The 56761-nt window shown below is 59.5% G+C and carries 56 protein-coding genes (2 of these 56 only partly in view); 26 read left to right on the plus strand and 30 right to left on the minus strand.

Annotated features, from left to right (window positions below):
* From pyrC to ACR0I8_RS15400, 5 genes are all read left to right on the plus strand, one after another.
* Positions 1 to 545: the 3' portion of a dihydroorotase gene (pyrC, locus tag ACR0I8_RS15380; protein WP_170691591.1), read on the plus strand. Its footprint begins 736 nt before the window's first position; 545 of the gene's 1281 nt are visible here — the last part of the coding sequence; its start codon lies off the left edge, out of view; the stop codon is at positions 543 to 545.
* Positions 545 to 1150 (plus strand): glycerol-3-phosphate 1-O-acyltransferase PlsY, encoded by a 606-nt coding sequence (gene plsY / locus ACR0I8_RS15385; protein ID WP_170691593.1) that lies wholly within the window; start codon positions 545 to 547, stop codon positions 1148 to 1150. The genes pyrC and plsY overlap by 1 nt, the downstream gene beginning before the upstream one ends.
* Positions 1147 to 1416, plus strand: coding sequence for a hypothetical protein (locus tag ACR0I8_RS15390; RefSeq protein WP_170691595.1), 270 nt, complete (start codon positions 1147 to 1149; stop codon positions 1414 to 1416). The genes plsY and ACR0I8_RS15390 overlap by 4 nt, the downstream gene beginning before the upstream one ends.
* A 191-nt stretch (positions 1417 to 1607) precedes the next feature.
* Positions 1608 to 2081, plus strand: a complete 474-nt coding sequence (locus tag ACR0I8_RS15395; protein ID WP_170553758.1) for a YHS domain-containing (seleno)protein — start codon at positions 1608 to 1610, stop codon at positions 2079 to 2081.
* A 267-nt stretch (positions 2082 to 2348) separates the two neighbouring features.
* Entirely contained in the window at positions 2349 to 2879 is a 531-nt protein-coding gene (locus ACR0I8_RS15400) for a porin family protein (RefSeq protein WP_170639852.1), read from the plus strand.
* Positions 2880 to 2933: 54 nt separating this feature from the next.
* Here ACR0I8_RS15400 and ACR0I8_RS15405 read toward each other — a convergent pair whose 3' ends face one another.
* Entirely contained in the window at positions 2934 to 3917 is a 984-nt protein-coding gene (locus ACR0I8_RS15405) for a quinone oxidoreductase family protein (protein ID WP_170379126.1), read from the minus strand.
* Positions 3918 to 4110: 193 nt separating this feature from the next.
* On the opposite strand from ACR0I8_RS15405, the gene ACR0I8_RS15410 reads away from it, so the two are divergent.
* A complete protein-coding gene (locus tag ACR0I8_RS15410; protein ID WP_170691597.1) occupies positions 4111 to 4968 on the plus strand; it encodes a DUF2189 domain-containing protein in 858 nt (285 codons plus the stop codon).
* A gap of 12 nt (positions 4969 to 4980) precedes the next feature.
* On the opposite strand, the gene ACR0I8_RS15415 is transcribed toward ACR0I8_RS15410, so the two are convergent.
* On the minus strand, positions 4981 to 5979 hold the full coding sequence (locus ACR0I8_RS15415; protein WP_170691599.1) for an NAD(P)H-quinone oxidoreductase: 999 nt from the start codon (positions 5977 to 5979) through the stop codon (positions 4981 to 4983).
* A 55-nt stretch (positions 5980 to 6034) separates the two neighbouring features.
* Positions 6035 to 6727: a COQ9 family protein gene (locus tag ACR0I8_RS15420; RefSeq protein ID WP_170691600.1), complete on the minus strand. Its 693-nt coding sequence runs from the start codon at positions 6725 to 6727 to the stop codon at positions 6035 to 6037.
* 111 nt (positions 6728 to 6838) lie between these two features.
* On the opposite strand from ACR0I8_RS15420, the gene rpsU reads away from it, so the two are divergent.
* Entirely contained in the window at positions 6839 to 7045 is a 207-nt protein-coding gene (gene rpsU, locus ACR0I8_RS15425; RefSeq protein ID WP_005614280.1) for a 30S ribosomal protein S21, read from the plus strand.
* A gap of 291 nt (positions 7046 to 7336) precedes the next feature.
* Positions 7337 to 8413, plus strand: a complete 1077-nt coding sequence (locus ACR0I8_RS15430) for a CAP domain-containing protein (protein WP_170691602.1) — start codon at positions 7337 to 7339, stop codon at positions 8411 to 8413.
* 51 nt (positions 8414 to 8464) lie between these two features.
* Here ACR0I8_RS15430 and ppk2 read toward each other — a convergent pair whose 3' ends face one another.
* Both ppk2 and ACR0I8_RS15440 read right to left on the minus strand, forming a co-directional pair.
* Positions 8465 to 9382 carry a polyphosphate kinase 2 gene (gene ppk2 / locus ACR0I8_RS15435; protein ID WP_170379135.1) on the minus strand — a complete coding sequence of 306 codons (918 nt, stop codon included), beginning with the start codon at positions 9380 to 9382 and terminating at the stop codon, positions 8465 to 8467.
* 220 nt (positions 9383 to 9602) lie between these two features.
* The gene (locus ACR0I8_RS15440; protein ID WP_170553779.1) at positions 9603 to 10061 is read right to left on the minus strand and encodes an Lrp/AsnC family transcriptional regulator; all 459 of its coding nucleotides are present in this window, start codon (positions 10059 to 10061) and stop codon (positions 9603 to 9605) included.
* A gap of 138 nt (positions 10062 to 10199) precedes the next feature.
* Between ACR0I8_RS15440 and ald the strand changes: the two genes are divergently transcribed.
* Entirely contained in the window at positions 10200 to 11318 is a 1119-nt protein-coding gene (gene ald, locus ACR0I8_RS15445) for an alanine dehydrogenase (protein ID WP_170691604.1), read from the plus strand.
* 195 nt (positions 11319 to 11513) lie between these two features.
* Here the strand turns inward: ald and ACR0I8_RS15450 are convergent, their stop codons facing one another.
* On the minus strand, positions 11514 to 12275 hold the full coding sequence (locus ACR0I8_RS15450) for a mechanosensitive ion channel family protein (RefSeq protein WP_425084416.1): 762 nt from the start codon (positions 12273 to 12275) through the stop codon (positions 11514 to 11516).
* A gap of 262 nt (positions 12276 to 12537) precedes the next feature.
* On the opposite strand from ACR0I8_RS15450, the gene ACR0I8_RS15455 reads away from it, so the two are divergent.
* A complete protein-coding gene (locus tag ACR0I8_RS15455; protein WP_170691606.1) occupies positions 12538 to 13236 on the plus strand; it encodes a glutathione S-transferase N-terminal domain-containing protein in 699 nt (232 codons plus the stop codon).
* A gap of 48 nt (positions 13237 to 13284) precedes the next feature.
* Here the strand turns inward: ACR0I8_RS15455 and ACR0I8_RS15460 are convergent, their stop codons facing one another.
* From ACR0I8_RS15460 to ACR0I8_RS15495, 8 genes are all read right to left on the minus strand, one after another.
* Positions 13285 to 13731, minus strand: a complete 447-nt coding sequence (locus ACR0I8_RS15460; RefSeq protein ID WP_170379140.1) for a YtoQ family protein — start codon at positions 13729 to 13731, stop codon at positions 13285 to 13287.
* Positions 13732 to 13812: 81 nt separating this feature from the next.
* Positions 13813 to 16209 carry a phenylalanine--tRNA ligase subunit beta gene (pheT, locus tag ACR0I8_RS15465; RefSeq protein WP_170691609.1) on the minus strand — a complete coding sequence of 799 codons (2397 nt, stop codon included), beginning with the start codon at positions 16207 to 16209 and terminating at the stop codon, positions 13813 to 13815.
* Positions 16210 to 16287: 78 nt separating this feature from the next.
* Positions 16288 to 17091: an alpha/beta hydrolase family protein gene (locus ACR0I8_RS15470; protein WP_170480993.1), complete on the minus strand. Its 804-nt coding sequence runs from the start codon at positions 17089 to 17091 to the stop codon at positions 16288 to 16290.
* Between the two features lie 573 nt (positions 17092 to 17664).
* Positions 17665 to 18738, minus strand: a complete 1074-nt coding sequence (gene pheS, locus ACR0I8_RS15475; protein ID WP_170691611.1) for a phenylalanine--tRNA ligase subunit alpha — start codon at positions 18736 to 18738, stop codon at positions 17665 to 17667.
* Positions 18739 to 18808: 70 nt separating this feature from the next.
* The gene (locus tag ACR0I8_RS15480) at positions 18809 to 20179 is read right to left on the minus strand and encodes a glutamate--cysteine ligase (protein ID WP_170691612.1); all 1371 of its coding nucleotides are present in this window, start codon (positions 20177 to 20179) and stop codon (positions 18809 to 18811) included.
* A 65-nt stretch (positions 20180 to 20244) separates the two neighbouring features.
* Positions 20245 to 20772 (minus strand): hypothetical protein, encoded by a 528-nt coding sequence (locus tag ACR0I8_RS15485; protein WP_170379150.1) that lies wholly within the window; start codon positions 20770 to 20772, stop codon positions 20245 to 20247.
* A gap of 307 nt (positions 20773 to 21079) precedes the next feature.
* Positions 21080 to 22396, minus strand: coding sequence for a TolC family protein (locus ACR0I8_RS15490; protein ID WP_170691614.1), 1317 nt, complete (start codon positions 22394 to 22396; stop codon positions 21080 to 21082).
* 461 nt (positions 22397 to 22857) lie between these two features.
* Complete coding sequence (locus tag ACR0I8_RS15495) at positions 22858 to 23583, minus strand: 16S rRNA (uracil(1498)-N(3))-methyltransferase (RefSeq protein WP_170691616.1); 726 nt, start codon at positions 23581 to 23583, stop codon at positions 22858 to 22860.
* A 12-nt stretch (positions 23584 to 23595) separates the two neighbouring features.
* Here ACR0I8_RS15495 and ubiA point away from each other — a divergent pair, with 12 nt between their 5' ends.
* The 4 genes from ubiA (at position 23596) to ACR0I8_RS15515 (ending at position 27723) form a co-directional block, all read left to right on the plus strand.
* A complete protein-coding gene (gene ubiA, locus ACR0I8_RS15500) occupies positions 23596 to 24558 on the plus strand; it encodes a 4-hydroxybenzoate octaprenyltransferase (RefSeq protein ID WP_170691617.1) in 963 nt (320 codons plus the stop codon).
* A gap of 64 nt (positions 24559 to 24622) precedes the next feature.
* The gene (locus ACR0I8_RS15505) at positions 24623 to 26557 is read left to right on the plus strand and encodes an OmpA family protein (protein ID WP_170691620.1); all 1935 of its coding nucleotides are present in this window, start codon (positions 24623 to 24625) and stop codon (positions 26555 to 26557) included.
* Position 26558: 1 nt separating this feature from the next.
* Complete coding sequence (locus tag ACR0I8_RS15510) at positions 26559 to 26879, plus strand: hypothetical protein (RefSeq protein WP_170379160.1); 321 nt, start codon at positions 26559 to 26561, stop codon at positions 26877 to 26879.
* 313 nt (positions 26880 to 27192) lie between these two features.
* Entirely contained in the window at positions 27193 to 27723 is a 531-nt protein-coding gene (locus ACR0I8_RS15515; RefSeq protein ID WP_170462571.1) for a hypothetical protein, read from the plus strand.
* 48 nt (positions 27724 to 27771) lie between these two features.
* On the opposite strand, the gene ACR0I8_RS15520 is transcribed toward ACR0I8_RS15515, so the two are convergent.
* Genes ACR0I8_RS15520 through pgsA form a run of 3 tightly spaced genes read right to left on the minus strand, consistent with a single transcriptional unit; the run spans position 27772 to position 29134 of the window.
* On the minus strand, positions 27772 to 28215 hold the full coding sequence (locus ACR0I8_RS15520; protein ID WP_170691622.1) for a molybdenum cofactor biosynthesis protein MoaE: 444 nt from the start codon (positions 28213 to 28215) through the stop codon (positions 27772 to 27774).
* Between the two features lies 1 nt (position 28216).
* Positions 28217 to 28462, minus strand: a complete 246-nt coding sequence (gene moaD / locus ACR0I8_RS15525; RefSeq protein WP_170379166.1) for a molybdopterin converting factor subunit 1 — start codon at positions 28460 to 28462, stop codon at positions 28217 to 28219.
* Positions 28463 to 28465: 3 nt separating this feature from the next.
* Complete coding sequence (pgsA, locus tag ACR0I8_RS15530) at positions 28466 to 29134, minus strand: CDP-diacylglycerol--glycerol-3-phosphate 3-phosphatidyltransferase (RefSeq protein ID WP_170379168.1); 669 nt, start codon at positions 29132 to 29134, stop codon at positions 28466 to 28468.
* Positions 29135 to 29317: 183 nt separating this feature from the next.
* On the opposite strand from pgsA, the gene ACR0I8_RS15535 reads away from it, so the two are divergent.
* Complete coding sequence (locus ACR0I8_RS15535; RefSeq protein WP_170691624.1) at positions 29318 to 30202, plus strand: DMT family transporter; 885 nt, start codon at positions 29318 to 29320, stop codon at positions 30200 to 30202.
* Here ACR0I8_RS15535 and uvrC read toward each other — a convergent pair.
* The 6 genes from uvrC to ACR0I8_RS15565 form a co-directional block, all read right to left on the minus strand.
* Positions 30199 to 32073 carry an excinuclease ABC subunit UvrC gene (uvrC, locus tag ACR0I8_RS15540; protein ID WP_170691626.1) on the minus strand — a complete coding sequence of 625 codons (1875 nt, stop codon included), beginning with the start codon at positions 32071 to 32073 and terminating at the stop codon, positions 30199 to 30201. The two genes, ACR0I8_RS15535 and uvrC, sit on opposite strands and share 4 nt — an antisense overlap.
* A gap of 290 nt (positions 32074 to 32363) precedes the next feature.
* Positions 32364 to 33143 (minus strand): SDR family oxidoreductase, encoded by a 780-nt coding sequence (locus tag ACR0I8_RS15545; RefSeq protein ID WP_170691628.1) that lies wholly within the window; start codon positions 33141 to 33143, stop codon positions 32364 to 32366.
* Between the two features lie 20 nt (positions 33144 to 33163).
* The gene (locus ACR0I8_RS15550; protein WP_170462564.1) at positions 33164 to 34135 is read right to left on the minus strand and encodes a calcium/sodium antiporter; all 972 of its coding nucleotides are present in this window, start codon (positions 34133 to 34135) and stop codon (positions 33164 to 33166) included.
* 168 nt (positions 34136 to 34303) lie between these two features.
* Positions 34304 to 35101 (minus strand): S49 family peptidase, encoded by a 798-nt coding sequence (locus tag ACR0I8_RS15555; RefSeq protein ID WP_170691630.1) that lies wholly within the window; start codon positions 35099 to 35101, stop codon positions 34304 to 34306.
* A 204-nt stretch (positions 35102 to 35305) separates the two neighbouring features.
* Positions 35306 to 36067 (minus strand): ABC transporter permease, encoded by a 762-nt coding sequence (locus tag ACR0I8_RS15560; RefSeq protein WP_170642333.1) that lies wholly within the window; start codon positions 36065 to 36067, stop codon positions 35306 to 35308.
* Positions 36064 to 36993: an ABC transporter ATP-binding protein gene (locus tag ACR0I8_RS15565; RefSeq protein ID WP_170691632.1), complete on the minus strand. Its 930-nt coding sequence runs from the start codon at positions 36991 to 36993 to the stop codon at positions 36064 to 36066. The genes ACR0I8_RS15560 and ACR0I8_RS15565 overlap by 4 nt, the downstream gene beginning before the upstream one ends.
* Positions 36994 to 37119: 126 nt before the next feature.
* Here ACR0I8_RS15565 and ACR0I8_RS15570 point away from each other — a divergent pair, with 126 nt between their 5' ends.
* On the plus strand, positions 37120 to 38229 hold the full coding sequence (locus ACR0I8_RS15570) for a CaiB/BaiF CoA transferase family protein (RefSeq protein WP_170691634.1): 1110 nt from the start codon (positions 37120 to 37122) through the stop codon (positions 38227 to 38229).
* Positions 38230 to 38286: 57 nt separating this feature from the next.
* On the opposite strand, the gene hemE is transcribed toward ACR0I8_RS15570, so the two are convergent.
* Positions 38287 to 39321 (minus strand): uroporphyrinogen decarboxylase, encoded by a 1035-nt coding sequence (hemE, locus tag ACR0I8_RS15575; RefSeq protein ID WP_170691636.1) that lies wholly within the window; start codon positions 39319 to 39321, stop codon positions 38287 to 38289.
* Between the two features lie 106 nt (positions 39322 to 39427).
* Between hemE and hemC the strand changes: the two genes are divergently transcribed.
* Complete coding sequence (hemC, locus tag ACR0I8_RS15580) at positions 39428 to 40390, plus strand: hydroxymethylbilane synthase (protein WP_170691638.1); 963 nt, start codon at positions 39428 to 39430, stop codon at positions 40388 to 40390.
* A gap of 214 nt (positions 40391 to 40604) precedes the next feature.
* Here the strand turns inward: hemC and ACR0I8_RS15585 are convergent, their stop codons facing one another.
* From ACR0I8_RS15585 to ACR0I8_RS15610, 6 genes are read right to left on the minus strand one after another with little or no spacing between them, the layout of a single operon-like run.
* On the minus strand, positions 40605 to 41876 hold the full coding sequence (locus ACR0I8_RS15585; protein ID WP_170691640.1) for an aminotransferase class III-fold pyridoxal phosphate-dependent enzyme: 1272 nt from the start codon (positions 41874 to 41876) through the stop codon (positions 40605 to 40607).
* Between the two features lie 27 nt (positions 41877 to 41903).
* On the minus strand, positions 41904 to 43013 hold the full coding sequence (locus ACR0I8_RS15590; protein ID WP_170691642.1) for an enolase C-terminal domain-like protein: 1110 nt from the start codon (positions 43011 to 43013) through the stop codon (positions 41904 to 41906).
* The gene (locus ACR0I8_RS15595) at positions 43010 to 43267 is read right to left on the minus strand and encodes a cupin domain-containing protein (protein WP_170553940.1); all 258 of its coding nucleotides are present in this window, start codon (positions 43265 to 43267) and stop codon (positions 43010 to 43012) included. Before ACR0I8_RS15595 ends, ACR0I8_RS15590 begins: the two co-directional genes overlap by 4 nt.
* Positions 43268 to 43290: 23 nt before the next feature.
* Complete coding sequence (locus ACR0I8_RS15600) at positions 43291 to 44397, minus strand: enolase C-terminal domain-like protein (RefSeq protein WP_170691644.1); 1107 nt, start codon at positions 44395 to 44397, stop codon at positions 43291 to 43293.
* Positions 44394 to 44972 (minus strand): dimethylsulfonioproprionate lyase family protein, encoded by a 579-nt coding sequence (locus ACR0I8_RS15605; protein ID WP_170691646.1) that lies wholly within the window; start codon positions 44970 to 44972, stop codon positions 44394 to 44396. The genes ACR0I8_RS15600 and ACR0I8_RS15605 overlap by 4 nt, the downstream gene beginning before the upstream one ends.
* Positions 44969 to 46051, minus strand: a complete 1083-nt coding sequence (locus ACR0I8_RS15610) for an alcohol dehydrogenase family protein (protein WP_480703360.1) — start codon at positions 46049 to 46051, stop codon at positions 44969 to 44971. The genes ACR0I8_RS15605 and ACR0I8_RS15610 overlap by 4 nt, the downstream gene beginning before the upstream one ends.
* A 137-nt stretch (positions 46052 to 46188) precedes the next feature.
* On the opposite strand from ACR0I8_RS15610, the gene ACR0I8_RS15615 reads away from it, so the two are divergent.
* The 9 genes from ACR0I8_RS15615 to ACR0I8_RS15655 form a co-directional block, all read left to right on the plus strand.
* Positions 46189 to 47076 carry a MurR/RpiR family transcriptional regulator gene (locus ACR0I8_RS15615; RefSeq protein ID WP_170379200.1) on the plus strand — a complete coding sequence of 296 codons (888 nt, stop codon included), beginning with the start codon at positions 46189 to 46191 and terminating at the stop codon, positions 47074 to 47076.
* A gap of 146 nt (positions 47077 to 47222) precedes the next feature.
* Positions 47223 to 47921, plus strand: a complete 699-nt coding sequence (locus tag ACR0I8_RS15620) for a DUF4129 domain-containing protein (RefSeq protein ID WP_170691647.1) — start codon at positions 47223 to 47225, stop codon at positions 47919 to 47921.
* Positions 47918 to 49228: a hypothetical protein gene (locus ACR0I8_RS15625; protein WP_170691649.1), complete on the plus strand. Its 1311-nt coding sequence runs from the start codon at positions 47918 to 47920 to the stop codon at positions 49226 to 49228. Before ACR0I8_RS15620 ends, ACR0I8_RS15625 begins: the two co-directional genes overlap by 4 nt.
* Positions 49218 to 50174 carry an AAA family ATPase gene (locus tag ACR0I8_RS15630; protein WP_170379206.1) on the plus strand — a complete coding sequence of 319 codons (957 nt, stop codon included), beginning with the start codon at positions 49218 to 49220 and terminating at the stop codon, positions 50172 to 50174. Before ACR0I8_RS15625 ends, ACR0I8_RS15630 begins: the two co-directional genes overlap by 11 nt.
* A gap of 35 nt (positions 50175 to 50209) precedes the next feature.
* A complete protein-coding gene (locus tag ACR0I8_RS15635; protein ID WP_480703362.1) occupies positions 50210 to 51454 on the plus strand; it encodes a DUF58 domain-containing protein in 1245 nt (414 codons plus the stop codon).
* Positions 51454 to 52449 carry a stage II sporulation protein M gene (locus ACR0I8_RS15640; protein WP_170691651.1) on the plus strand — a complete coding sequence of 332 codons (996 nt, stop codon included), beginning with the start codon at positions 51454 to 51456 and terminating at the stop codon, positions 52447 to 52449. The genes ACR0I8_RS15635 and ACR0I8_RS15640 overlap by 1 nt, the downstream gene beginning before the upstream one ends.
* Entirely contained in the window at positions 52446 to 53339 is an 894-nt protein-coding gene (locus tag ACR0I8_RS15645; RefSeq protein WP_170691653.1) for an RDD family protein, read from the plus strand. Before ACR0I8_RS15640 ends, ACR0I8_RS15645 begins: the two co-directional genes overlap by 4 nt.
* Positions 53340 to 53456: 117 nt before the next feature.
* Positions 53457 to 54260, plus strand: a complete 804-nt coding sequence (locus ACR0I8_RS15650) for a hypothetical protein (protein WP_170691655.1) — start codon at positions 53457 to 53459, stop codon at positions 54258 to 54260.
* Between the two features lie 145 nt (positions 54261 to 54405).
* Positions 54406 to 56761, plus strand: the 5' portion of a protein-coding gene (locus ACR0I8_RS15655) for an adenylate/guanylate cyclase domain-containing protein (protein ID WP_170691656.1). The gene runs 830 nt beyond the window's last position; only the first 2356 of its 3186 coding nucleotides appear in the window; its start codon is at positions 54406 to 54408; its stop codon lies off the right edge, out of view.

Raw genomic sequence — 56761 nt, forward strand, 5'->3', positions numbered from 1 at the left:
GTGCCAAGCGCAACGGGCTGGACATCACCGCCGGGACCTCGATACACCATCTGACACTGAATGAACTGGACGTGGCCGACTATCGCACCTTCTTCAAGGTCAAGCCGCCCCTGCGGTCTGAGGATGATCGGCAAGCGGTGATCGAAGCGGTGCGCACGGGTCTGATCGACATCATCAGTTCGATGCACACGCCGCAGGACGAAGAAAGCAAACGCCTGCCGTTTGAAGAGGCCGCCTCGGGCGCGGTTGCGTTGGAGACCTTCCTGCCTGCAGCCCTGCGCCTGTTTCATGCAGGGCAATTGGACCTGCCCACTCTTTTCCGGGCCGTCGCGCTGAATCCGGCGAAACGGTTGGGGTTGGACAGCGGGCGACTAGCGCAGGGCGCGCCTGCCGATCTGGTCCTGTTCGACCCAGATGTGCCCTTTGTGCTGGACCGGTTTGCCCTGAAATCGAAATCGCAGAACACACCGTTTGACGGGCAGCGCATGCAGGGTAAGGTCCTTGCAACCTATGTGGCCGGCATAGACGTGTACCGGAGAACCTGATGCCCGAAATCGACAGCTCAATGACCGTACTCGCCCTGTGGGCGGCCCTGGGATACCTGATCGGCTCGGTCCCTTTCGGCCTGATCATCGCGCGTGTCATGGGGCTGGGCAATCTGCGGCAGATCGGATCGGGCAATATCGGCGCAACAAATGTTCTGCGCACCGGCAGCAAACCGGCCGCCGCGCTGACGCTGCTGTTGGATGGCGGCAAAGGGGCGCTGGCGGTCCTGCTGGCCCGCGCCTATGCAGGTGAGGACGCGGCGCAGATTGCCGCCCTGATGGCTTTTCTTGGCCACTGCTTGCCTGTTTGGCTTGCCTTCAAGGGCGGTAAGGGCGTTGCAACCTTCATCGGGCTTTGGCTGGCGCTGGACTGGCGCGTCGGCGTTGCTTGCTGTCTGACCTGGCTGGTCTCCGTCGCGATCTGGCGCATGTCCTCGGCCGGAGCGCTGGCCGCAGCGGCCTTGTCAACCACTTGGATCATCACCCTGACAGACGGTTCGACATTCATCCTCGGAATTGCCCTGACCTTCCTGATCTACTGGCGCCATAAGGACAACGTCGCCCGCATCAAATCCCGGACCGAGCCGAAAATCGGGAAATCGTGACCCCGCCAGAGGATTTTCTGACGGCATTTTTCGCCCTGCCCACCGGTACGTTCACTGGCCGAGCAGACACTAAGCGCTATGTCGTGTCACGGCAGGTTCTGGCCGGGGGCAAATCCCACAAGCTTGTCGCGCATGAATTGGGCGGGACGGACTATATCAGCCTGAACCTCTATCAGACACGAAACAGCGGCGCGCTGCTGCGTCCCTGTGAAATGCCCGCCCGCAAAGTGGTGGATTTCGTGTTGGCGCTGATCCCGGATATCTGATTGATATTCCGCATTTTTGCACAGCGCCTCTGTGCCTCAGCACAATCACAATTCATTGTTTTGAACGTGATCAACCCGCCTCCCATCTGCATTCCGTGGCGGCCAATTACCGGCCTCACAAGATAAAATCCCCGGGTCCGCAAATCGCAATTCAGGCGAGATCGCGCGGCCCTTTCACGAAAGGTGAAGCTATGAACACGTTTAAATCTCTGATCGGCGGCGTTGCCCTGTCTGTTGCTCTAGCCACTTCGACCCTGGCGGCTGGTGTTGAACTCAACGCAAGCTCGACTGGTCTGGCGATGCAAGGCTATGACCCGGTTGCCTATTTCACCGCTGGCGAAGCAACCAAAGGCGACTACCGCATCACCACCCTGCACAACGACGCTCTGTACCGCTTCTCGTCGGAAGAAAACAAAGTGGCATTTGAAGCCAACCCCGAGGCTTACCTGCCTGCATATGGCGGATACTGCGCCTTCGGTGCGGCCATGGGCTTCAAGTTCGACGGTGACCCGAACCACTGGAAAATCGTCGACAACAAACTGTACCTGAACCTGTCGCAAGACATCCAGGAACGTTGGGAAGGCGACATTCCGGGCTTCATCGAGCAAGCCAGCACCAACTGGGAAACCATCGCAGACAAAAGCCCGGCTGAGCTGCAGCAATAATCCGCTGAAATTGACAGCACGCGTCGGCGGCAGAGTGATCTGCCGCCGCATTTTATTTGAAGCTTTGAAAACGCTAACTATCTTATTGAGACAAGCCCGGGTCTAACGGGCGGACATCGGGCCAAACGGCCTGAACGATCCAAGACCTAGTACGGAATATGCCACAAACGATGATCCGGTCCTGAGGCAGGGCCGTATTTGAGTATGGATATGCGTAGCCAGACCCACAAATTGGCGCGCGGTTATTTGGAATGAAAGGATCAAGACATGATAGGCAGATTGGCAATTGTGACAGCGGCGTCCACCCTGGCGGCAGGGGCCGCGATGGCCCAATCCTCGGGCAACTGGACAGGGTTCTACGGCGGTCTGCAATTGGGCTATATCGACGTGGACACCAGCGTCTCGGGCGTCGATGGTGATGGCGCGATTGGCGGTATCATCCTTGGATATGACTACGATCTGGGCGACTGGGTCGTGGGCGGCGGCTTTGACTATGACTGGACCAATATCGATCTCGGCCCCGCAACTGTCGAGGACGTCTGGCGGATCAAAGTGCGCGCTGGCTACAAGGTGAACCCTCAGGGTCTTCTATACGGCGTTGGCGGCTATGCGGATGCTGGCACCGACAATCTGGGCAGCGACGACGGCTGGTTCATCGGCGCAGGCTATGAGCAGATCGTGGCCCCGAATGTCAGCATCGCAGGCGAGTTGCTGTATCACGAGTTTGACAACTTCAACTCGTCCAGCGTGGATGTTGACGCCACAACACTGCAGATCCGAGCGGCCTACCGCTTCTGATTTTTCCGGTTTTGTGCTGGAGCAGACCCGGCGTCCTGCGCCGGGTCTTTGCGTTTACAAGTCCAGAATTGTGCTGCCGGTGGTTTGCCGCGCCTCTAGCGCGCGGTGCGCTTCGGCAATCTGATCCAGAGGGAAGCGTTGGTCGATATGGATCTTGACCTCGCCGCCCTGAACCTTGCCAAACAACCGCCGCGCCATCGCCTGACAGACCGCATGGTCCGCAATATGCGTGAACAGCGTCGGCCGGGTGATTTTGAGCGAGCCTTTTTGCCCGAGAATGCCGATATTCACTGGCGGCACCGGCCCGGATGCATTGCCGAAGGATATCATCATGCCCAAAGGCTTCAGACAGTCCAATGAGCCGTCAAACGTATCGGCCCCAACGGAATCCATCACCACATCGACACCCTTGCCACCGGTCAATTCGGCGACGCGTTCGGCAAAGTTCTCGGTCCGGTAGTTGATGCAATGGGCCGCGCCGTTGAATTGCGCCAGACTGCATTTCTCATCCGTTCCTGCGGTTCCGATCAGCTTGATGCCCTCGGATTTCGCCCATTGGCAGGCGATCAGGCCGACACCGCCCGCAGCCGCGTGAAACAGAACCGTGTCGCCACGCTTCAAGGGGGTGGTGCGATGGAACAGATATTCAACCGTCAGACCTTTCAACATCATCCCGGCGGCTATTTCCGAAGGGATGCCATCCGGCAGTGGGCATACCTGCGCTGCGGGCATCACCCGCGCCTCGCAATAGGCGCCGGACGGAGCGCTGGCATAGGCCGCGCGCTGGCCCGGCTGCAAATGCGTCACACCTTCGCCGACCGCCTCGATCACACCTGTAGCCTCCATGCCCAATGCATGCGGCAATTCAAGGGGATAGAGGCCCGTTCGTTGATAGACATCAATGAAGTTCAACCCGCACGCCTCGTGGCGAATGCGAACTTCGCCGGGGCCGGGATCGCCTAAAGGCTGGTCCTTGATCTGTAGGACCTCAGGTCCGCCGAATTCCTCAATGACAACTGTTCGCGCAGTTTGCTGCATTCTGACCTCCTCTTGCCTTTGCTCAAGCTAACACGCCTGCGCGGCAAGACAATCCGGGCGATGCGGCGGCGGCAATTCGGGAATTTCCAAAACTGTGCTATACTGCACGCAGGCGTTGCCGGCTGGTCCGGCCAGGAGCAACCCTCAGCCGGATCCATTCTGCGGCGCACCACTCGCCAAGGAAGGGAACAAAATGGCAAAAACTATCGGTAATCCGATCAGCTGGGCGGCCCAAAGCCTTGGAGCAACCAGCGATCACGTCTCGGAAAGCGTATCGCACCTGGGCAGCTCGGACGTGCGCCATCTGCCCATGGTGCAGCCACTCACATTCGACGACCTGAAATACTGCCTGAGAGCCGGATACACGGACTTTCTGGAAACCCGCGCGGATGCGATCTTTATCGTGCTGATCTACCCTATTGCCGGGCTTTTGATGGTCGGCTTTGCAATGAACATGGACTTGGTGCCGTTGCTGGCCCCCCTGATCGCAGGCTTTGCCCTGATCGGCCCGATCGCGGCCGTTGGTCTTTATGAAATCAGCCGCAAGCGCGAACAAGGCGGAGAGGTCCATTGGCTGGACGCGTTCGGCGTATTCCGATCGCCCTCCTTCGGGGCCATTCTGGCGCTCGGGTTCTACTTGGTCCTTCTGCTGCTTGTCTGGCTGATGGTCGCCCAAAGCGTCTATGCGCAGACGCTCGGCCCCGAACCGCCTGCCTCGCTGGGCGCGTTTGCGACCGAGGTTCTGACCACCGGCGCGGGGTGGACAATGGTCATCTTTGGCACCGCTGCCGGGTTCTTTTTCGCTTTGATTGCGCTGGCGGTCAGCGTAGTCAGCTTCCCGCTTCTGCTGGACCGTAAAGTAGGGCTGCCCGTGGCCGTTGTGACATCCGTTCGCGTGCTTCGCCACAATCCCGGCGTCATCATGGGCTGGGGCTTGATCGTCGCGACCCTGCTGGTGCTGGGCGCGATCCCGATGCTGCTGGGGCTGATCGTCATTATACCCGTTCTGGGCCACGCAACATGGCACCTCTACCGGCGCGCCGTTGCGTGACCCAAAAAGTGTCTAGCCCGCGACGTTCAGGACGATCTTGCCAATATGCTGCGAGCTTTCCATAAGCGCGTGTGCAGCAGCAGCCTCAGCCAGAGGGAATTCGCTGTGCAATACCGGCGCGACCTTGCCTGCAGAGAGCAGCGGCCAAACGGCCTCATGCAGGTCCTGAGCGATTTTTGCCTTGGCCAGATCGCTTTGCGGTCGCAGGGTGCTGCCGGTCAGCGTCAGGCGTTTCACCATCATCAGGGCAAAGTTCAACTCGGCCACGGGTCCTTGCAAAAAGGCGATCTGAACCAGACGTCCATCCTCGGCTAGCGCCTTTACGTTGCGCGGGATATAGTCGCCGCCAACCATATCGAGGATCAGGTTCGCGCCACCTTCGGCCCGCATAACCCCGACAAAATCCTCATCCCGATAGTTGATCGCTTTTTCGGCGCCCAAGCTGCGGCAGGCCTCGCACTTCTCAGCCGAGCCCGCAGTCGCAAAGACACGCGCGCCAAACGCGTTCGCCAATTGGATCGCCGTCGTCCCGATACCGCTAGATCCACCATGGACAAGGAACCGCTCACCTGCTTTCAGGCCTCCGCGTGTGAAGACATTCGACCAGACTGTGAAAAAGGTCTCGGGCAGGCAGGCGGCTTGCTTTAGGTCCATGCCATCGGGGACAGGCAGGCAATGCGCGGCGGGCGTGGCGACATATTCAGCATATCCGCCGCCCGGAAGCAGCGCGCAGACTTTGTCACCGATCGAGAGCCCCTCAACACCCGCACCTAAGGCAACCACTTCGCCCGAGGCCTCAAGCCCCGGTAGATCGCTTGCACCGGGAGGCGGATCATAGGCCCCGGCGCGCTGCAACGCGTCCGGTCGGTTCACGCCAGCATAGGCCACTTTCAAAACAACCTGCCCGGCCGCCGGCTCGGGAATCGGTCGTTCGGTCAGTTGCAGGACATCAGGGCCGCCGGGTTCGGTGATTTCGACGGCACGCATTGTCTGGGTCTCAGGCGAAGTCATGGGTAAATCTCCTTTGCCCAATGCCTAGCAGGCCAAAAAGCAAAGGCCCAGATGCTTACTTGCGCGGGTTCAACATCCCCGGCAAATCAGCCCGCATCTTCATCGGTGGTTTCACCTGAGCTGCAAACCAATTGGGAACGGCCAGCAAGGGCTTGAGCAGCGGGTTGCCGTTCACCTGCGCCTTGAGCTTTTCGAACTGCATCACGTTTTCGATCCGGCGGTCCAGAAACGCCCAACTGTTCTGGTGATCCGGCGATTCATCCCCCAGCCAAAACAGCAACGTCGACGAATAGACCCCCGACAGGGTTGCGCGCTTGGTGTACCAGTTCACATCATCCGACGTATCGCCCAGTGCATCCCAGATCAGATCACAGGTGCCCCAAACGGCCTTTGCCCCGTCCGCGGCGTGGTTGGGCAGCGAAAACAGGGTCATGCCCCGGCGCACCAGTTCCTTGTCCTCGACCGCCTCAAGCCGGAACCGAACGGCGGCGGCGACCTTTTCGCGAAACTTCAGCTCGCTCATGTCAGTGGACTTGATCCTATCCAGCATGACCTGATCGCCCCGCGTGTGGTAGGCCAGCGCCAGATCGACCGCGCCGCGCGGGCAGATCGCACGGGCCAGACCGTCATCCAGATCGCAATCAACAACGGCCGCGCGAAAACTGGCCTCGGACCAGCCATCGAACGGAACATGCATCAAGATCGCGTCCAGCAGCTGTTGTTTGGTGTCTTCGTAAGTGACGGTCATGGTGGGTCTCCGGTGCTTGGGCACAGTACTAGACAAGATAGAGCTGCTTTGCTATACGGCCAACTCCTGCAATTTCCTTGCAACTCTATCTAGAAAGGTGGTGACAACCACATGCAGGTTAGTGTTCGCGACAATAACGTCGATCAGGCGCTTCGTGCCCTGAAGAAAAAGCTGCAGCGCGAAGGCGTGTTCCGTGAAATGAAGCTGAAGCAACATTTCGAGAAACCGTCCGAGAAAAAAGCGCGCGAGAAGGCTGAAGCGATCCGTCGTGCCCGTAAACTGGCACGTAAGAAAGCACAGCGCGAAGGTTTGCTCTAAGCACCTGACGCTCGTCCAGCTTTGGATGACACTATTTGACGACCCCCGAGGCATCGCCCGGGGGTTTGTCGTTCCTAAGTGCGTTTTTGCCCGCGCCCCTGCACAACCAGTGCGATAACTCGCCGAGCCTTAGTCTCGCCTCTTTCTCGGCGTTTTCCAGCGCAGCGAATCTGCGTCCGGCTGCATCGTCTCGCCGAAAAGTGCCGATTTTCATCGCCTCTCTGTTCATGTCTTTGGTGGCCCCGATAACTGGGCTCGTCCACTCAGACAAAACATAAAACGGAGGCAAAAATGTCTACAGCAAGTGAAGTAGAACGAGAGATGCTGGCGCTCATCAACCAAGAGCGCACATCCCGCGGTCTGGACCCCCTGCAACTTGAAAGACAGCTTAACGAGTCATCAGAAGACCACAGCGCATGGATGCTGAATACGGACCGGTTCAGCCACACCGGATCGGGCGGATCCAGCGCAACCCAGCGCATGCAGTCGGCCGGTTTCGATCTGGAAGGCAGCTGGCGCACGGGCGAGAATATCGCCTGGCAATCCGAGCGCGGTGCCCCAGGCATCAGCGATGATGTCGCGCAACTGCATCAGAACCTGATGAACAGCCCCGGCCACCGGGCCAACATTCTGAACCCCGATTTCAAATATATCGGGATCGGCGTTGAGACGGGCGACATGCAGGGCTTTGACGCAGTCATGGTGACGCAGAACTTTGCCACGACTGACGCAGAGGTCATGCTGGACATTGACGACACCGCCATGACGCCGCCCACGGCTGAAGATCCAGAGCCCGAGGAACCGGAAACAGATGTGACCGAAACCGAAGATCCAACTCCGGAACAACCGGTGACTGATGTGACCGAGACGGAAGATCCGGAACCGGAACAACCTGAAACTGATGTCACAGAGACAGAGGACCCGGAACCCGAGCAGCCCGAAACTGAAGTCACCGAGACCGAAGACCCGGAGCCCGAGCAGCCTGAAACAGACGTCACCGAGACCGAAGACCCGGAACCTGAACTGCCCGAAACCGATGTCACCGAGACGGAAGATCCGGAACCGGAACAGCCCGAAACAGACGTCACCGAGACCGAGGACCCTGATAGCGGTTGTTTCGACGTAGCAGCTTTCCTCGCCGAAATTGAGGCGTTCATTCAACAGCTGCAGACGCAGTTGGATCAATTCGCTTGGAATGACGACGCAATGACTCCGGAAGAACCTGAGGATGACTTGGATCTGGTGATGGTCGACGATATGGACCCATCCTCGGATGACACGTCGTGCCCGGAGATGGCGTCTGACGACTCCGGAGACGTCTTCTTCGTCAACTTCTTCAATTTCGATTGTATGATGGACGTCGCCTGACGGCCTATCCTGATGCGAGGCAGTCCGCTGCCTCGCATCCCAACAGTACGATCAGTAGATCTTGGGCACGTGCAGCTCGTCCGGCAGAACGCGGCGTTCGTAGTCCGGATTGTAGCGGCGATCGGGCAGATTGACCCTCTCATGCGGAACATCCGTATAGGGGATCATGGTCAGAAGATGCTCGATACAGTTCAGACGCTCGCGTTTCTTGTCATTACCTTCCACAATGTACCACGGCGCCTCGGGGATATTGGTGCGGAAGAACATATCTTCTTTCGCCTTGGTGTAGGATTCCCACCGGATGCGGGATTCCAGGTCCATCGGCGATAGCTTCCACTGTTTCATCGGATCGTGGATACGCATGAGGAATCGTAGCTGCTGTTCTTCATCCGTGATCGAGAACCAGTATTTCAGCAAGATGATCCCTGAGCGCACCAACATACGCTCAAATTCCGGAACGTCCTGAAAGAACTGTTCGACCTGATCCTCGGTCGCAAAGCCCATCACCCGTTCCACGCCTGCACGGTTGTACCAAGACCGATCGAACAAAACGATCTCACCGGCCGCAGGCAGGTGCGGCACGTAACGCTGGAAATACCACTGGCTTTGTTCCCGGCGGCTGGGGGCTGGTAGGGCGACCACACGCGCCACGCGCGGATTGAGGCGCTGGGTGATCCGCTTGATCACACCACCCTTGCCCGCACTGTCACGGCCTTCGAACAGGATACAGACCTTGGCACCGGTGTGCTGAACCCAATCCTGCACCTTGATCAACTCGGCCTGAAGGCGCAGCAGGTTTCGAAAATAGACCTTTCGGTCCAGCATGTCTGGATGCTGTTCCCGATAGATTTTGCGAACTTCCATCGACAGCATCGGCTCGCTGAATTCGATCTCGAAGTCCTCATCCAGCGTATCTTCCAGCTCAGCCTCCAACCAGTCTTTGGGGGCGCCATCGTTTTCGTAGGCCAAGGTCAACTCCTTATTATTCTTCGGGTTCCCACCCTGGCAGGTTTGTGTAACCGCCTGATGTCATCAGATGAATTGATGACATCGCGCTGCCGGGATCACGGGGAGGCGCAGCGCGAGGGTCTCGTCGTCTCAATTTTGGACGCCCCGCCCCGGGGATACAAGCCGTAGAATTGACGCAAGGCAGTCCTTTGCCTTTCTACGCGCAGAAAATAGGCGCCGTTCAAACCGGTAGGGCGGTTGTCTTGAACACCGTGCGCAAAGCGAAAGAGCTTTGCATCTGCGCCACTTTGGGCAGCCGTGACAGGTATTGACGGTGGATCCGGGCGAAATCCTCGGTGTCTTCGGCCACCACTTTCAGGATGTAGTCGGCGGTTCCGGCCATCAGGTGGCATTCCAGAACGTCCGGGATGCGCGAAACCGCCTTTTCGAACGCGTCCAGAACCTCTTCGGCCTGACCTTGCAACGTGATCTCGACAAAGACAGTAGTCGGTACATTCATCTTGCGCGCATCCAGCAAAGCCACGTAGTTGCGGATATAGCCGTCAGCCTCAAGCCTTTGTACCCGGCGATGGCAGGCCGAGGGGGACAGATTTACCTGCTCTGACAGCTCGGCATTCGACATTCGGCCATTGCGCTGCAGCGCAGAAAGTATCTTCCGATCAGTCGTGTCTAGGCTCATTGCTGCAAGTCCTTTGCGAGATTTCTTCAGTTTACGCGAAAATCTTCCGACAAAAAACACAAAGCCCCGTCTTGTTTCACAAAAATTGCGCCTTGAATTGCACATAATTTAGGCAGTCTATGAACGGAGACGGTGCAGATGAAAATCGGTTGCCCCAAGGAAATCAAACCCCAGGAATTTCGCGTCGGCATGACGCCCAACGCCGCGCAGGAAGCGGTTGCGCGCGGACACGACGTGCTGATCGAATCTGGTGCCGGCATTGGCGCTGGATTCGACGATGCCGCCTATATCGCTGCTGGCGCGGGCATCGTGGACACCGCAGAAGAGGTTTTTGCCACGGCCGACATGATCGTGAAGGTCAAAGAACCTCAGGCCGGTGAGCGTAAGATGCTGCGCGAAGGCCAGTTGCTGTTCACCTACCTGCATCTCGCCCCGGACCCAGATCAGACCCACGACCTGCTGGCCTCAGGCTGTACCGCAATCGCCTATGAGACCGTCACAGACGCAAGCGGCGGTCTTCCTCTGCTCGCGCCCATGTCCGAGGTTGCGGGCCGTCTGGCGCCTCAGGTCGGGTCGTGGACCCTGCAGAAGGCCAATGGTGGCCGAGGCGTACTGATGGGCGGGGTTCCCGGCGTTGGGCCGGCCAAGGTCGTCGTAATTGGTGGCGGTGTCGTCGGCACCCACGCGGCCAAGATCGCTGCAGGTATGGGCGCAGATGTGACAGTGCTTGACCGCTCACTGCCTCGGCTGCGCTATCTGGATGACGTATTCGGCGGGCAGTTCAAGAACCAATACTCGACGGCTGGCGCGACTGCTGAGTTGATCCAGGACGCCGATATGGTGATCGGAGCTGTTCTGATCCCTGGCGCTGCCGCTCCGAAGCTGATCAGTCGACAGCAACTGTCGACGATGAAGCCCGGTGCGGTGCTGGTGGACGTGGCTATCGACCAGGGCGGCTGCTTTGAAACCTCGCGCGCAACGACCCATGCCGACCCGATCTACGAGGTCGATGGTGTGATGCACTATTGCGTGGCCAACATGCCGGGCGCGGTGGCCCGGACCTCGACCATCGCTTTGGGCAACGCGACGATGCCGTTCATGCTGGCGCTGGCCGATAAAGGTTGGAAACAGGCCTGTCAGGACGACCCGCACCTGCTGGCGGGTCTGAACGTTCACGCCGGACAACTGACCTACTATGCGGTTGGTAAAGCCCTTGGCATCGACGTTGTCTCCCCCAATGTGGTGATCAAGTCGTAACAACTCACGCCCCTGAAATCGCCTTTTTACCAAAAGGCGATTTAAAGCGTTGGGCATGGCGCCACGCCTATTGGCGCGGCGCGGTTGGTCTTGATTGACACCCTATACGCAAAAACGAAAGCGCCGCACGAAGGTGCGGCGCTTGGCCCAACAGGAGGAGGGCATTTCCAATGCCCGCGCGACGGGCGGGAGCGTTCAGCCCTCCTTGTGGATCTCCACCGAATGCGGATAAGGGATCGAGACGCCCTTCGCATCGAAGGCTTCCTTCACAGCTTTGGTCAGCTCGAATTTCACATCCCAATAGTCCGCCGCTGCGCACCACAGACGTGCTGTCAGATCGACCGAGCTATCGCCCAGATTGGTCACACGCACCCAGGGCTCCGGATCTTTGTGAATACGCGCATCCGCGTTCGCAACGTCCAGAATGATCTTCATCGCCTCATCCGCACTGTCGCCATAGTCGATCCCGAACACCAAATCCACACGGCGCGTGTCATGTGCCGAGTAGTTGGTGATGATCGACCCCCAGGATTGCCCGTTTGGCACGATGATCTGCACATTGTCCGGCGTCACCAATTCGGTCGTGAACAGGTTGAGGTCTTTCACCGTCCCGGCTGTCCCGCCGATGTCGACAAACTGGCCCAGTTTATACGGACGGAACACGACCAGCATCACACCAGCTGCCAGGTCGCTGAGTGTCCCTTGCAGCGCCAGACCAATCGCCAGAGACGCGGCACCCAGAATGGCCACGATGCTTGTTGCCTGGATCCCGAAAATCCCGAGAACAGCAACCAGAACCATCGCCAGGATCGCCCATTTGACAAGGCTGGCCATGAAGTTCCCTAGTGTCGGGTCGATCTGCGGCGTTGCGTTGATGCGCCGCCGCACCATGCCAGCGATTGCTCCAGCAACGATCCAGCCCAAAATCAGTACGATCAGCGCCTTGACCGCGCTCATGATCAGAGGCGCAAATGCACCCACCTGTGTTGCAACTTCATCCACGCGCATTTCCTTTCTCAAACATCAATCCCGCGGCTTTCGCGCGGGACTCGCTGAATTGTGAGTGAAAAACGCAAATCGGTCTAGGTGCGAGTTACGGCAGTTTTCCCCATTGTTCGCCAGCAAACAAAGGGTGACCTACACTGCACAGCTTGGGGGGCTGACAAATACACGGCTCCGTGCCTTACTCGAACGGAACCGCCCGAACAGGAGCTTTCGCATGCTGGACACCGCCTCTTTCCCGATCATGGCCAAATGGCCACCGCAACACCCCGATCGCCTTCAGCTCTATTCCTTCCCTACACCCAACGGGGTCAAAGCTTCGATCATGTTGGAAGAAACCGGCCTGCCTTATGAGGCGCACAAGGTCACCCTGGCCGATGCCGATGTCAAAAGCCCCGAGTTTCTGTCGCTCAACCCCAACAACAAGATCCCCGCGATCATTGACCCCAATGGCCCGGATGGCACCCCCATTGGCGTGTTCGAGAGTGGCGCGATCTTGCTCTATCTGGCTGAGAAAACCGGGCAGTTCATTGGCCAATCCGCCACCGACAAGCATCGCATCACGCAATGGCTGATGTTCCAGATGGGTGGCCTTGGGCCGATGCTGGGACAATTGGGCTTTTTCTACAAATTCGCCGGCAGCGAGATCGAAGACCCCCGCCCGCGCGAGCGCTATATCAATGAAGCCAAGCGCCTGCTCAACGTTCTGAACCAGGAACTCGAGGGTCAGGACTGGATCGCCGGAGAATACTCGATCGCCGATATGGCCATCGCGCCCTGGCTGCGCGGGCTGGATTTCTATGGTGCCAAAGAGGTCGTTGGGTGGGACGACCACGCCAATCTCAGGGCCTATCTGGATCGGTTCCTTGACCGCCCCGCCGTTCAAAAGGGCTTGGTGACACCCGCCCGCGACTGACCCCAAAGGGGCTTGCGACCATCCCGGCGCGCAAGCCCTATTCGTAACCTAGCCCGGCAGTGCGCCGGTCAGAACATAGCGCAGGATCTCCACAACCTGGCGCGGTTCCTCCGCAACTGCCAGCGCGGCAGCGTCAACCTCTTTCAACGCGTGCTGATGATCGGGGCCGTGCAGCACAATGATCGACTTGCCCAAAGCAGCCGCATAGCCCGCATCAAAGGCCGCGTTCCACTGCTTGTATTTATCACCGAACCGGACAACCACCACATCCGCGTCCGAGATTCCCTTACGTGTCCGGATCGCGTTCACCATCGCGCCCTTGTGGTCGTGCCAATACTTGTTCGGCTCTGCGCCCAAAACGGCCACACCACAATCATCACTGGCCGCGTGATCGGTCACCGGGCTGCTGAACGTGACATCCAGCCCCTCAGCACCCGAAATGATCTGCTCACGCCAATCGGTGTGAATCTCGCCAGACAGATAAACCTTCAACATCGTTCCTCTCCTCCCATGAAAAAGGGGCGCACCCCGCCCCTTCATCTTTTCCAAAATACTCCCGCCGGAGGCGGACAAACCCTAGCCGCGCAGAACGCCGCCTGTGGCTTTTGACACCTTGGCAATGATCTTCTCAGCCACGGCCTCGATATCCTTTTCCTTCAGCGTCGCCTCTTTTGGCTGCAACCGCACAGTGATGGCCAGAGATTTCTTGCCCTCACCCAGGCTGCCGCCGATGAACTCATCAAAAACGCGAACATCTTCGATCAGGGCCTTATCGGCTCCCGCCGCAGCATTCACCAAAGTCAGAGCTTCGACAGTATCGTCAACCACAAAGGCAAAGTCACGCTCGACCGCTTGTAGATCGCGCAGTTCCAGCGCGGCGCGGGTTGCGCCGGATTTGCGCGGCAGCGGCACCTCATCCGGCCAGATGGTAAACGCCATTGCCGGACCCTTGATATCCATCGCCTGCAGGATGCGCGGATGCAACTCGCCAAACACGCCCAGAACCTTTTTCGGACCCAAACAGATCTTGCCGTGACGACCCGGATGCCACCAGGCGTCACCGTCGCGCAGAATCTGAACCTTGGCGGGTGCGCCGATTGCGGCCAGAACCGCCTCGGCATCCGCTTTGGCGTCAAAGAGGTCAACCGGGCGGGACGCGCCGTGGACGTCTTTAGGACCGTTGCGGCCAACCAGCAGGCCGGAAATCTGTGTCTTCTGATCACCCGGTTCGCCGTCATGGAAGACCGGGCCGACCTCGAACAAGGCCAAGTCAGCATAGCCGCGCGCCTGATTGCGCGCCGCCGCTTGCAGCAGGCTGGGCAGCAGGTCCGGGCGCATATGGCTCATCTCGGACGAGATCGGGTTTTCCAGACGCGTTGCGTCATCTCCACCGCCGAACAGCGCTGCCGAGGCCTGATCGATGAAGGTATATGAGACGCATTCGTTATAGCCCAACGCCGCACAGGTACGCCGCGCCATCGACTGACGACGCTGTGTCGGGGTCATCACCGGTTTTGGAATGCCATCAGTCACACGCGGCAACGGCTTGCCTTGCAGCTTGGTCAAAGACGCAATCCGCGCGACCTCTTCCACCAGATCGGCCTCGCCCATGACATCGGGACGCCAGCTGGGCACATGCGCCATTTCGCCTTCCAGACGGAAGCCCAAACGGGTCAGCGTCTGGCGCTGTTCGCTTTCGGGAATATCCATCCCGACCAAAGACTGCACACGCGCCGCATCCAGCTTGTAGGCCCGCGCATGGTTCGGAGCCTTGCCGGCCTCAACCACTTTGGAAACCTCACCGCCGCAGATATCCAGGATCATCTGCGTCGCCTGCTCTAGCCCCTCCAGCGTGTATTCCGGGTCGATCCCACGCTCGAACCGATAGCGCGCGTCCGAGTTGATCTTGAGTGCACGACCGGTCAGCGCGATCTGCACGTGATCCCAGAACGCGCTTTCGAGGAAGACATTCACGGTCTCATCAGTACAGCCAGTTTCCTCACCACCCATGATACCGGCGATGGACTCAGGCCCATTATCGTCCGAGATCACCATCATGCCCGACTGCAGCGTGTATTCTTTCTCATCCAGCGCCACCAGTTTCTCGCCACCTTTGGCACGGTGAACGCGCAGGTTGCCTTGCACCTTATCCGCGTCAAACACGTGCAGCGGGCGGTTCTGGTCGTAGGTCATGTAGTTGGTGATATCGACCAAGGCCGAAATCGGACGCAGACCGATCGCCTTCAACTGATCCTGCAACCACTGCGGGCTGGGGCCATTCTTGACACCACGGATCAGACGGCCAGTGAAATGAGGCGCGCCGTCCAGAGTATCCTCATCAATCGTCACCTTGATCGGGCTGTCGAAATCACCCGGCACCGGAGCATAGGCGCGCTCTTTCAGCGTGCCAACGCCGCGCGCGGCCAGATCGCGCGCAATCCCCGCAACACCCAACGCATCCGGGCGGTTGGGAGTGATCGCAATCTCGATCATCGGGTCGATCTTGGAGGGGTCATTCTCGGCCAGCCAGTCGACGAACGTGTCGCCGACCTCACCCGAAGGCAGCTCGATGATGCCGTCATGTTCATCCGACAGCTCCAGCTCGCGCTCCGAGGCCATCATGCCAAAGCTCTCAACGCCCCGGATCTTGCCGACGCTGATGGTGATATCCAGACCGGGGATATACATGCCCGGTTTGCAGACCACGACCGTAATACCTTCGCGCGCGTTGGGCGCGCCGCAGATGATCTGCAGATCGCCCTCATCCGTCGCCACCGTGCAGACGCGCAGTTTGTCGGCGTCGGGGTGTTTCTCGGCATGTTTCACATGGCCCAAGGTAAAGCCCGCCAGACGGTCCGCCGGGTTCACGACCTCTTCGACCTCAAGGCCAAGATCGGTCAGCGCCTCAGTGATCTCTTCAACCGACGCATCGGTGTCGAGGTGGTCTTTCAGCCAGGACAGAGTGAATTTCATTGCTCGGGGCCTTTTTTGGCAGATATCCAGTCGGCACAGGCAATGGCAAAGATTGCGCCAAGGTGCAAGCGCTGCGGGTCAAGGATAGGTGGGGGTGCGGCCCAAAAGCTCGTCCAATTGCCGCCCGATCCAGCCATGGGGGATGAAATGCCCGCCGGGATGGGTATCCAGCACCACCTGCCCCTGCGCGCAATCGGTCCACTCCACCCGGCTGAGGGTCAGGATCGGCACCACGCTCCAATCCCCGCGCGGGGTCGCGTCGTGGCAGTCGTATTTCGCGCGCCAAAGGGCCACCGGATAGGTCGTGTCGCCATTCGCGCCATAGGGAAAATCCATCACCGTATCGCTGAGGCCATGCACATGGCGCGCCTCAAGCGGGGCTTCGGGGCAGTCTTCAGTCTGGCGGATGCTGCCGGCAACGGCCAGCAAGGCGGCAACGTCATTGCCCGACTGGCAGACATAGCGCCACGCCATCGCGCCGCCGAAGGAATAGCCCGAGACATAGATACGCTCCGGATCAACCGGGTAGCGCTTGGCGACATCCTCCAACACGCGGTCGGCAAAGGGCACATCGCCCGTGCCCGAGGTCCAGAAATCCCAGCTTTTGCCCAGCCCGTTCGGGGCCACCAGCAAAACGCCCCGCAGCTTGGTCGCCCCGGCAATGCGTTCATGGTTCACCACGACGGTCCCTTGCCGCGCCCAGCCATGGAAATGCAGCAACACGGGCAGAGGTGTTTCGCCGTCCCACCCCTCAGGCTCCAACACATGGTACGAGCGGTCGCCGACCTCACAGGCCGTATCGCCATGGCAGTCGGATTTCCAAGGCCCCATGGCGAGTGCCGGGGTTGCGGTCAGCAGCAAAAGAAGCAGTCGATAGATCATAGGCCGGAGCCTAGCCGCCTGACGCCAACTGTCACGTCACAACCCTGTGGGAACCTGTAACAAGCCGCGCTGTTGCCAGACCGCGGGATGGCGATCCTTGGTCTGTATTGGGCACTTTATCGAAGCCAAATCCGCGCACTGTTCGAGCGTTGCGCGGGCAGACACAAATCGCCAGCCCGTGCGGGCGGTGTCGTCCATTGGGCTTGAACCAAGGGCGCAACAATGAACGACAGATGGCGCGGCGGCCTATGGGCCTTCGGTCCCCGCTTACCTTTTGTACCATCCGATGAGTTTCTTAGTTTTCCACAACTGAGATTGTTGATCTTTCAGTTCGCGCATAGCTCTTTCTCGCTGACGCTCTGCTCGGTGGTATGCCAACATAAAGAGACCAAGCGTCGGTGTTGAAACAATCAGGACAATTCCAGATACCCAACCCGGCGCAGTGTTTAGGATCACAACAAACCCTGAGAGCCACACAAAATGTACGGCGGCTCCAACCCAAAGCCCATGTCTGCTCGCGAAAGCAAAGCACCAGTCGTAGTACTTCGAGAGGTATACCCCAAAAAGGTACACTTACCGCGACAAACCACCATGCAGGTTCGGCATATCCAGCGCTGCAAACCCGTAGTGCCGCAGCCAACGCAGGTCAGAATCAAAAAACGCCCGCAAATCAGGAATGCCGTATTTTAGCATCGCCAGACGGTCGATCCCGATGCCAAAGGCAAAGCCCTGATAGACCTCAGGATCAATGCCACCGGCGGCGATCACCTTGGGGTGGACCATGCCCGAGCCCAGAATCTCCATCCAGTCGTCGCCCTCGCCGATCTTCAGCTGACCGTTGTCCCAGGAACAGCGGATATCGACCTCGGCCGACGGCTCGGTGAACGGGAAGTGCGAGGCGCGGAAGCGCAGCTCGACATCATCGACCTCGAAGAAGGCCTTCACGAACTCTTCCAGAACCCATTTCAGGTTCGCCATCGAGATGTCTTTATCAATCGCCAGCCCCTCGACCTGATGGAACATCGGCGTATGGGTCTGGTCATAGTCGGCGCGGTACACACCGCCCGGACAGATCACGCGGATCGGCGCGCCCTGTTTCTCCATCGACCGAATTTGCACCGGCGAGGTATGGGTCCGCAGCACATGCGGCGGGCGATCATCGCCATCGCCGCGGTGCATGTAGAACGTGTCCATTTCGGCCCGCGCGGGGTGGTGGCCGGGGATATTCAGCGCGTCAAAATTATACCAGTCGTCCTCGATCCGAGGACCTTCAGCCACGGCAAAGCCCAGTTCGGCAAAGATCGCGGTCAGCTCCTCGGTCGCCTGGCTGATCGGGTGGATGGAGCCCTCACGGCGCGCGCGGGTCGGCAGGCTGACGTCCAGCCATTCGGTGCGCAGACGCTCATCCAGCGCGGCATCGGCCAGCGCGGATTTCTTGGCGGTGAGGGCCGAGTTGATCTCATCCTTCAGGGCGTTCAGCGCGGGGCCTGCGACCTGACGCTCTTCGGGGGTCATCTTGCCCAGCTCGCGCATCTTCAGCGCGACCTCGCCTTTTTTGCCCACGGCAGCGACGCGGATCGCCTCAAGCGCGTTCTCGTCGCCAGCCTCGGCGATTTGGCCCAGATATTTTGCCTTAAGATCGTCCATGACGCCCTCTGAATTTGGTCGCCAACCTGCTATCGGGCCAGCCCCGCGAATGCAAGCGGGACCGGGCGGATCAATAGCTGTATTCGGGGAAAATCCGGGTCAGGTCGCCGTTCCAGTCGCCAGTGTAGTGTTCCAGCAACTCATCGGCGGGCACCTTGCCGGTGTCGATGCTTTCCTTCAACGCGTTCAGGAAATGCGTCTCATCCGGGACCAGACCGCCAGCACCGGGGAAAGCACGGGCTTTCAGACCCGCCTCAGAGATCGCCACGACCTCACGCGCCAGATCGTGCATGTTGATGTCCCCAACTTTGGCCTGCAGGCCTTGAACGGCGGCTTGAACACGCAGTTCCTCGCGGGTTTCAGCGTCCCAGTCTTTGACCAGATCCCACGCCGCATCCAGCGCGGTCTGGTCATAGGTCAGACCGACCCAGAAGGCAGGCAGCGCGCACAGACGACGCCATGGGCCACCATCGGCGCCGCGCATTTCCATGAATTTCTTGATCCGCGCTTCGGGGAAGGCCGTGGTCAGGTGGTCGGCCCAGTCGGACAGAGTCGGTGTCTCACCCGGCAGAGCGGGCAGCTCACCCTTCAGGAAGTCGCGGAAGGACATGCCCAGCGCGTTGATATACTGGCCGTCGCGATAGACGAAATACATCGGCACATCGAGCGCATATTGAACGTAACGCTCGAACCCGAAGCCCTCTTCGAACACGAAAGGCAGCATGCCGGTGCGCGCATCGTCCAGATGCCGCCAGATGTGGCTGCGCCAGCTTTTCTGGCCGTTCACTTTGCCCTCAAAGAACGGAGAGTTCGCAAACAGCGCCGTCGCCACCGGTTGCAGCGCCAGCGCCACGCGCAGTTTCTGCACCATGTCGGCCTCGGATCCGAAGTCGATATTGACCTGAACCGTGCAGGTCCGGCGCATCATGGCGCGGCCCATGGTGCCAACTTCTTCCATGTAGTCGTTCATCAGCCGATAGCGCCCCTTGGGCATCAGCGGCATCTCTTCGTGGGTCCAGATCGGAGCCGCGCCCAGACCGATGAAGCCCACACCGATCTCGTCGGCGATGTCCTTCACCTCGCGCAGGTGGGTGTTCACTTCATCGCAGGTCTCGTGGATCGTCTCGAGCGGAGCGCCCGACAGTTCCAGCGCGCCGCCGGGTTCAAGGCTGACATTCGCGCCGTCTTTTTCAAGCCCGATCAGGTGGCCTGCTTCGAGCACCTCGGCCCAGCCATGGCGGTCACGCAGCCCTTCAAGCACCGCAACGATGGACCGTTTGCCTTCAAAAGGCAGCGGTTTGAGGGTGTCTTTGCAATAGCCGAACTTCTCATGCTCGGTCCCGATACGCCAATCGGCCTTGGGCTTGCAGCCCGATTCCAGGTATTCGGCCAATTGCTCGTGGCGCTCGATCGGACCGCCGCCGGACTGAGGGATGGACATGAACCGATCTCCGATCCTGATGTGTCTGTCTTATCGGTCAGTCCTGAGCGCAAACCGCGCCAGTGTCAATGCAGCCTAAGGTGGGCCGGGCGAGAGGAGGTTTTTTCCCAGATCACCACCGGATGGCGTGACCCGCCGTGGAGTTCGGCCAGCATCTGTTGCGTTTTCAATCCCGGCAACGCCGAGAACACATCGAACAGCGCCTCGGCCCCTTCCGCATTCACAGGAATGTGAAGCGTAGGTTGCCCCGGTTGGTCCAGCACCCAATGCGCCGGGCTTGAAGTCGGATCAAGCGCGAGTCGCTCAATCTCGCGCGTTGCCACCATGCCGCCATCCAGCGGGCCGAGATAGGTGATCTGCCCCTCATCGACGCTGACGACGCCCTGCCCGCCTGCACCGGTGCGAAAGCGGGCACGCTGCACGCCGATAACGGTCAGAGCGACTGCGACAGCCACCAGTATCCAACCCAGAACGCCTAGCAGACCACCCGGCCCACTGACCCAGCTGAGGCCCAGAATCAAAACAAAACCGGCAGCGACAACCTCGCGCCAGCGCCACAGGGCCAATTTGGCTTCGGGTCGAATGAAACTCATATCGGTGTTCCTGTTTCAGCGCTTGGACGTGTTGGGCAATCCCCAGCCCCCTCAAAATCGGGCCGAGTGGCGCAGAGTTCAAGAGGGGGTTTCGTATCTCGGACTAGTCCCGGAAGGCGCGATCTTTGACGCGGATCACCGGTTTGGTCAGATACTCCAGCACCGTTTTCGGCTCGGACAGCATATCGACCTGCGCGACCATGCCCGGGTTCTCGCCCGTCTTTTGCCCAGCCCGTGACCCAACCGCTCTGTCAAAAACTGAAGATGCGTGATCAGCGGGTCTGTGGCGGTTGGGGTCATAGGGGTATCACAAGGTTGGGTCAGTCGGTTGTGCGACGCCCAGCGCATCCAGAATATCGCCCGTCACCGCAAGCACCGCATATTCAGCCCGGCGCGCCTGTGCCTCCAACTGGATGACACGGACCTGGGCCAGGTTCAGCTCGCGCAGAGCGTCCAGAATCTGCACGATCGTCGACCGTCCGATGTCGAACTGTCCCCGCGCCGCATCGAGTGCCTGTTCGTTGATCTCAACCGCGCGGCGGGCCGTCGCAAGACGCCGCTGGATTGAGTTCGTCTCCTCCAGAGCCTGTGACAGGCTGCGCTGCAATTCGCGGCGCAGCTCTTCCGCATCGGCCTCGCTCTGCTGCAGATTGGCCCGCGCCGTTTCAACATTGGCACGGGCAGAGCCACCCTGATAGATTGGGACATTCACGCCCAGACGGGCCTGCGCCCCATTGTCGATACTGCCTTCGTTAAAGTCGGTCTCTAGGATCGCAGACAAGGTCGGGCGAGTGGCGCGCTCCGCCACGACAACCTCTTGCTGGCGTACCTCACTGACGGCAACCTGTGTGCGAAGACGCGGGCTGCGTTCGACCATGGCCTGCGAAGTCGTTCCCGCCAGAACCGGGGCCGGTGGGATGGTTGGAATGGCACTCGGGCGGCTGCCGAACACTTCGATCCAGATGGCGGTTGCCAGTTCGACTTCTGTTTCGGCCTGCGCCAGCTCGGTTTCTGCATTGGACTGGCGGCCCTGACCCGCCAGCAAATCTGCCACCGATCCGGCACCGGCATCGAACCGGGATTGCAGATCGCTGACCAGTGCCTCTGTGCGTTCAAGGTTTTGCCGGGCTTGATCTTCAAGACGACGGTTGCGGTCGAGGTCGATGATGGCCTCGATCGCCTCAAAGCTTTGGGCGCTTAGCTCGGACAGTTCGCTCAACCAGGTCTGGCGCGCCTCGATCTGGCGAAGCCCGACACGGCTCGAGACCTTGCCGCCGTCATAGATGATCTGGCTTAGGCGTAAGATCGGAACCGTATCCCCGTCGGACGTCAGAGAGGTTTCGGCGTTCAGCTGTGGTCGTAACGCACCCCTTTCAACCTCGATCCGAGATTGCAAGGCTAGAACATTGGCGGTTCCCGCCGCAGTCGTTGGAGAGGTGGCAACGGATCTGCGCACCAGCTCGGCAAATTCCGTGCGCGCGACACTACCATTCAGGTTGCTTCGCGCCGCCACAGGCTGCGCAACAGGTTCAGCCGCGGGGCCAAATGACTGCGTGCCCTGCAAATCCTTACTACACCCCGCCAAAACGATTAAGGTCATCACAACCGACAACCAAGTCTTCATGGTGCCAATGCTCCTGGTTCCAATTCAACTTTGAATAGCAAAAAATCGGTTAAAGGATTCTTAAGAACCGTTCGGACAGCTCTCTGTCCCAGCTGACCGGTTCACCTATCTCGCCAACACAAGCCGGGTCCTTCCAGTCGCCAAAGATATGACCTTCAACGATAGGAAAAACTGAAAACCTCAGCAGCAACTGACGTAGACTCAGGAATGGTATGTCGCCCTGCAGCAAAACGATACTTTGACAATCCAGTGTCATTTCGGCCAGCCACAACAATCCAAATGACCCCAAGGCACATATTTTGCAAAAACCATTGTCGAACAGGCGCCACCAGCGCGAACAAACACTGTCCTGAGCGAGAGGTTGCAGCTTGGTGGAAAGAATTCGAGCCTTTCGGACGGAAAGATCCTATTTTTTAGTGGTGTAGCTAAGACAGAAATCCGTCATTTCTTACAGGGGCGCTTCAGAACCAATCCCCTAAGGCCTGCTGCCACATGGTCAATGCAGCCACCGCCGCTGTATCAGCGCGCAGGATTCGCGGGCCGAGGCTAACCACATGTGCGAAGGGCAGTGCGGTCAAACGGGCGCGTTCTTGGTCCGAAAACCCTCCTTCGGGGCCAATCAGAATGGCCCATGGATGGCCTTTTTCCTGAGCGGCCAATCGTAGCGCTGAACCGACCTCGGCCTCATTGCAGAACATCAATTGCCGATCCTGAGGCCAAATATCCAGCACGCGGTCCAGTTTTTGCAGATCCGCGACCTCGGGCACAAAGGTACCGCCGCATTGTTCGGCGGCCTCGACCGCATGCGCCTGAAGTCGGTCCTGCCGGATACGCTCGGAGTTTGTGTAGTCTGTCTGCACAGGTAGAATGCGCGCGGCCCCCATTTCTGCGGCCTTCTCGACAATGAAATCCGTGCGCGCCTTTTTGATTGGCGCAAAAAGGAACCACAAATCCGGCGGCAGTTGCAAAGGCTTGGTCTGCTGCAGGCAGGACAGAACGCCGCCGCGCTTGCCCGCCTCAGAGACTTCGGCCAACCATTCGCCATCCCGGCCATTGAACAGCGCAATCTGCGCGCCGACGGGTTGCCGCATAACGGCAAACAGGTAATGCGCCTGCTCACGCGTCAAAGGAACCGATTGCCCCTGACCCAAGGGCTGCTCTACATACAGTCTGATCTTCGCACTCATGAGACCCTACATATGCAAGGCAATGCTCCAACACCAGACGGTCAGGTCGCTGATGCTGTCACCGGCAATTGGGTGGACACCCGCGCGCCCGCCTTCACCCGCCCCTACCTGCGGTTGAGCCGCGCGGATCGGCCGATCGGAACGTGGCTGCTGCTGATCCCCTGCTGGTGGGGGCTGGCGCTGGCGATCCTCAGCGATGGCATGCCACGGCTGGAGGACGCCTGGATTGCAGTCGGCTGTGCCATTGGGGCCTTTTTGATGCGCGGCGCGGGATGCACGTGGAATGACATCACCGACCGCCATTTCGACGCGCAGGTCGAACGCACAAAATCCCGCCCGATCCCCTCGGGTCAGGTCAGCGTGCGGCAAGCCGTGATCTGGATGGGTCTGCAGGCTCTTATATCGCTGGGCATTCTGCTCAGCTTCAATACTGCAGCTGTCCTCATGGGCGTTCTGTCGCTGGTGCCAGTTGCCCTCTATCCCTTTGCCAAACGCTTCACATGGTGGCCGCAGGTGTTTCTGGGACTTGCCTTCAACTGGGGCGCGCTGCTGGCCTGGGTGGCCCATACCGGATCGCTGGGCTGGCCTGCGGTGATGCTGTATCTGGCGGGTATAGCGTGGACGCTATTCTACGACACGATCTATGCGCATCAGGATACCGAGGACGACGCGTTGATCGGCGTCAAATCCACCGCGCGGTTGTTCGGGGCGGATACGGCCAGATGGCTGAAGTATTTTCTGATCGCCACGGTCTCGCTAGTGGGGCTGGCGATCATCGACGCAGGCGTGCCGGATTCGCCGTTCTGGATTGTCACGATTGCATTGGGCGGGCCATGGGCCATGGGCTGGCATATGTTATGGCAGCTGCGCAATCTGAACATCGAGGACAATGCCAAATTGCTGATGCTGTTCCGGTCGAACCGGGATACCGGCCTAATTCCGCTGATCTTCCTCTGCGTCGCGCTGCTGCTCTGATTGCACCTGCGCGCCGGGGCCTGTACAACCCCGCCCAAACGCCCGAGGAGTCTGAAGCCCGCATATGCGTCTGCCCTATTTTGTAGCTGTTTGCCTGATCTTTCTCGTCTCTGCCGGACTGTCCCTTTTGGCTGCGGGCTTTGCCGTGACAAAGGTCGAAGACGCCTCGGAATTCGCCGTCCGACGCGCGCTGGACCTGAAAGGTCACAACTGGGCCGAGGTCGAATCCGACGGTCTGCGCGTCATACTCACAGGCACCGCGCCGGATGAGGCGATCCGCTTCAATGCCCTGACCGCTGCCGGAACCGAGGTCGACACCTCCAGGGTGATAGATGAGATGGATGTGGCCGCCACGTCGGCACTGGCCGCCCCCAGGTTTTCCGTGGAAATCCTGCGCAATGACAGCGGTGTCTCGGTGATCGGCCTGATACCGGCCAGCGAGGATCGCGAGTCCCTTATGGACGGGTTGCAGGCGCTGGACAGCGACCATTCCGTCTCGGACCTGGTTGAGACCGCCGACTACCCGAAACCCGATGGCTGGGACGATGCGCTGGCCTATGCCGTGCTGGCCCTGTCCGATCTGCCGCGCGCCAAGATCTCGGCCAGCCCCGGCCTTGTCCGGATCACCGCGATTGCCAACAGCCAGCAGGAAAAAGAGCGGCTGGAGCAAGACCTGACCCGCGCCGCTCCACCAAGCGTGCGGATCGGTCTGTCCATTTCAGCCCCACGCCCGGTGATCACGCCCTTCACCCTACGCTACCTGATTGACGAGGCCGGAGGCCAGTTCGACGCCTGTTCTGCCCAGGATGAAGACGCCCGCGATCAGATCATCGCAGCGGCAGAAGACGCCGGTCTGGCCGGCCCCTCCTTCTGCACCATTGGTCTGGGTGTACCCTCCCCCCGCTGGGCAGAAGCCGCAGAAAAGAGCATCAACGCGCTTGCTGAAATCGGGCAAGGATCGGTGACGATTTCGGATGCGGATATCACTCTGGTCGCAGCTCAAGGCACGAACCCAGCGCTGTTCGATCGCGTCGTGGGTGAGCTGGAAAACGCGTTGCCCGAGGTGTTCGCCCTGCATGCCGTGCTGCCCGAACCCGAGGTCGCGGATGAGACCGGGCCCGTCGAGTTCTCTGCCACCCGCAGCCCTGAGGGCCTGATCCAATTGCGCGGCCGCGTCGGTGATGACGTTCTGCGCGACATGGTCGACAGCTATGCCCGCGCGGCGTTTGGGTCCGACAATGTCTATACCGCGACCCGTATCACCTCGGATTTGCCGATGGACTGGCCCGTACGTGTTCTGGCCGGGCTTGAGGCCCTGTCCCAACTGCATAACGGTGCATTGACTGTAACGCCCGAGTTGGTCGACCTGAACGGCATCAGCCATGATGAAGAAGCCAAGGCCCGGATCGCCGGTCTGCTTTCGGACAAGCTGGGCGATGCGCAGAACTTCACCCTGTCGATCACCTATGTCGCCCCGCCCGAACCCGAAGACGCCCCGCCCGATCCTGAACTCTGTGAAGAAGGTATCGCCGAGATTCAAGCCACCAGCAAAATCGCATTCGAGCCGGGCTCGGCCACCATTGCCGCGGAGTCGCGCGATACGGTCAATCAGATCGCAGATATCTTGCGTGATTGCGGTCCGATCCGGATGGAAATTCAAGGCCATACCGACAGTCAGGGCAGGGAAGAAATGAACCAACAACTCAGCCAGGCGCGCGCGCAGTCGATCCTGAACGAGCTACGCGGACGGCGCATTCCGACCTCAAGCTATACAGCCGTCGGCTATGGTGAAACACAGCCAATCGCAGACAATGACACCGAAGAGGGCCGCGAAGAAAACCGCCGGATTGAGTTCCGCCTGATCCGGCCGGAACCCACTGAGGCCTCGGAAACCGGGCTCGAGGCGCTTGAGACCGGGGCGGAAGACCAGACCGAGACGTCCGCATCAGAAGACCAGACCGAGACGACCGCGCCGGATGCGGAAGCAGAGGACCAGTAAGTTGAACAGAGTAGAATTCATCATCGCCACCGCCGTCATCCTGTTCGCGGCTTTCTGCATGGGATGGTTTGCCAACTGGCTGGCCCATCGCCTGTCCCGCGTCCGCCAAAGCGACGTAGCCGACCTGGACCGTATGAGCCAGGAACTGCACGAGGCTGAGGAAACTCGCGATCAGGCCATCACCTATCTGCAGCAGCGCGAGGCCGAGCTGACCAACCAGCTGACCCAAACCGAGGCAGAACTGGCCGCTGCCATGGACGGCCTCCGCGCCGCCCGGCAAGAGGCCGAAGAAATGCGCGGACGCATCAACAACGCGGACTAATACGACCCGCTGAGTCCTTTTCTCGCGCTCCGTTCAGACGACCAAACGGGAGCATTCGCCGCAGTGGGAGTTAGTGATGGCGTTTCGGATTTTTCCTGAGTCATCCGGCAAAACGAACGTCTCAAGACTGCTGAAAGCGCGGCAGAGTCTTCGTATCCCGGGCTAAGCCCGAAGCGCCTGCGCGGCTTGGTTCGGCGGGTTTTAGCCGATCTGACTCCGGTTTCTTTAGTTTTTCAACAAATTCAACATAATGAATGAGTGTGTTTTTGCCTGCACACAGAACTGTCCTTTTTCTGTAAAACTGGAGTCTATCATGAATTTCCAAGTTACTTTGAAAACCGCCGCTACCCTTGCCGCATTTGGCGCAACTGCCGCCTTCGCCTCAAGCGATGTGATCCCGTCCGAGAATGACACGTTTTCGAAATGGGGCGAGGAATCCGGCTGGACTATCTATGTCGATGATACCCGCGGCTCTTGCCTGATTGAGCGTGTCGACGAAAATAACAACGTCGTGCAAATGGGCCTGACCAAGGATCAGGAAATGGGATACCTTGGTGTCTTCACTCAGAATGACATTGGCCTGAAAGGCAAAAAGGAAGACATCATCCTGTCGCTGGATGGTAATGTCTACGAAGCCAAAGCCTACAAGAAGACCAAGCACCTCGCGGAAGGGTATACAGGAGGCTATATTCTGGCCAACAACCCGCAATTCGTTGAGGACGTCATGAAAAAGTACGATATGACAGTCTTCCCGGAAAAAGAGAGCGGCTTTACCGTAAGTCTTGATGGCACCTTGAAAGCGATCGAGGCGGCGCGGACCTGCAATACGGAGCAGAATAGCTAAGCTATTCCATTTGGCCCGGCACTTGGAAACGGGTGCCGGAGCCGACCTCTACCACCGCGTCAGGGCGTCTTCATCTTCGTCCTTCGCGGCCACCCATTCGGCACCTGAATTGGTGATCTCTTTCTTCCAGAACGGTGCGCGGGATTTCAGGTAGTCCATCAGATATTCTGCTGCCTCGAACGCATCCCTGCGATGCGGTGCGGCTGTCGCGACCATCATGATCCGGTCGCCCGGAGCCAGCCTGCCGTGGCGGTGAATCAACAGAACATCACCCAAAGACCAACGCTCCTTGGCCTCTTCCGCGATTTTTGTCAGCGCGCGTTGCGTCATGCCGGGATAGTGCTCGATCTCCATCACATCCAGATCGCCCGAGGCCAGATCGCGCACGACACCCGTAAATGTCACGATCGCCCCATTGGCGTCGTCGCCCGCTGCAAAGGCGTTGGCTTCGGCCCCCAGATCAAACGCCTCTTCCTGAACCGCGATCCGCATCTCAGCCGCCCGTCATTGGGGGGAAGAACGCAACCTCACGCACACCGGCCAGAGGGGCGTCAAAATCGGACAGCTCCTGATCCAAAGCCACTCGAAGCGCAGAGAGATCGGCAAAGGCCGCAGCATAGCGATCCTCGCGTGCGCTGAGTTCGGCTACCAGATCAGACACGGTCGCAGCTTGTGTTTCGACCTTTTCCTTCGGCAGGCCGATGCGTTCGCGAACCCAGGCGAAATACAGCACGTCCATCGGTTAGCTCTCCTTCAGATGCGGCATGGCTTTACGTAGGTAGTCATAGCCGCTGATCAATGTCAGCGTGGCGGCAATCCACAGCAACCACAGGCCAATGCGCCCTGACCAGAACATTCCCTCAAGGTGCCAGCGGATGTTGTTGATGTCCTCAGCCTCTCCGGTCAGGACCTGATCTATGATCGTGGGATCCATGCCGAAGGTGGCCATGACGAAGTTGTGCTCGAATATCCCCTGCGAGAATAGTATGGCGATGGCAAACATCTGGGCCGTGGTCTTCCACTTGGCCAGCTTCGTCACCTTGAGCGTTCCGGCAACATCACCCAGATATTCACGCAGGCCCGAGACGAACACTTCGCGAAACAGGATCACGGTAGCGGGCAGCACCAGCCACGGGGTCCAATGCTCGGTCGAATAGCCCACAAGGATCATCAGCGCGATCACGACCATGGCCTTGTCGGCAATCGGATCCAGCATCGCGCCCATCTTGGTTTCCTGCTTCCAAGCCCGCGCCAGATAGCCATCAAACCAGTCGGTGATCGCAGCAGACATGAACAGGATCAGGGCAAACCAGTCGGCATAAGGTCGGGTGAAATATAAAAACATCACAGCCAGACCGGGCGCGGCCAGCAGGCGGAGCAAGGTCAGAATATTGGGCAAGTTCCACTTCATGAACCGACACTACATCGCCACCCAAGGACAGAAAAGACAGACAAATGAAAAACTGACCCGTTCACAGAGGGTTGTGGGGTAAAAAGTCAAAGGGTCGCAACCAGGAACTCTCGGGCAGATACAGCTTGGCCCGGGGCGGCTTTGCGGTCAGATTGGCGCACGGCTCAGCAGCGACGGAAGACCATGACCGCACATATTCGAACCGACCCCCGATCAAACCTGATCGGAAGCGCGTGGATGATCGCGGGCATGGCACTTTTCGCGCTCGAGGATGCGCTGTTGAAAGGCGCCTCGGCGCATTTGCCGATCTGGCAGATCTTGACCCTGTTCGGTGCCGGTGGCGCGATCATCTTTGCCGCCGTCGCCCTGCTGCGTGGCGCCAGCTTGTTTCATCGGGATGTGCTGTCACGGCCCATGAAAGTGCGCGTTCTATTCGAGATTTTGGGGCGGATGTTCTACGTGCTGGCGATCACGCTGACGCCTCTGTCAGCGGCAACCGTGATCCTACAGGCGACACCTTTGGTCGTGGTGGCAGGTGCCGCGCTGTTTTTCGGCGAAACCGTCGGTTGGCGACGGTGGAGCGCGATTCTGGTCGGTCTGATTGGCGTCGTGGTCATCATTCAACCGACCGGAGACAGCTTCTCGGCTCTGTCGATCCTGGCCGTCCTGGGCATGCTGGGCTTTGCCGGGCGCGATCTGGCCAGCCGCGCCGCACCCGCGACGCTGGGGATCGAGGTTCTGGGCTTTTACGGCTTCCTCTGCATCATCGTGGCTGGTCTGGCCTATCAGTTCTGGGAAGGGGTGCCGATGGCTCCGCTGGACCTGAACGCCACCCTGCACGTTGGCGGAGCGATCCTGATGGGCACTGCCGCCTATGCCTCGCTCATGAAAGCCATGCGAACGGGTGAGGTCTCGGCCGTTACGCCGTTCCGCTATTCCCGCCTGCTGTTTGGCGTCGGGTTGGGCGTAATGATGTTTGGCGAAACACTGGATCAGACAATGTGGATCGGCAGCGCACTGATCGTGGCCTCGGGGCTGTATATCCTGTGGCGCGGCCGAAAGGCCTAGCCCTTGTCGTGGAAGAAATCATAGACCTTCTGCGCCAACCCGGCCGAGATCCCTTCGACCGCTTTCAGATCCGCAAGATTGGCCCGGCTGACCGCCTTGGCACTTCCGAAATGAGTGAGCAGAGCACGTTTGCGAGCGGCCCCTACACCGGGGATTTCATCCAGTGGCGTCGCGCCCACGGCCTTGGCCCGTTTCGCGCGGTGGGTACCGATGGCGAACCGGTGCGCCTCATCCCTCAAGCGCTGGATGAAATACAGCACGGGGTCGTTACGCTTCAGGGCAAAAGCACGCTGACCGATCCGGTGGAATTCCTCTTTGCCGTGATCCCGATCAACGCCCTTGGCGACGCCGACCATCGGGATGTCTTCGACGCCATGCTCTACCATGATCTCATGCACGGCACTCACCTGCCCGGCACCGCCGTCGATCAGCAGGAGATCGGGCCACATGCCCTTTTCACGATCCGGATCTTCCTTTTGCAGACGGGTGAAGCGGCGGGTCAGCACCTCTTTCATCATCCCGAAGTCATCGCCGGGCGTCAGATCGTCACTGCGAATGTTGAACTTGCGATAGGCGTTTTTCATGAAGCCCTCGGGGCCAGCGACGATCATGCCGCCGACCGCATTGGTGCCCTGAATGTGAGAGTTGTCGTAGACCTCGATCCGACCCGGCGGGTTGTCCAGATCAAACGCCTCAGCCACACCACGCAGCAACTTGGCCTGTGTGGCACTTTCCGACATGCGGCGGGCAAGCGACTCACGCGCGTTGCGTAGGGCTCCAGCGACCAACTCCTGTTTCTCACCGCGCTGCGGGACGAGGATTTCCACCTTGCGTCCGGCTTTCTCAGTCAGCGCTTGCTCCATCAGGTCAGCGTTTTCGATCCCGTCCGACAGGATCAGTTGACGCGGTGGTTCCTTATTATCGTAGAACTGGCCGAGGAACGCCTCCATCACCTCAGCCGGGGACACATCCGCACCGACACGAGGGTAGAAGTCCTTGTTCCCCCAGTTCTGGTTCGCGCGGATGAAGAACACTTGCACACAGGCCTGCCCGCTATCCATATAGAGGCCAATCACATCCGCCTCATTCACGCCGCGCGGGTTAATGCCCTGACTGGTCTGCACCTGCGTCAGCGCACGAATACGATCCCGCAGGCCGGCCGCACGTTCGAACTCCATCGCCTCCGAGGCGGCCATCATCTGTTCGGCCAACTCCTCCTGCACCTTGGTGGACCGGCCCGAGAGGAAGCGTTCGGCATCCTTGACGCTTTCGCGATAGTCGGCTTCCGAAATCAGCCCGACGCATGGCCCTGAACACCGCTTGATCTGATAGAGAAGACAAGGGCGCGTGCGACTGTCGAACATGGAATCCGAACAGTTGCGCAGAAGGAATGCCTTCTGCAGTTGGTTCAAGGTCCGGTTCACTGCACCCGCGCTGGCGAAGGGGCCGAAATACGCGCCCTTTTCTTTCTTGGCGCCACGATGCTTTTTGATCTGAGGAAAGCCATGATCCTTGGCGACCAGAATGTTCGGGAAACTCTTGTCGTCGCGCAGCAGGACGTTGTATTTGGGCTTGAGCTGCTTGATCAGGTTCTGCTCTAGCAGCAGCGCCTCGGTCTCGGTCCTTGTGGTCAGGAACATCATCGAGGCGGTCGAGGCGATCATCTTCTCGATGCGGCCCGAATGCCCCGGGCGCGTGTAGTTCGACACCCGCGCCTTAAGGTTCCGCGCCTTGCCCACATACAAAACCCGACTGTCCGCATCCAACATCCGATACACACCGGGCGAGCTGTCCAGCGTTTTCACATAGCGCTGAATGCAGGCATAGCCGGTGGGCTGAAGCTCGGGTGTCGATTCGTCCTGGGTTGTCATGGGCCTGAGATATGATTCTCTGTCTATGGCTGCAATCTTGGGCGCTTCAGTTCAAGAGAAAACAAATCCACGGTTTCTGTGGATAAGTATGAAGATAAGTTTCCGTGAGCGCAGAATCTTCCTTGTTTCCTTGCTTGTTCGTTAATTTGCACAAAAAACAGGCACATGCTTAAGTATTTGTTTTTTATTGTTATTTTTTTATGCACTTAGCAAGTGTATGAAAAATAAGACGTTTTTGTAACGGCTAGGTAACGCAAAAGAGAGCGGTGCAAAACTTGCAGCGGATTTACTTATTCTACGCCCAACACATCCGGCGTTTGCCATCCCAAATGCTGCCCACCATCCACGCACAAAAGCTGCCCAGTGACAGCATGCGCGTCTAGAAAATAGCCCAGTGCTGCGGTGATATCTGACGGGTTCGAGCCCCGCTCCAGTACTGTGTTGGCGCGCTGGGTTTTGAAGTGCTGTTCGCTCTGACGATGTCCCTGCATGGTCGGTCCGGGACCAATGGCGTTGACGCGGATTGCGGGTGTCAGCGCTTGGGCAGCCGTGCGCGTCAGCGCCCACAGGCCCATCTTGGCGATGGTGTAGCTCATGAATTCAGGCGTCAGTTTCCGCACCCGCATATCGACCATGTTGACGATCAAGCCAGAGGCCTGCGGCTCTCCCTGCGCATCCGTCTCAGGTTGCAAGCCCTGTTCGGCCATGGCCTGAGTTAGAACAAAGGGCGCGCGCAGGTTGCTGTCGAGGTGCCGGTCCCAGCTTTTGCGCGTGGCCGTGTGGATATTGTCATACTCAAAGACCGACGCGTTGTTGACCAGACACGTGATCGGCCCACCCAGAGCCTCAGCCGCGCGAGGCAGCAGTGCGGTCACCTGTTCCTCATCCAGAAGATCGGCCTGCAGCGCCACAGCTTTGCGGCCCAGCGCCTGAACTTCTGCAACCGTCTCAGCCGCGGGCTGTTCCGAGGTCGCATAATGGACAGCCACATCATACCCGCGCCCCGCCAGATAAAGGGCCATGGCGCGGCCCAAGCGGATGCCGGCTCCGGTTACTAGCGCTTGGGACATGGATACCTCTTTCCGTCACATCACATCAGCAATGTGGTGACATAAAGCGCATAAAGGAAAGTCAACACCAGACCCCAGATCCGGGAAATATCCTGTTTGAAGAACACAAACGGGATCAGCAGCAGCGAGGCGCCCAGCATGACCCACAGGTCGAACTCAAGGAATTCCGGATCGACCGGGATGTTGCCGAACCACGTGGCAATACCGACGATTGCCAGCAGGTTGAACATGTTCGAGCCGATCACGTTGCCCAGCGCCACATCCGCCTGACGCCGAAGGGCCGCCATAACAGTCGTCGCCAATTCAGGCAGAGACGTTCCTACAGCCACAAGTGTCAAACCGATCACCGTTTCGGTGATCCCGTACATCAGGGCGATTTCGGTGGCGTTTTCGACCAATAGATGCGCGCCCATGGGCAGACCGATCAGGCCAAGGACCACGTAGATCGAGATCTTCCAATAAGGCATGTTCGGATCGGCCTCTTCCAAACCGTCCAGCTCTTCATCGTCGGCACATGCCCCGGCTGCATCAGCGCAAGCTTTGCGATGCGCCTTGGCTTCGCGAAACGCGTTCCACAACACCAGCCCAAGGGCGGCAAGCAGAATGGCACCGCTGATCAGATTAAACACGCCGCAGAAGGCGAGGCCGATGAACAGGACGCTCGCCAACAGCATGAAGACATAGTTTTTCCGGCTGTCGCATTCGCTGGTGTGCAGCGTTGCCAACAAGGCAGGCAAGCCCAGAACCAAAAGGATATTCGCGGTGTTGGAGCCGACGACGTTACCCAATGCGATGCCCGGTGCGTTCTCCTTCACCGCGCTGATCGCAATCAGCAACTCAGGTGCCGAAGTGCCAAAGGCAACGATCGTCAGGCTGACGATCAAGGCGGGGACACCCAGCCGCAGGCTTAGGTTCACCGCACCGCGTACAAGTGCATCGCCTGCCAGCAACAGGATCACCAATCCGAGGCCGGAGAGCAGCCATGCCGTCATGTCCGGCCTCCTTTTTCACAGGCGCAGGGGCCTTTGCCGATCCTGAACCGACCGCAACGCGGACATTTGGCAGAACTCAACCGATTTTGCCCCGGAAAGCGCAGCTTGCCGAACATCGCCAAAACACCCATGGCGACCAGAAACAGAGTGACGATCTTGATGATCACGTTACAGACCGAAACGCGCGAAGGCCGCCCGCTCCTCTAGCCCCGCTACGGCGTCCTGCGCCAGCGCGGTACCGAAACGTGACCAAAGTGGTTTGCGCACGCCGTAGCGGCGGAACTTCACCTTGTCGCCGAAACGCTCCTGCATCTTGGGTTTCAGATGGGCGATGCCTTCGATCAAGCCCAGCTCCTGCGCGCGTCGCGCCAGCCAGATTTCACCGGTGAACAGATCAGCATCTGCGTCCAGCTTGTCGCCACGACGGGTTTTAACATGGGTGATGAAATTCTCGTGGATGTCTTCCAAAAGGCGTTCCAGCCGCGCGACATCCTCTTCCTTTTCCGGGCGGAACGGGTCGAGCATGGATTTAGATTTCCCGGCCGTATGAACGCGCCGCTCAAAACCTTGTTTCACCAGAAACTCATGTGCGCCGAACCCGGCCGAGATCACCCCGATCGACCCGAGGACGGAGCTGTCATCGGCCCAGATCTCATCCGCTGCCGCCGCCAGCCAATACCCGCCCGAGGCCGCAACGTCTTCGACAAAGGCCACGACCGGTATCTCAAGCTCGTCCGACAGCCGCCGGATACGCGCGCCGATCAGAGAGCTTTGCACAGGCGACCCGCCGGGCGAGTTGACCTCGAGCGCGACGGCCGCAGGCTTGCCTTTGCGAAAGGCCTTTTCCAGAACAGGTGCCAGCGAGGTATCATTCAACGCGCCGCGCCCGGCCATGCCGATGGCACCGGACAGGCGAACGATGGCCACGACGGGCGGTTTTTTGACAAAAGGCAGGCTGAGTTTCATGGGTGCCGATGTAGAGTGCCCCCATCGGCGAAACAAGGGACTCGCCGAACGCAAAACGCGGCGTTAGACAATTTCCTCACACCGATGGGCAAAAATGCAACGCCATAAAGCGTTTTGCGTTTTAGCTGAGACAATGCCACCGAGATGCGTGTTCGACCGCAGGGAGGGGCAGCGCATTTCGGTTCAAATCAAACGCAAAGCGATCTAGCTGCGGATGCGCCAGCCCGTTTTGAAAATCCACCAGATGATCGCAAGGCACAGTCCAGTGAAGGCCACGATGGCCAAAAGGCTGAACACGATCGGTACATCTGCCAGCCCATAAAACGACCAGCGGAAGCCCGAAATCAGGTAAACCACCGGGTTGAACAGTGTGATCGTTTGCCACAGTGGCGGCAGCATCGAGATCGAATAGAACGTGCCGCCAAGAAAGATCAGCGGGGTGACAACCAACTGCGGAACCAGCGACATCTGCTCAAAATTGCTGGCCCATATCCCGATTATGAACCCCAACAGCGAGAAGCTGAGGCAGGACAGCACCAGAAACGCGGCCATCGCCAGCGGATGCTCGATCCGGATGTCGACGAAGAATGTCGCCGTCACAAGGATCACCAGACCGACGAACAGCGCCTTGGTGGCGGCCGCGCCTACATAACCTATGACAATCTCGATGAAATTGACCGGGGCAGAGAGCAACTCATAGATCGTGCCCAGAAACTTTGGAAAATATATCCCAAAAGACGCGTTCGAAATCGCCAGCATGACCACCGACAACATGATCAGCCCGGGCACGATGAATGCCCCGTATGATACGCCCTCCACCTCTTGAATCCGGCTGCCAATGGCCGTGCCGAAGACCACAAAATACAGTGAGGTCGACAGGACCGGCGACAGAAAGCTCTGTGCCAAGGTGCGGAAGAAGCGGGCCATCTCAAACCGGTAGATGGCGGCAATGGCGGTCCAGTTCATGCGGCCTCTCCCGACACCAGATTGACGAATATCTCTTCCAGACTGGATTGTCTTGTCTGCACATCCCTCAGAACCAGCCCCGATTGGGCCACGTCATTCAGCAGCGTTGTGATCCCGGTCCGATCCGCATTGGTGTCATAGGTATAGATCAGCGCATCGCCATTGCCGTTCAGAACCAGATTATGCGCAGCCAACCCGTCCGGTATGGCCGAGATCGGCTCGGTCAGCATGACCTCGATCTGTTTCTTACCCATCTGCGCCATCAGAGTATCCTTGTCCTGCACCAGCAGCAGCTCACCCTTGTCGATGATGCCCACACGGTCGGCGATGGCTTCGGCCTCTTCGATGTAGTGGGTGGTCAAAATGATGGTGACGCCCGCCTGCTTCAGCTCGGCGACGATCTCCCACATATCCTTGCGCAGTTCGACATCGACACCGGCTGTCGGCTCATCCAGAAACAGAATGCGCGGTTCATGGGCCAAAGCCTTGGCGATCAGAACCCGGCGCTTCATGCCCCCGGACAGTTCCTTGATCGCGCTCTTGCGTTTATCCCACAACGACAGTTTGCGCAGGATCTCTTCGATCCGCGCGCTGTCATTGCCATAGCCAAACAAACCTCGGGAAAACCGGACCGTATTGTAGACCTTCTCGAACGGCTCCAACGCAATCTCCTGCGGCACCAGCCCGATCATTTTGCGGGCGGCGCGGAACTCGGCCTGTATATCATGCCCACCAACCGAGACACTGCCCGAGGTCGGCGTGGTAATCCCACAAATGGTCGAGATCAGCGTCGTTTTGCCCGCCCCGTTCGGCCCCAGCAGAGCGAGGATTTCGCCTTCCTCGATGTCCAGCGACACGCCTTTCAGCGCCTCAAACCCGTCCGCATAGGATTTGCGCAAATCCTTGATCGACAAAATGGTAGTCATGCCTGTTTCCCCGTTCTGGCAGAGACCCTATCGTTTCGCCTCCAGGTGGAACAGGCCAATTTCGCACAGAGCTCTGCGCAGAATTGCTGTAGGGTCCGGGGAACGCTGCACATACCGGAGAGATCCATGCTGAACGGAATACGCATTATCGAGCTCGAAGGCCTGGGCCCCGGCCCTTTCGCCGCCATGTTGCTGGCTGATCTCGGCGCGGATGTGATCACCATCCACCGCAAGGGCGGCAGTGTGACACCCGGCATGCCGGAACGCTCGGTGCTGGACCGGGGCAAACGGTCCATTGCGCTTGATCTCAAGGATGCAACCGACCTGAACACCGCCAAGGAACTCATCACCACCGCCGACGCACTGATCGAAGGCTTCCGCCCCGGCGTGATGGAGAAACTGGGACTGGGGCCTGACATATGCCATGCGCTGAACCCAAAACTGGTCTACGGCCGCATGACCGGCTGGGGACAGGACAGCCCGTTGTCCAAAACCGCTGGGCATGACCTGAACTACATCGCCCTTTCAGGCGCTCTCTGGTACGCGGCGCAACCTGAAACACCCCCACAAACCCCGGCAACCCTCGTCGGCGACATTGGCGGAGGCGCGATGTATCTGGTCACAGGACTCCTCGCTGGTTTACTCAACGCCCAGCGCACCGGTCAGGGCACCGTCGTCGATGCGGCCATCTACGATGGTTCGGCGCATATGATGAACCTGCTGATGAGCATGCGCCAAACCGGCAACCTGTCAGAAACGCGCGGCCAAAGCCTGCTTGACGGTCCACATTGGAGCCGCACCTACCGCTGCGCCGATGATGGCTTTGTGACGGTCCAGTGCCTTGAGCCAAAATTCTATGCCGAATTCCTGAACATTCTGGGCTTGTCACAAAACCCCGACTTGCAGGAGCAATTCAACTCCAAACTCTGGCCGGACCAAACGAAGAAACTGACAGACCTGTTCCTGAGCAAACCCCGAGACCACTGGGCCGCGCTGTTTCACGAAACCAATGCCTGCGTCGCCCCAGTCCTTGATCCGGTCGAGGCACAAAACCACCCCATGAACACCGCCCGCCAAACTTGGCAAACCGTGGATGGCGCCATGCAAGCCGCCGCAGCGCCCCGTTTCTCGACCACGCACTGGAGCGCTAAACCTAGCCCGGCCAGAGGCGAACACACACAGGACATTCTGGACGAACTCTCCGACCAGAACCAATCCGCCCCTTCATCTGGCTAAAAATATCCCGGGGGATGAATTGGCCGAAGGCCAAGAAGGGGTCTGGCCCCCTTCCCTCTACCGCCCGCGCACCGTGTCGATCATCAACTGCACGTTCTCAGGATCCGCATCCGGCGTAATCCCGTGGCCGAGGTTGAAGATATGCGGTCCTTTGGAGAACGCCTCAACAATCTGCCGCGTCTCATCCAACAGCGCCTGACCGCCCGTCACCATATGAGACGAGGCCAAGTTCCCCTGCACACAACCGTCCACCTGCACGTGCGCCGCCGCCCAGTCAGGCGCGACCGAGTTGTCCAGCGCCACACAATCCACACCGGTTGCCTTGGCAAACCCGACATAGCCCTCGCCCGCCTCGCGCGGGAAACCGATGACCGGTACACTAGGATGGCGCGCCTTGATGGCCTGCGTGATCACACGACACGGCTCAACCGCGTATTTCTGGAACGCGTCGCCTTTCAACGACCCGGCCCAGCTGTCAAAGATCTTGACCACCTCGGCCCCGGCCTCGATCTGAGCCGAAAGATACTCGATCGTCGCCAGTGTAATCCGCTTCAACAGAGCCTCAAACAGGGCGTTATTCTCCTCGCGCAGCGCATGCGCAGGACCCTGATCAGGCGTACCACGCCCTGCGATCATATAGGTCGCGACAGTCCACGGCGCGCCTGCGAATCCGATCAGCGTCGTCTCGGATGGCAGTTCCTTCGACAGGATACGCACAGTTTCATAGACCGGGGACAGGGTCTCATGAATGTCCTCAACCGGCTTCAACACGTCAAAGTCGGATTGCTGCGTGATCGTCGACAGGCGCGGGCCTTCACCTGTCACAAACCACAAGTCCGCACCCAGCGCTTGAGGAACCAGAAGGATGTCAGCAAACAGGATCGCCGCGTCGAACCCATAGCGGCGAATGGGCTGCAGCGTGACCTCGGCCGCCAGTTCAGGATTGTAGCACAGCGACAGGAAATCCCCGGCCTGCGCGCGTGTTGCGCGATATTCCGGCAGATACCGCCCGGCTTGACGCATCATCCAGATCGGCGGAGTGTCCTGAACCTCTCCGGCCAGTGCCCGCAGCAATTTCTTCGTCTCAGCCATCATCGCCCTCAATCTTGCGTTTCGTCCACGGGTCGGCGCTCAGTGGCAATTTGTCAAGCACCGCCCCCATTGTCAGGGCAAAGTGACGCGACTAAAGCTGGTGTCCATGACATTGACTCTGCCCACCCCCGCATCGCCGCTGAAAATTGGCACCCGAGGCTCTCCGCTGGCTTTGGCACAAGCTTATGAGACTCGCCAAAGGCTGCGCGATGCGTTCGGGCTGAGCGATGAGGCGTTTGAGATCGTGGTGATCAAAACCACCGGCGACAACCGCGCCATGATCGATGCGGATCGCCCGTTGAAGGAGATTGGCAACAAAGGCCTCTTCACCAAAGAAATCGAAGAGGCGATGCTGCGCGGCGATATCGACATCGCCGTCCATTCGACAAAGGATATGCCGGTTGAACAGCCCGCTGGGCTGGTGCTGGATACGTTTCTGCCGCGCGAGGATGTCCGCGATGCGTTCATTTCCCCGCAATTCACCTCAATCCGCGACCTGCCCGAGGGCGCCGTTGTCGGCACCTCATCCCTGCGGCGTCGGGCGCAATTGCTGAACCGCCGCCCCGACCTGAATGTGGTCGAATTTCGCGGCAACGTTCAGACCCGCCTGAAGAAACTGGCGGACGGCGTGGCCGATTGCACCTTTCTGGCCATGGCCGGCATCCGCAGACTGCGGATGGAGGACGTCCCTGCCACCGCGATTTCCACGGACGATATGCTGCCCGCCATCGCACAAGGCGCGATCGGCATTGAACGCCGCGAAACAGACAGCCGGGCCGCCGAACTGCTTGAAGCGATTCATCACGCTGAAACCGGTCAACGGCTGACAGCGGAGCGTGCGCTACTGGCCGGGCTGGACGGATCTTGCGAGACCCCCATCGCCGGGCTTTGCGAAATCGAGAGCGGCCAAATGCAGCTGCGGGGCGAGGTTCTGCGCCCCGACGGATCCGAGGCCATTGCGGAAAACACAACAGGCGCGATCGAAGACGCCACCGAGATGGGCCGGGCAATGGCCGACACTCTGCTGCGTCAGGCAGGTCCCGGTTTCTTCGATTGGAAAAAATCCTAAATAATTTTAGCCAAAGTGAACTTGTTCACTGTGGCATTCCGAAAAGACAGGCATTAATAGGCCATACCGGTTGCAAGACTGGATAGCCTCGAAAGTATCGAAAGTTTTCAGATTGTTGGTGTTTTAACAAGTATTCGAGGGGGCGAGGCTACGCCCAGACTGCAATAGGTGAACGGGTCGCTGTCAATTTCGACAGCGGCCCGTTTTCTTTTGATCAGCCCAGTGCCGCGACCGCTTGTTTCACCGCTTCGCGCGTTTGCTCCAGATCGGCCTCGGTCACCGCCAGAGACGGGTAGAGTTTGCCCGGAGATTTGAAAATCCCGTTCTCCCGTAGAACATCATTGTAGAGCGCGTTCCGTTTGGGGTCGTCGTGTCTAGCGCTGCGGTAGTCGCGGCAGGGGGTTTCGGTGAAATAGACGTCAAACAGCGTTTCGTCGCCGCAGATCTGATGGGGAATACCCGCTTTTGTTAGCTCATCCACCTGCATCTGCTGCAAGGCCGCGCCTGTTGCGCGCAGCTGCTCATATGTCCCCTCGCGCCGCAGAATCTCCATCGTTTTCAACCCGGCGACCGAGGCCACTGGGTTACCTGACAGAGTGCCCAACTGCATCAGCCATCCGGCCTCACCCACCTGCGATTTGTCGAAATGCTTCATGATCTCAGCGCTTGCGCCCAGCGCAGCCAGAGGAAAACCGCCGCCGGTGATTTTACCCAGCGTGCAGATATCGGGCGTCACAGCATACCGTTCCTGCGCCCCGCCATAGGCCAGACGGAATCCGGTGACGATCTCATCAAAGATCAGCAGCACATTGTATTTGTCGCACAGCGCGCGCAGGCCCTGCAGATATCCCGGCAGCGGGGGAATGATACGCTGCAAAGGCTCGGCCATGATCGCGGCGATATCGTCATGTTCGTTCAGTAGGGTCTCGACGGCCTCAAGGTCATTGAAAGGTGCGATCAGCATCTGTTCGGCAACGCCTGAGGGGATGCCCGCACTGTCCGGCACGGCTTGCGGGAAATTCACCTCACGGCTGGGGGCGAGGCTCATCTGCGCCTCGGCACTCATGCCGTGATAGCCGCCTTCGAATTTCAGGATCTTGTCCCGCCCGGTATAAGCGCGCGCCAGACGGATCGCGTACATATCCGCCTCGCCGCCCGAAGCAACAAAGCGCACCTGTTCACAGCAAGGCACGGCGTCGATGATCGCCTCGGCCAGTTCAACGCCTTTGCTGTTATTGGCAAAGAAGGTCATGCCCTTGGGCAGTTGTTCCAGAACGGCCTCAAGCACTTCGGGATGGCCATGACCCAAAAGCATCGGGCCCGAGCCGATAAGGTAGTCGATGTATTCGGTCCCATCCTCATCCCAGACGCGGCTGCCTTCGCCGCGTGAGATCATGATGCCGGGGTCGAAATTGCCGAATCCCCCCGCAGGCAGAGCCGCCTTGGCGCGGTCGATCCATTCGGATTGAGTGTTGATCTTGAGCATATCACGCGATCTCCATCGTCAAGAAAATCAGAGTCTGTAAACGGCCGCCGGGGCGCCCAGAGCGTCTTCGTCGGGATGCACACCAAGGCCGGGCGTTTCGGGCAGATGCAGATGGCCGTCCACGTTGCGCGGGCCGCGCCCGCCTGCGATGTCGACGGTGATCATATCCTGACAAGCCCAGACGGCGTGGCAATTGTCATCGGGGATGGTGGCGGCCAGATGCAGCGCCTCGGTATCGGCCAGAACGGACCCTCCGGTCGCCATGACGAACATGTCGATCCCATGGGCCAGCGCAATGTCCCGCATCCGCGCGGCCTTGGTCAGCCCACCGACCCGGTTCAGCTTGATCCCGAATATCTCGGCCAGACCATCCCGCGCGATCCGGGCGGCGTCCTGCAAGGTGACAAGCGACTCATCCACCGAGACGGGCGAGGCATGTTTCGCCGATATCGCTGCGATGTCGTCCAGCGTCTCGCCCGGCTGTTCGAACATCACGTTCAGGTCCTCACAGGCGCTCATCACGCGCAGGGCCTGTTGCCGAGTCCAGCCTCGATTGACGTCGTAGAGGACAATTTCACCCGGTCGGCGGAGGCTTTCCACATCCCGAACGCGGGCGATGTCTCTCTCCACATCACCACCGATCTTGACCGAATGCGCGATGTAACCCCGGCTGCGATAGCGTTCGATGACTTCGCGGGTTTCCTCAACGGTCTTCGCCCCGACGGACGAGGCAATCGGGCGCGGCGTGCGAGAGCCTCCGCCCATCAGATCAGCAATCGGCAGGCCCGCCGCCTGACCGGCGATATCCCAACACGCCATATCAATCGGGCTTTTGGCATAGAGATGACCGGGCAGTGCGAGGTCCATCGCGCGTTCGACCTCCAGCACCTTGCGGGGATCAAGACCCAGAATGAACGGAGCCATGGTTTCGAGCCCAGCCCGAATACCCGGCCCATGCGCGGGTACATAGGTGTGACCCCAGGGAGTGCCTTCGCCCCACCCCGTCAGGCCCGCATCCGTTTCAACCTTCACTATCGTTGCGTCGAGATTTTCAAACTTCAGCCGTCCGCCAGACAGCCAGTAGGGATGCTCCAGCGGCAGATCGACCTGAAAAACCGTTAGTCGAGTGATCTTCATTTCAGTTCCACTTCGACAAAGGACATGGGGTGGTCCCCCGCGTTGATCACATTGTGTTCGACCCCTTGGTCCCGGCGATATGATGTTCCGGCAGGCACTGTCACCTCATTGACGGTTCCATCGGGCAACTCCAACCGCATGTGGCAATCGGTGACGGCGGTGATCACATAGTCCATCGCATGGCGGTGCCAGCCGGTTTCAGCGCCGGGGGCAAAGTCAAACCGAGTCACTCGTACGCGCGCGTCGTCGATCATCTGGGTTGCTTTGGCTTGGTCTCTCAAAGGCAGAACTCCTCTACCGGTGCGCCGAGGCTTTCGAAATCCGGCACGACCCCCAACCCAGGCGTATCCGAGGCATAAAGCTTGCCATTCCGCGACTCCGGGCCGCCAATTCCGGTCGACCGGGTGTTGTAGTTCATCAGGTCAGTGGTGTTCTGAAGATACTCGGGCGGAGTCGAAGCCGCAAAATGCGCCACAACCGCGCTTGTGATCTCACCTCCCCAGGTGTCTTCACTGACCACAGGAATGCGGTTTTCGACCAGATAGTCCCGCACCCGCCGCGCCTTGCTGAGCCCACCGAGGTTCGAGATTTTCAGACAGCAGATCTCGGCCCCTCGATCGGCGACAATGCGTTGTGCCATTTGGATACCAGTCACGCATTCGTCCAGCTTTATCGGCTGTTCTGCGACACGGCGGACCTGCTGGCATTCCTCATAGGTGCGGCAGGGCTGTTCGAGGATGAAATCCAGATCTCGCGTGGCCCTCGCCACCCGGATCGCATTGTCGACCCGCCAACCCTGATTGGCATCCGCCATCGCCTTTTCGCCCGGCTGCAGCAAGGGAACCGTGCTGCGGATACGGTCAATATCGGTGGCCCAGTCACCACCAACCTTGATCTGAAACTGCCGGTAGCCTTGATCGCGATAGGCATTCATCTCGGCCACGGTCTCATCTACCGCCTTTTGCGGCGCGACCCGGTACATGGGTGCGCCATCCGTCAGCTTTCCACCCAGTAGCATCCAGACTGGCTGATCGCAGGCCTGCCCGAGGATATCCCAGCACGCCGCATCGAACGGAGCCTTCGCGTAGCCATGCCCCTGCACCAGATGGTCCATCAACTGCTCGATCCGGCCAACCTGACGCGGATCTTCTCCCAGCAAGTGCGGCGCAACCAGTCGTGCCAGCGCGACAACGCCTTCGGAATGCGCGACCATGTAGTTCTCGCCGCAGGGCGTGAACTCACCACAGCCTTGCAAGCCTGCATCCGTGTCGATGACCACGACCGAGGCCGTGGCCGTCTCGATCGCATTCCCCGCCCCCCAGACATAGGCGCCGCCAACATAGGGCAGCCCGGTCTGAAACACGCGGATCCGGGTAATCTTCATGCTGCGTCCATTCTGGGCAGATCGCCCATCCCTTCGCCGCGCCAAAGCACAAAGGTCAGGATCGGCTGATCCGTCGTGGTCATCGCGTGGCTTTGCCAACTTTCATGACTGCGGGTCTGACCCTCGGCTACAAACGCCTCATCCCCATCGACTTTGAACAGAGCACCCCCAGCCAGCGTCAGGTAAAGCTCCTCCGCCTGATGGCTGTGCCAGTCATAGGCCAGACCCGGCCCCCAATAGCCGACATAACCGCGCAGCTGGGTTGAATGAAAATGACCGGTCGGGCCGAACAATTCGTAGTAGCCATAGCGGCTGAGGAACTCGGCACCGACCTCCTCCACCGTGTAGGTGTGTTTCCACTGGGCCAAATGCGCAGTCGACTTGATCGCCTCGACCAAAGCCTGCGTCACAGCACTTCCTGGAAGGGTCAACTCGCGCACCTGATCCGCAGCAGGGATATGGTTCGGCTCAAGTTCTACCGCCGACAGGTCAGACGGCCACGCGCCAAAGGCGGACAGATCAGGGTGCGTTTGATGCACCAAATACGCGGCCTGCAGCACATCATCCAAGGTCATGGGATCACCACGATATTGCCGGTGTGTTGCTTGGCAATGAACGCAGCTTGCGCTTCCCGAAGCTCCTCAAGCGGATAGGTGGCTGCCAAGGCCGGTTTGATCTCACCCGTTTCAATGTATTTCACAAGGTTCTGCATGACTTGCGGATCAATCACCGTTGAGCCTGTGAAGGTCAGATCGCGCAGGTAAAACGTGCGCAGGTCAAACTCGACCATCGGGCCAGCGATGGCACCTGAACAGGTATAACGCCCGCCCCGCTCCAGAATGTCGATCAACTTCGCCCAGTAGGGACCACCGACCACGTCGGCCACCACAGTGATCTTCTCATCGCCCAGCGCTGCACGCAGGTTTTCCGGCGCGCGCGGAAGGATCATGTCTGGACCCAGAGCGGCAACATCGGCGTGTTTGGCCTCGGACGCCAACGCGATCACCCGCGCACCACGCCGCTTGGCCAGCTGCACAAGTGCGCCACCAACACCACCAGAGGCTCCCGGCACCAGAACCGTGTCTTTGTCCGTGACATTTGCCCGGGTCAGCATGCCCTCGGCCGTGGAATAGGAACAGGAGAAGGTCGCCAGTTCGGCATCCGACAGGTCTGATTTGATCGGCACCGCGTTGACGGCCAGCGTCGTTGCGTATTCAGCAAAACCGCCATCCCGTTCGGACCCGTAGTAGCCCGTTTTATCCATGTTGCTGGGATCATCCGGATCGCGTAGCCAGCCATCGGTGATCACCCTTTGGCCAATCCGCGCAGCATCCACGCCCGCACCGACGGCAACGATTTCACCGCAGATATCGGCACCCTGAATACGAGGAAAAGTAATCGGAGCGCCGCCCCAGGTCGGGTCATCCTCGCCCACCTCTTCAAACGCACCGCCCGTGGTCGCATCTGTGACGGTCTTGGAGTACCAGCCCGAGCGTGTGTTCACATCCGTGTTGTTCAGCCCGCAGGCGGCAACCTTGATCAACACCTCACCAGCAGCGGGCTCCGGGCGGGGCCAGTTTTCATGCAGCACCATCTGCTCCAACCCGCCGTGACCCATGGTAACCATCGCCTTCATTGTGTCAGGCAAACTCATCCAGTAGTCTCCTCAAATGCGCCGCAGGTCGGCAGAGGTGTTTCGGGGGCCACATACCGGCGTTTTCGACCATCTTGGTGCGTCCGGTGTGCGAATCTGCTCGACAGGCTAATTTCACAAGTGTACCACGGTCAACAATGAATGACACAAATGTATCATCAATCGTTCTCGACCGTCTGGCCGAGGAATGGGAGGCCCTGACACCCGAGGCCCAAAAGGCCGCGCGCTATGTGTTGGAGAACCCCACAGATGTCGGTGTCTCGACCGTGCGTGAAATTGCCGAAGCCGCCAATGTCAAACCCAACACCTTTGTCCGTATGGCCCGGCAAGTCGGCTTTGAAGGCTATGAGGATTTTCGCGCGCCGTTCCGGCAGGCAATCCGGCAGGGATCGGTCTCATTTCCTGACCGCGCCCGGTGGCTTCAGGATATCGGCAAGTCCGGTGAGCTAGGCGGGCTTTATGCCGACATGATCGGCGCCGCGATCCGCAATATTGAAGAGACCTTTGCCAGGATCGATGCCAAACAACTGCAGGCAGCCGCCGAAGATATCTGGAATTGCCGCCAGATCTTTACGCTGGGCGTCGGGGTAAACAACTCGAACGCCCGCAACTTCACCTATCTGGCCTCGACCGGAATGAAGCAGTTTCACGCCATCCCCCGTTCCGGCTCGACCCCGGTGGACGATCTGGCCTGGGCGGATGAACAGGACGTGCTCATTGCGATTACCTGCCACCCCTATCGGACCGAAGTGATCGAGGCGATCAAGCTGGCGCGACAGCAGGGTATGACGGTCGTTGGCATCTCGGACAGCCCGGCCAGCCCGGTGATCCTGAACGCGCAGCACGGGTTTGTTCTGTCTGCGGACACGCCGCAATTCTTCCCCTCGTCAGTCTCGACCATTGCATTGCTTGAGACGCTTTTGTCATTCGTGATCGCTGTTTCCAGCGATGAGATCGTCGATCGCGTCGCGCGGTTCCACCAGCGCAGGCATGAGCTTGGTCTCTATGCGGAAGAGCCCGAATAGATACATCCGACCTCGCTCTGAAAACCTGTCATGAAATCGCCACATGGGCGCGACAAACACCGGTCGAGTGCCCGCCGTGGTGAATCCATGCGCGAGGCGCATTCTGCCGATTGCGTGCATGACGAGAGTGAACTAACGATAGCCCAATGCGTTTTTTGACGGCCTTATTTCTATCGTTTCTTTTCTGCGCTCCCACACTGGTGACAGCGCAAGAGAAAGCGCTTTCCCCAGCCGAGCTTAGCCCCTCGGGGCAGGACTATCTAAAGGCCGTTCGCTATCGCGGGATCGACACGGATGTAGTGTATTTTGACCCCACCCAACCGGCACCTCCGCTGGACACCAAATTCTCACCCACACCTGACGAAGAGTCTCAAACCGCCTCGCTTGATACCAACTGGACGATGGGGATCGTCTCGGCACTGGTTCTAGCCGTGTTGGCGTGGATCCTGTACCTCAGCGTGGGTCGAACGGCGGTTTCTTTCCGGTCGGGGGCGGGCAACGCAAAGCGCGACGGAAAGCCGTCAGTGGACACGCCCGAGACAGACGAGGAATTGCCCGATCTGGACGCCATCCTGAGGCAGGAGGATCGCAACCAGGCGGTCGTCGGGCTGGCGCAACTGGTCCTGACCCGCTGCCTGACGGCCAATGAGGTTCTTTTCAAGCGCAGCTGGACCCATCGCGAGGCGCTGCGCAGCCTGCCGCAGAGCCTCTGGTACATCCCGGATCTGCGCGCACTGGTGCTGGAAAGTGAACGGGTGCATTTCGGCCATCGCTCCATCAGCGATCCCGACTTCAATGCGCTGCTTGCGCGCATCCGCCCCATCCTGCGCGAGGTCCGTTCATGAGCGATACGACCAATATTGCAGCAACCGAGCGGGTCCGGGTCGACTGGATCATCTTTGGCATCATCGGCGCGTTGTGCATCGGCATATTCCTTTATGTGATGGCCGGTCGACAATATGCGCTGCGCGACTCCTCAACTGGGTTCGACGGGCTAGAGCTGTGGCTGCGCGATCAAGGCCACACGGCGCAAACCTTTACCGGAGGCTGGCCGCTGGACCGCAGCACTATCGGCCTGTTGATCCAGCCCATCTATGACACTCAGCCGGGCAAAGATCGGGCGCGCGCGCAAACCAAAGACGAACTGCTACTGCAACCGGATGAGTTCGATCAGACTCTGGACGTGATCCGCGACAAGGCGCAGTCCACCCCCAGCCTTGTGATCTTGCCTAAATGGCGCTCGGGCCTGAGGCTGACGGGGTTGGGGCACCCTATTCTGTTGTCCCCCGAAGAAGGGATCGAGGCGGTTCTGCATGGGATCGTTGGTTCGAATGTCGGCACAATCCGCTCGGCCCGAGTTCCGTTCACTGACTTTGACGTGGCCTCTGACGATGCGCTGACCGCCCGCCTCTACGCGGCGCAGGTCTTTGACGGGCAAGGCTGCGAGCCGCTAGTGGGCCGTCGGGGCGCTATGGTTCTGGGCCTTTGCCCGCTGCCCGGCGACGGTGAACAGCAGAACGTCCATGTTCTGTCCGACCCGGATTTGATGAACAACCATGGGCTGGTTCCGGGCGACAATGCCCGGATCGCGGCGCAGGTGCTGCCCGAGATCGCGGGCGAGAAGCGGATCATCATCGACTATAGCGACCGTAACTGGCTGACCGACCCGCAACAGCATGTCGCGCGCGAACGCACCTGGGACGATCTGAAACGCCTGTTCGAACCGCCCTTCCTGACGCTCTGGATCGGCGCGGGGCTTCTGTTGGCCCTTGCGATCTGGCGCGGCGGGGTGCGCAGCGGGCCGGTTGCGGATCTGTCGCTGGGTCTCGGGTCAGGCAAACGCACCGCCAATCGGGTCCGTGCGCGGCTGATGCGGATGACCGATCAGGACGGTGCGCTGCTGTCGGATTTCATCGACACCCGCCTGCGCGCCCGCGCGGCATCGGTCTTTGGCGCCTCGCACGCCCTGCGCGGCACGCCCGAGGGCGCGTACCTCAACTATATTCGCGCCCGAAAACCGGACCTGACTGCGAAACTGGAAGATCTGATCGCATCTATCCGCGCCCTCCCCCCGCATCTGGGGCCGGAACATGCCATTCCCTATGTGGACCAATTTGAGTTGATACTGGAGCAACTTGCCGATGACGCTTGATGAATTGTTTTCCCATGCCGAAAGCCTCAGGGCTGAGATCGGCAAAGTTGTGCAAGGCCAGGAAGAGGCGGTTGACCTGCTGCTGACGGCGCTGTTTGCGCGCGGCCACGTGCTGCTTGAGGGACCTCCGGGCACCGCCAAGACGCTGCTGGCGCGCAGCTTTGCTGGGGCACTGAACCTAGAATTCGGGCGCATTCAGTTCACACCTGACCTGATGCCAGGCGACGTTCTGGGCACTTCGATCTACAATTTCCAGACCAGCGAGTTTGTTCTGACCAAAGGCCCGGTCTTCAGCCAGATTCTGCTGGCGGATGAGATCAACCGCGCGCCGCCCAAGACCCAAGCCGCGCTTCTACAGGCGATGAACGAACGCATGGTGACCATCGACGGCACCGATCATTCGCTGGGGTCCGAGTTCATAGTTGTTGCCACCCAAAACCCGATTGAACAGCAAGGCACTTACCCGCTGCCGGAGGCGCAGCTGGACCGCTTCCTGTTCAAGGCAAACCTCAGCTTCCCGCCCGAAGACGTCGAGCTTTCGATCCTACGCCAGCATGCCAATGCGCCGCTGGATCCCATAGGCGCAACGCAAACGGTGCGCCCTCTGCTGGACGCTCCGACGATGGCAGCGGCCCGGCAGTTGATTGATGAGATCGTGCTGGATGACGACATTCTCGCCTATATCCTGCGTCTGGTGCGCGCCACACGAGAAAGCGCTGATATCGCCTTTGGGGCCTCGACCCGCGCCGCGGATGCCATCGCCGGGGCGACCCGCGCGACAGCAGCCTTGAACGGGCGCGATTTTGCCATTCCTGATGACGTCAAAACCCTGATCATCCACGCGCTGCAACACCGTATCGTGCTGTCCCCCGCCGCTGAGATCGAAGGGCGCGGTCCCCAGCAAGTGTTGGAGAACATCCTCAACCAGATCGAGGCCCCCCGCTGATCCGTCCCTCGCGCATATTGCTGGTGGCGGCCTGCGTGGCGCTTGGCCTGTCGCTGGTTGCCGTTGTCATGGGCGACGCAACCCGCACCGTGGCCGGGGTGCCGTGGGTGGTTCTGTGCGTGCTGGCCATAGGTGACCTGCTGTTGTCCTGGCCGCGCCGCCGTTCAGTCTCGGTAGAGCCGCTGGGTGATATCTTCGTGGGCGAACAGGATGAGATCGCCTTGACCGTCAGTCCTGCAACCTCGGGCATGACCGGGCAGGTACACTGGCCCGAAGGGCTCGAAGGACCGGCCCGGTTCGACCTGTCCAGCGGTCAGGCTCGCATTCCGTTTCGCGCCATTCGCCGGGGGACATGGCGCCTCTCACATCTATGGCTCAGCTTGTCTTCCCGCTTCAAACTGTTCGAATTCGTCGCGAAAATCGCCTTTGGTCTTGAGATAGCGGTCTTACCCAACATCCGCCGGGTGCAATCGGGTGAAATTTCGACGACGGTCCAATCACGCCTGTTCGGCGTAAAGGAAAACAGCGCCATCGGTGAGGGCACAGAGTTTCACCAGTTGAGGGATTTTGTACCCGGCATGGATGCGAACTCAATCGATTGGAAGCGGTCCGCCCGGCATCGGTCTTTGGTCGCCAAAGAGGTCCGGGCCGAGCGCAACCACCATGTCATCATCGCCTTGGACAACGGCTATCAGATGCGCGAGGAGATCGCGGGCCTGCCCAAGATCGACCATGCCATCACCGCGGCACTTGCCACCGCCTGGGCCGCAGCCATCGGGGGGGATCTGGTCGGACTTTACGCCTATGACGCCAAGCCGCGCATGTTCCTGCCCCCCGAACCGGGCCGCGCAGCGTTCACCCGACTGCGCAGCCGTACGGCCGAACTGCAATATGAAAGCGTCGAGACCAACCACACCCTCGCCATGACCGAGCTGAACGGGCGCACCCCGAAACGCAGCCTGATCATCGTGTTTTCGGATTTCGTCGACACCACCTCGGCCGAGTTGATGGTCGAAAACATCAACGCGCTGGCCAAGCGGCACCTGATCGTTTTCGTCACCCTGCGTGATCCGATCCTCGAGGCGCAGGTCAACACAGCCCCGCAGGACATGAACGACGTGGCCGAGACCGTCTCGACCGGGCAGCTTCTGCGCGAACGCCGCCTTGTGCTGGAACGGCTGCAACAGATCGGTGTGACCGTGATAGACGCCGAACCGGGCGAGATCTCGGCGCGGCTGATCTCGACCTATCTGGAAATCAAAGCGCGAGAGATGATCTGATGTCTGACGCTGACCTGATCCGCTCGGCCCGGTTCCGGCAGGAACGCGAAAGCGACTGGCGACGTTTGTCCGATCTGGTCGACAAGGCCGAAGGTCAGGGCCTGCACCGTATGAGCTTTCAAGAGGCGCGCGATCTGGCCGACCTCTACCGGCAGGCCACAACATCTCTGTCCATCGCGCGCGAAATCTCATTGGACCGTGGGCTGCTGGAATATCTCGAGGCGCTGACAAGCCGCGCCTATCTGAGTGTCTACGCCCCGCAACAACGGCTGGGCGGGATCATCCGCAAGTTCATGACCAGCGGTGGGCCACAAGCGATGCGGTCCTCCTGGCGCGTCACCCTTCTGGGGTTTCTGTGCATGGCGGCTGGCGCTATCGCCGGGTATTTCTTCTACTTCGACAATCCCGAATGGTTCTTTGTCTTCATGCCCACCGAACTGGCCGGAGGGCGCGGGCCGGACGCCAGCACGGACTATCTGCGCTCGGCCATCTACGGAGAGGAAGACGGGTCCGGGCTGGGGGCTTTTGCCACTTACCTGTTCTCGCACAACACACGCATCGCGATCTTTGTATTTGGGCTTGGGGCATTCCTCTGCGCGCCAACGGTTCTTTTGCTGTTCTATAACGGCCTGATTCTGGGCGTGTTTTACGCGCTGCACATTGATCGGGGCTTGGGCTGGGACCTGTTTGGCTGGCTGTCGATCCACGGCGTGACCGAGCTGTCAGCGATCTGCATCGCGGGCGCGGGCGGTTTGAAACTGGGCCTCGCCGTACTGTTCCCCGGCCAGCTCACACGCCGCGCGGCATTGCGGGCCGCCGGGCATGATGCGGTGAAACTGGCGCTTATCGCCGCCATGATGCTGGTTGCCGCCGCCCTGCTGGAAGGTTTCGGCAGGCAGTTGGTACAGGACCGCACCACACGCATTGCGATCGGCTGGGGGATCGGCGCGCTGTGGCTGCTGTGGTTCTGCTTGGGCGGAAGGAAGCGGTCATGACGCAACCCAAGCTCGACCGTCTGCTGCCCCCCGAGGGTGTACCGCTCTACTTCCGGGTCGCGGGTGTGGGCGTGCGCATGGCCGCCCAATTCGCCGATATCCTGATCACCGGGGTAGGTGCCATCGCCCTCTTCTTGCTTTTGCTGGCCATCGAAGTTGTCCCACCTGAGGCGCTGATAGCCGTTGCTGCGATGCTGTTCTTCATCATCCGCATCCCCTACTACGCCGCGTCCGAACTGGTGTGGAACGGCCAGACAATCGGCAAGCGTATGATGAAGATCAAGGTTGTCTCGGCCGATGGTCAGGCGCTGACAAAGCAATCGCTTGTCGTTCGCAACCTGATGAAAGAGGCCGAGATTTTCCTGCCTGGCACGCTGGTTCTGACCCTGAATGCCGAGGCTCTGATCCCGTCGCTGATCTCGCTCGCCTGGGTGCTGGGCGTAGTAGCGGTACCGGTGTTCAACAAACGTAGCCAACGGCTGGGGGACATTATCGCAGGCACCTATGTGATCCACCTGCCCAAACCGATCCTGCTGCCGGATATGTCCAAGGCGATCAAACCTGCCACCGCGACCCAACCCCGGTTCCAGTTCCTGACCCATCAGCTTGAACATTACGGCGCGTTCGAGTTGCAGACCCTCGAAGGGTTTCTGCGCGGCGCAGCACGCTCGACCGGGCCCGAGGCGCACAAGCGAAAAAAGGAAACCATGGCCGCAATTGTGGAGCAGGTCCGGCGCAAGATCGACTATGCCGATGCGGTACGACCAGAAGACCAGCTTGCCTTTCTCGAGGCCTTCTACAAAGCACAACGCGCCTTCTTGGAACAGCGCCAGTTGTTCGGCGACAAACGCGCCGATAAATTCCACGCCGAGGCAGACAAACAGGGCTAACCACGCCTGTTGCAGATTTACCCAAGCGAGAAGCAGAAAAACGAAACTCGTCTTGAGGATGAACCCGTTCTCAAGGCTCTATCAGAGACAGAACATTAGAATGGTTTGGAACAAAAAATGACAGATACGGCCAATCCCGAATACCCCGAGGCTCACATGCCCCTAGGCGTCGGAGCCATTGTCGGCGAGACGTTTTCGATCTTTTTCAAAAAGCTCCACCTTGTGCTTCTGCTGGGATTCATTCCGGCCCTGATCGAAGTCATTGTGAACAATTACACGGTGGCGCAGTCTTTCGACGATATTGGCACCGCGAGTTTCGACAATACCGCCTTCTTTTCTGGCGTGATCGTGTCGGCTCTGATCACATTGCTCGCATATGCCGTCACCACGGCTGTGATCATACAGTTCGCCTATGACGCAAAATTGGGGCGTGCGGCGCGTATTGGCAGCTATTTCTCGGCGGCTGTCGTCAACCTGCCCGCCATTGCAGTTCTGTCGATCGCAACGACGATCTTGTATTTTATCGGCCTTGTTTTTCTGGTCGTGCCGGGTATCTGGATCTACGCTGTGTTTTCCGTCATCGTACCGGCCATTGTGATCGACAGGGCCGGGTTCGGCGCGATGGGACGCAGCGCGACTCTGACCAAGAACTACCGTTGGCCCATCATCGGCGCGCTGATCCTGATGGGTCTATGTATTGTGCTGGTCGTCATGGTAGTCACATTTGCCTTTGCAGCCGCGTTCGGGTTCTCCGGAATTGCTGATCCAACGGCATCTTTGGGTCCCTGGGTCTTTTTTGAGGCCGCGCTTAACGCGATTGCCTATGGTTGGCTCAGCATCACCATCGCCTTGATCTTTGCCCGACTGAAAGAGATCAAAGAAGGCGTCAGCGTCTCGGATCTGGTGGACGTGTTCAAGTAAGTCCACGCCCGCAGCCCGGTCACAGGGCTGCGGGCATCCGCGCGTCTCTGCGTGACATTTTCGCGTACATTTCACAGGCCAATCACACCAACATGTCCGCAACGGCTGGCGGCGCGTGCTTTGCTGCTGTATCACTCCGGTGGTAATGCAGGACGGCGGGGTCATATCTACACAACAACAGGGCGATCTGGGGCAGCGGCGTCAGGTCTCGGTCCTGTTTGCGGATATGGTTGGCTATACGTCGATCGTCTCGAAACTGGACGAAGAACAAGCGTTGGAGTTTGTGCGCCTGGTCTATGACACCCTGTCGGGCGCTGTATCTCAGCATGGCGGCACGGTCCGCGATTTTGCCGGGGACAGCATCATGGCGCTGTTCGGCATCCCTGACGCGCTAGAGGACCCGGCCGAACGGGCCTGCCGCGCCGCCGACGCCATTCATCACGCTTTCCATGCTTCCGCCCAAAAGATCGAGGCCCGCTTTGGTGTGCGCCCTCAGATGCGGGTCGGCATCAGTTCCGGCACCGTTCTGATGGCTGCCGTACAGGGCGCAGACGGCCCGGCAACAGCGGTGGGCAGCACGGTCAACATGGCTTCGCGCATCGAAAACTTGGCCCCCTCGGGTGGTACGCTGATCTGCGACAAGACCCGAAGCCTTGTCGAATGGGTGACTGAGCTGCGCTTTGATGGGGAACATCAGCTCAAAGGTCTCGCTGCCCCTCAGAAACTGTGGCAACTACAATCCGTACGGGCCGATGCCTCGCGATTTGATGCCTCGGTCGCGCGTGGTCTCAGCACCTATGTGGGGCGTGACAGCGAGCTGACCCAATTGGCCGATGCGCTGGCTCAGGCGCGCAACGGCGTTTCGGTGGTAGATCTGGTGGCGGAACCAGGCTTGGGCAAAACCCGGCTTGTGTTCGAATTCCTCAACCGCCTGCCCCGCGATCAGATTGATGTCCTGACAGGCTATTGTTTTGCAGATCGGCAGCAGGTTCCCTTCCTACCGATCATTGAGATTGTCCGAACCGGTTTCCGCATCAAGGATCAGGACAACCCGACCCGCATCGCCTACAAGATTGAGACCGGCCTGAAGGCTTGGGAGTGCTTTTCTCAACAGAACCTAGGTCTGCTGATGAACCTGCTGGGTCTAACGCCCCCTCCAGACGCATTGGACGGGCTTGACGGCGTTCTCATTGGCCTGCGCACCCGAGAATTACTGCCTGAACTGCTGAAGGCGCGATGCGCCAAGCAGCCCGTGATCCTGTTCATCGAAGACAGCCACTGGATCGATAGCGCCTCGGAAGAGTTGCTGCAGGGCATCGTCAACCGGTCGGACCTGACCAACCTGCTGCTGATCCAGACGCACCGCCCGGAATACACGCCTGCGTGGCGCGATGACGACAAGGTTCGGACCATCGCGCTGAAACCGCTGGTGACCGAGGATTTCGCCAACCTGGCGCGCAACCGGCTGGGCGTGACCACTTTGCCCGCTGGACTGGACCGGCAACTGGCCGAACGTGCCGGTGGTAACCCGCTGTTTGGCGAAGAAATCCTGACCTACTTGTTGGAGCAAGGCAGCCTTCGGGTCGACGCGGCCGAGGCGCATCTGGATATCGACATGGCGCAAGCCGACCTGCCGGCCAGCATGTTGAACCTGCTGACCGCCCGCGTTGATCGTCTGTCAGCCGAGGATCGGGACCTGCTGCAAGCCGCCGCCGTCATTGGGCGACGGTTTGATCCGGGTCTGCTCTCACAACTGGCCAAAGACCCCGCTGAAACCGGTGACGCTCTGCAGCGACTTCAGGCTCAGGACGTGTTGTATCGCGACGAAAACTCCTCGGACTACGTGTTCAAGCACGTTCTACTGCGCGATGCGGTGTATCAGAGCCTTGTGGCCACTCGCCGCGCAGGCCTGCATCTTGAAGTAGCCGAGTGTCTGGTTCTGCGTAACGCAAACCGCCTGCAGGAAGTGGCCGAAATGTTGGCCTACCACTACGGCCAGACGGACCAGACCGACAAGGCGTTTCGGTATACGGCGATGGCCGGGGACAAGTCTCTGGGCGTCTATTCGCTGGACGAAGCCAACAATTACTACACGGCAGCCTACGCCCTCTATGAAAGCGATCCAGACTGCGCCTCAAAGCCCGAGTTCGCCGCGTTTCTGGCCAGCTTTGCGCTGTGTTCGAACATCTCGCTCAGGGTCAAAACGATCATTGACCTTGCCGGGTCCGTGCGCCCCATCCTTGAACAGGTGGGCGACAGCTCTCATCACGCGCTGTTCCTGCACCACTACGTGTCCTGTCTTGTCTGCAATGGCAAATACCGTGAGGCGCACTGGGTGCAACAGGATCTGACCGCCATGGCTGAGCGACTTGGCGATCCGGCCTCACGGGCCTATGCCATGGTGAATGAACTTTCTGTGTCGATCTATTTCTCGCCGATTTCAAACGCAGAGTTCGAAGCCAAAGCGCGCGTGATCGAGGCCGAACTGGAAAAGATCGACG

The organism is Ruegeria sp. BG9, from assembly GCF_056538305.1.

Coding starts and splice junctions, on each gene's coding strand:
- plsY (WP_170691593.1), top strand. CDS start 545: ATGCCCGAAATCGACAGCTCAATGACCGTACTCGCCCTGTGGGCGGCC.
- ACR0I8_RS15395 (WP_170553758.1), top strand. CDS start 1,608: ATGAACACGTTTAAATCTCTGATCGGCGGCGTTGCCCTGTCTGTTGCT.
- ACR0I8_RS15400 (WP_170639852.1), top strand. CDS start 2,349: ATGATAGGCAGATTGGCAATTGTGACAGCGGCGTCCACCCTGGCGGCA.
- ACR0I8_RS15405 (WP_170379126.1), bottom strand. CDS start 3,917: ATGCAGCAAACTGCGCGAACAGTTGTCATTGAGGAATTCGGCGGACCT.
- ACR0I8_RS15410 (WP_170691597.1), top strand. CDS start 4,111: ATGGCAAAAACTATCGGTAATCCGATCAGCTGGGCGGCCCAAAGCCTT.
- ACR0I8_RS15415 (WP_170691599.1), bottom strand. CDS start 5,979: ATGACTTCGCCTGAGACCCAGACAATGCGTGCCGTCGAAATCACCGAA.
- ACR0I8_RS15420 (WP_170691600.1), bottom strand. CDS start 6,727: ATGACCGTCACTTACGAAGACACCAAACAACAGCTGCTGGACGCGATC.
- rpsU (WP_005614280.1), top strand. CDS start 6,839: ATGCAGGTTAGTGTTCGCGACAATAACGTCGATCAGGCGCTTCGTGCC.
- ACR0I8_RS15430 (WP_170691602.1), top strand. CDS start 7,337: ATGTCTACAGCAAGTGAAGTAGAACGAGAGATGCTGGCGCTCATCAAC.
- ACR0I8_RS15440 (WP_170553779.1), bottom strand. CDS start 10,061: ATGAGCCTAGACACGACTGATCGGAAGATACTTTCTGCGCTGCAGCGC.
- ald (WP_170691604.1), top strand. CDS start 10,200: ATGAAAATCGGTTGCCCCAAGGAAATCAAACCCCAGGAATTTCGCGTC.
- ACR0I8_RS15450 (WP_425084416.1), bottom strand. CDS start 12,275: ATGAGCGCGGTCAAGGCGCTGATCGTACTGATTTTGGGCTGGATCGTT.
- ACR0I8_RS15455 (WP_170691606.1), top strand. CDS start 12,538: ATGCTGGACACCGCCTCTTTCCCGATCATGGCCAAATGGCCACCGCAA.
- ACR0I8_RS15460 (WP_170379140.1), bottom strand. CDS start 13,731: ATGTTGAAGGTTTATCTGTCTGGCGAGATTCACACCGATTGGCGTGAG.
- pheT (WP_170691609.1), bottom strand. CDS start 16,209: ATGAAATTCACTCTGTCCTGGCTGAAAGACCACCTCGACACCGATGCG.
- ACR0I8_RS15470 (WP_170480993.1), bottom strand. CDS start 17,091: ATGATCTATCGACTGCTTCTTTTGCTGCTGACCGCAACCCCGGCACTC.
- pheS (WP_170691611.1), bottom strand. CDS start 18,738: ATGGACGATCTTAAGGCAAAATATCTGGGCCAAATCGCCGAGGCTGGC.
- ACR0I8_RS15480 (WP_170691612.1), bottom strand. CDS start 20,179: ATGTCCATCCCTCAGTCCGGCGGCGGTCCGATCGAGCGCCACGAGCAA.
- ACR0I8_RS15485 (WP_170379150.1), bottom strand. CDS start 20,772: ATGAGTTTCATTCGACCCGAAGCCAAATTGGCCCTGTGGCGCTGGCGC.
- ACR0I8_RS15490 (WP_170691614.1), bottom strand. CDS start 22,396: ATGAAGACTTGGTTGTCGGTTGTGATGACCTTAATCGTTTTGGCGGGG.
- ACR0I8_RS15495 (WP_170691616.1), bottom strand. CDS start 23,583: ATGAGTGCGAAGATCAGACTGTATGTAGAGCAGCCCTTGGGTCAGGGG.
- ubiA (WP_170691617.1), top strand. CDS start 23,596: ATGCAAGGCAATGCTCCAACACCAGACGGTCAGGTCGCTGATGCTGTC.
- ACR0I8_RS15505 (WP_170691620.1), top strand. CDS start 24,623: ATGCGTCTGCCCTATTTTGTAGCTGTTTGCCTGATCTTTCTCGTCTCT.
- ACR0I8_RS15515 (WP_170462571.1), top strand. CDS start 27,193: ATGAATTTCCAAGTTACTTTGAAAACCGCCGCTACCCTTGCCGCATTT.
- ACR0I8_RS15520 (WP_170691622.1), bottom strand. CDS start 28,215: ATGCGGATCGCGGTTCAGGAAGAGGCGTTTGATCTGGGGGCCGAAGCC.
- moaD (WP_170379166.1), bottom strand. CDS start 28,462: ATGGACGTGCTGTATTTCGCCTGGGTTCGCGAACGCATCGGCCTGCCG.
- pgsA (WP_170379168.1), bottom strand. CDS start 29,134: ATGAAGTGGAACTTGCCCAATATTCTGACCTTGCTCCGCCTGCTGGCC.
- ACR0I8_RS15535 (WP_170691624.1), top strand. CDS start 29,318: ATGACCGCACATATTCGAACCGACCCCCGATCAAACCTGATCGGAAGC.
- uvrC (WP_170691626.1), bottom strand. CDS start 32,073: ATGACAACCCAGGACGAATCGACACCCGAGCTTCAGCCCACCGGCTAT.
- ACR0I8_RS15545 (WP_170691628.1), bottom strand. CDS start 33,143: ATGTCCCAAGCGCTAGTAACCGGAGCCGGCATCCGCTTGGGCCGCGCC.
- ACR0I8_RS15550 (WP_170462564.1), bottom strand. CDS start 34,135: ATGACGGCATGGCTGCTCTCCGGCCTCGGATTGGTGATCCTGTTGCTG.
- ACR0I8_RS15555 (WP_170691630.1), bottom strand. CDS start 35,101: ATGAAACTCAGCCTGCCTTTTGTCAAAAAACCGCCCGTCGTGGCCATC.
- ACR0I8_RS15560 (WP_170642333.1), bottom strand. CDS start 36,067: ATGAACTGGACCGCCATTGCCGCCATCTACCGGTTTGAGATGGCCCGC.
- ACR0I8_RS15565 (WP_170691632.1), bottom strand. CDS start 36,993: ATGACTACCATTTTGTCGATCAAGGATTTGCGCAAATCCTATGCGGAC.
- ACR0I8_RS15570 (WP_170691634.1), top strand. CDS start 37,120: ATGCTGAACGGAATACGCATTATCGAGCTCGAAGGCCTGGGCCCCGGC.
- hemE (WP_170691636.1), bottom strand. CDS start 39,321: ATGGCTGAGACGAAGAAATTGCTGCGGGCACTGGCCGGAGAGGTTCAG.
- hemC (WP_170691638.1), top strand. CDS start 39,428: ATGACATTGACTCTGCCCACCCCCGCATCGCCGCTGAAAATTGGCACC.
- ACR0I8_RS15585 (WP_170691640.1), bottom strand. CDS start 41,876: ATGCTCAAGATCAACACTCAATCCGAATGGATCGACCGCGCCAAGGCG.
- ACR0I8_RS15590 (WP_170691642.1), bottom strand. CDS start 43,013: ATGAAGATCACTCGACTAACGGTTTTTCAGGTCGATCTGCCGCTGGAG.
- ACR0I8_RS15595 (WP_170553940.1), bottom strand. CDS start 43,267: ATGATCGACGACGCGCGCGTACGAGTGACTCGGTTTGACTTTGCCCCC.
- ACR0I8_RS15600 (WP_170691644.1), bottom strand. CDS start 44,397: ATGAAGATTACCCGGATCCGCGTGTTTCAGACCGGGCTGCCCTATGTT.
- ACR0I8_RS15605 (WP_170691646.1), bottom strand. CDS start 44,972: ATGACCTTGGATGATGTGCTGCAGGCCGCGTATTTGGTGCATCAAACG.
- ACR0I8_RS15610 (WP_480703360.1), bottom strand. CDS start 46,051: ATGAGTTTGCCTGACACAATGAAGGCGATGGTTACCATGGGTCACGGC.
- ACR0I8_RS15615 (WP_170379200.1), top strand. CDS start 46,189: ATGAATGACACAAATGTATCATCAATCGTTCTCGACCGTCTGGCCGAG.
- ACR0I8_RS15620 (WP_170691647.1), top strand. CDS start 47,223: ATGCGTTTTTTGACGGCCTTATTTCTATCGTTTCTTTTCTGCGCTCCC.
- ACR0I8_RS15625 (WP_170691649.1), top strand. CDS start 47,918: ATGAGCGATACGACCAATATTGCAGCAACCGAGCGGGTCCGGGTCGAC.
- ACR0I8_RS15630 (WP_170379206.1), top strand. CDS start 49,218: ATGACGCTTGATGAATTGTTTTCCCATGCCGAAAGCCTCAGGGCTGAG.
- ACR0I8_RS15640 (WP_170691651.1), top strand. CDS start 51,454: ATGTCTGACGCTGACCTGATCCGCTCGGCCCGGTTCCGGCAGGAACGC.
- ACR0I8_RS15645 (WP_170691653.1), top strand. CDS start 52,446: ATGACGCAACCCAAGCTCGACCGTCTGCTGCCCCCCGAGGGTGTACCG.
- ACR0I8_RS15650 (WP_170691655.1), top strand. CDS start 53,457: ATGACAGATACGGCCAATCCCGAATACCCCGAGGCTCACATGCCCCTA.